At 74.3% G+C, this 55,601-nt stretch carries 50 protein-coding genes, 1 tRNA gene, 1 pseudogene and 1 riboswitch (2 of these 53 only partly in view); of the genes and pseudogenes, 23 read left to right on the plus strand and 29 right to left on the minus strand.

Annotated elements, in window-relative coordinates:
• Positions 1–383 carry the start of a methyltransferase domain-containing protein gene (locus ACZ518_RS24780; RefSeq protein WP_469115440.1) on the minus strand. 448 nt of this gene lie to the left of the window's left edge, so only the first 383 of its 831 coding nucleotides appear in the window; the start codon lies at positions 381–383; the stop codon falls past the left edge of the window.
• Positions 384–604: 221 nt separating this feature from the next.
• Between ACZ518_RS24780 and ACZ518_RS24785 the strand changes: the two genes are divergently transcribed.
• The 3 genes from ACZ518_RS24785 to ACZ518_RS24795 all read left to right on the plus strand — a co-directional run bounded on the left by ACZ518_RS24785 (position 605) and on the right by ACZ518_RS24795 (position 3,779).
• On the plus strand, positions 605–1,177 hold the full coding sequence (locus ACZ518_RS24785) for a TIGR03086 family metal-binding protein (protein ID WP_469115187.1): 573 nt from the start codon (positions 605–607) through the stop codon (positions 1,175–1,177).
• Positions 1,178–1,304: 127 nt separating this feature from the next.
• Positions 1,305–2,549, plus strand: a complete 1,245-nt coding sequence (locus tag ACZ518_RS24790) for an aminotransferase class I/II-fold pyridoxal phosphate-dependent enzyme (RefSeq protein WP_469115188.1) — start codon at positions 1,305–1,307, stop codon at positions 2,547–2,549.
• A gap of 45 nt (positions 2,550–2,594) precedes the next feature.
• The gene (locus tag ACZ518_RS24795) at positions 2,595–3,779 is read left to right on the plus strand and encodes an MBL fold metallo-hydrolase (protein WP_469115189.1); all 1,185 of its coding nucleotides are present in this window, start codon (positions 2,595–2,597) and stop codon (positions 3,777–3,779) included.
• Here the strand turns inward: ACZ518_RS24795 and ACZ518_RS24800 are convergent.
• The gene (locus ACZ518_RS24800) at positions 3,776–4,408 is read right to left on the minus strand and encodes a helix-turn-helix domain-containing protein (RefSeq protein ID WP_469115190.1); all 633 of its coding nucleotides are present in this window, start codon (positions 4,406–4,408) and stop codon (positions 3,776–3,778) included. The genes ACZ518_RS24795 and ACZ518_RS24800 overlap by 4 nt on opposite strands.
• A 98-nt stretch (positions 4,409–4,506) precedes the next feature.
• Between ACZ518_RS24800 and ACZ518_RS24805 the strand changes: the two genes are divergently transcribed.
• Positions 4,507–5,184: a formylglycine-generating enzyme family protein gene (locus ACZ518_RS24805; protein WP_469115191.1), complete on the plus strand. Its 678-nt coding sequence runs from the start codon at positions 4,507–4,509 to the stop codon at positions 5,182–5,184.
• 10 nt (positions 5,185–5,194) lie between these two features.
• Here ACZ518_RS24805 and ACZ518_RS24810 read toward each other — a convergent pair whose 3' ends face one another.
• Genes ACZ518_RS24810 through ACZ518_RS24820 form a run of 3 tightly spaced genes read right to left on the minus strand, consistent with a single transcriptional unit; the run spans position 5,195 to position 6,941 of the window.
• Positions 5,195–5,530, minus strand: coding sequence for a MazG-like family protein (locus ACZ518_RS24810; RefSeq protein WP_469115192.1), 336 nt, complete (start codon positions 5,528–5,530; stop codon positions 5,195–5,197).
• The gene (locus tag ACZ518_RS24815) at positions 5,527–6,168 is read right to left on the minus strand and encodes a DedA family protein (RefSeq protein ID WP_469115193.1); all 642 of its coding nucleotides are present in this window, start codon (positions 6,166–6,168) and stop codon (positions 5,527–5,529) included. Before ACZ518_RS24815 ends, ACZ518_RS24810 begins: the two co-directional genes overlap by 4 nt.
• Positions 6,165–6,941: an MBL fold metallo-hydrolase gene (locus ACZ518_RS24820; RefSeq protein ID WP_469115194.1), complete on the minus strand. Its 777-nt coding sequence runs from the start codon at positions 6,939–6,941 to the stop codon at positions 6,165–6,167. Before ACZ518_RS24820 ends, ACZ518_RS24815 begins: the two co-directional genes overlap by 4 nt.
• 110 nt (positions 6,942–7,051) lie before the next feature.
• On the opposite strand from ACZ518_RS24820, the gene ACZ518_RS24825 reads away from it, so the two are divergent.
• The 4 genes from ACZ518_RS24825 to ACZ518_RS24840 all read left to right on the plus strand — a co-directional run bounded on the left by ACZ518_RS24825 (position 7,052) and on the right by ACZ518_RS24840 (position 11,689).
• On the plus strand, positions 7,052–7,456 hold the full coding sequence (locus ACZ518_RS24825) for a hypothetical protein (protein WP_469115195.1): 405 nt from the start codon (positions 7,052–7,054) through the stop codon (positions 7,454–7,456).
• Positions 7,457–7,714: 258 nt separating this feature from the next.
• Entirely contained in the window at positions 7,715–9,739 is a 2,025-nt protein-coding gene (locus ACZ518_RS24830; protein ID WP_469115441.1) for an alkaline phosphatase family protein, read from the plus strand.
• Between the two features lie 75 nt (positions 9,740–9,814).
• Positions 9,815–11,206, plus strand: coding sequence for an amino acid permease (locus ACZ518_RS24835; RefSeq protein WP_469115196.1), 1,392 nt, complete (start codon positions 9,815–9,817; stop codon positions 11,204–11,206).
• A 42-nt stretch (positions 11,207–11,248) separates the two neighbouring features.
• Positions 11,249–11,689 carry an SRPBCC family protein gene (locus ACZ518_RS24840; RefSeq protein WP_469115197.1) on the plus strand — a complete coding sequence of 147 codons (441 nt, stop codon included), beginning with the start codon at positions 11,249–11,251 and terminating at the stop codon, positions 11,687–11,689.
• Between the two features lie 106 nt (positions 11,690–11,795).
• On the opposite strand, the gene ACZ518_RS24845 is transcribed toward ACZ518_RS24840, so the two are convergent.
• Positions 11,796–13,382: an RNA polymerase sigma factor gene (locus ACZ518_RS24845; RefSeq protein WP_469115198.1), complete on the minus strand. Its 1,587-nt coding sequence runs from the start codon at positions 13,380–13,382 to the stop codon at positions 11,796–11,798.
• Positions 13,383–13,596: 214 nt separating this feature from the next.
• Positions 13,597–14,358 carry a methyltransferase domain-containing protein gene (locus ACZ518_RS24850; protein WP_469115199.1) on the minus strand — a complete coding sequence of 254 codons (762 nt, stop codon included), beginning with the start codon at positions 14,356–14,358 and terminating at the stop codon, positions 13,597–13,599.
• Between the two features lie 57 nt (positions 14,359–14,415).
• Positions 14,416–14,518: riboswitch (ZMP/ZTP riboswitch) on the plus strand.
• A gap of 60 nt (positions 14,519–14,578) precedes the next feature.
• Between ACZ518_RS24850 and ACZ518_RS24855 the strand changes: the two genes are divergently transcribed.
• The gene (locus tag ACZ518_RS24855; protein WP_125824245.1) at positions 14,579–15,424 is read left to right on the plus strand and encodes a bifunctional 5,10-methylenetetrahydrofolate dehydrogenase/5,10-methenyltetrahydrofolate cyclohydrolase; all 846 of its coding nucleotides are present in this window, start codon (positions 14,579–14,581) and stop codon (positions 15,422–15,424) included.
• 60 nt (positions 15,425–15,484) lie between these two features.
• Entirely contained in the window at positions 15,485–16,744 is a 1,260-nt protein-coding gene (locus ACZ518_RS24860) for an NADH:flavin oxidoreductase/NADH oxidase family protein (RefSeq protein ID WP_469115200.1), read from the plus strand.
• Here ACZ518_RS24860 and ACZ518_RS24865 read toward each other — a convergent pair.
• Both ACZ518_RS24865 and ACZ518_RS24870 read right to left on the minus strand, forming a co-directional pair.
• Positions 16,741–17,964 carry an MAB_1171c family putative transporter gene (locus ACZ518_RS24865; RefSeq protein ID WP_469115201.1) on the minus strand — a complete coding sequence of 408 codons (1,224 nt, stop codon included), beginning with the start codon at positions 17,962–17,964 and terminating at the stop codon, positions 16,741–16,743. The genes ACZ518_RS24860 and ACZ518_RS24865 overlap by 4 nt on opposite strands.
• Before the next feature lie 113 nt (positions 17,965–18,077).
• Positions 18,078–18,641, minus strand: a complete 564-nt coding sequence (locus ACZ518_RS24870; protein ID WP_469115202.1) for a toxin-antitoxin system, toxin component — start codon at positions 18,639–18,641, stop codon at positions 18,078–18,080.
• 394 nt (positions 18,642–19,035) lie between these two features.
• Here ACZ518_RS24870 and ACZ518_RS24875 point away from each other — a divergent pair, with 394 nt between their 5' ends.
• Complete coding sequence (locus tag ACZ518_RS24875; protein WP_469115203.1) at positions 19,036–19,467, plus strand: hypothetical protein; 432 nt, start codon at positions 19,036–19,038, stop codon at positions 19,465–19,467.
• On the opposite strand, the gene ACZ518_RS24880 is transcribed toward ACZ518_RS24875, so the two are convergent.
• Positions 19,453–20,256 (minus strand): helix-turn-helix domain-containing protein, encoded by an 804-nt coding sequence (locus ACZ518_RS24880; protein WP_469115204.1) that lies wholly within the window; start codon positions 20,254–20,256, stop codon positions 19,453–19,455. The genes ACZ518_RS24875 and ACZ518_RS24880 overlap by 15 nt on opposite strands.
• Positions 20,257–20,289: 33 nt before the next feature.
• Positions 20,290–22,110, minus strand: a complete 1,821-nt coding sequence (locus tag ACZ518_RS24885; protein WP_469115205.1) for a hydroxysqualene dehydroxylase — start codon at positions 22,108–22,110, stop codon at positions 20,290–20,292.
• Positions 22,111–22,300: 190 nt separating this feature from the next.
• On the opposite strand from ACZ518_RS24885, the gene ACZ518_RS24890 reads away from it, so the two are divergent.
• Positions 22,301–22,606, plus strand: coding sequence for a 4a-hydroxytetrahydrobiopterin dehydratase (locus ACZ518_RS24890; RefSeq protein ID WP_469115206.1), 306 nt, complete (start codon positions 22,301–22,303; stop codon positions 22,604–22,606).
• A 16-nt stretch (positions 22,607–22,622) separates the two neighbouring features.
• On the opposite strand, the gene ACZ518_RS24895 is transcribed toward ACZ518_RS24890, so the two are convergent.
• From ACZ518_RS24895 to ACZ518_RS24935, 9 genes are all read right to left on the minus strand, one after another.
• Positions 22,623–23,048, minus strand: a complete 426-nt coding sequence (locus tag ACZ518_RS24895) for an RICIN domain-containing protein (protein WP_469115207.1) — start codon at positions 23,046–23,048, stop codon at positions 22,623–22,625.
• 7 nt (positions 23,049–23,055) lie between these two features.
• Positions 23,056–23,898 carry an aldo/keto reductase gene (locus tag ACZ518_RS24900; RefSeq protein WP_469115208.1) on the minus strand — a complete coding sequence of 281 codons (843 nt, stop codon included), beginning with the start codon at positions 23,896–23,898 and terminating at the stop codon, positions 23,056–23,058.
• Positions 23,899–24,018: 120 nt separating this feature from the next.
• On the minus strand, positions 24,019–24,645 hold the full coding sequence (locus ACZ518_RS24905) for a hypothetical protein (RefSeq protein WP_469115209.1): 627 nt from the start codon (positions 24,643–24,645) through the stop codon (positions 24,019–24,021).
• A gap of 209 nt (positions 24,646–24,854) precedes the next feature.
• Positions 24,855–25,673, minus strand: coding sequence for an ABC transporter ATP-binding protein (locus ACZ518_RS24910; RefSeq protein WP_469115210.1), 819 nt, complete (start codon positions 25,671–25,673; stop codon positions 24,855–24,857).
• The gene (locus ACZ518_RS24915) at positions 25,670–28,561 is read right to left on the minus strand and encodes an ABC transporter permease subunit (RefSeq protein ID WP_469115211.1); all 2,892 of its coding nucleotides are present in this window, start codon (positions 28,559–28,561) and stop codon (positions 25,670–25,672) included. Before ACZ518_RS24915 ends, ACZ518_RS24910 begins: the two co-directional genes overlap by 4 nt.
• Before the next feature lie 10 nt (positions 28,562–28,571).
• Positions 28,572–29,843 (minus strand): ABC transporter substrate-binding protein, encoded by a 1,272-nt coding sequence (locus ACZ518_RS24920; RefSeq protein WP_469115212.1) that lies wholly within the window; start codon positions 29,841–29,843, stop codon positions 28,572–28,574.
• A gap of 120 nt (positions 29,844–29,963) precedes the next feature.
• Complete coding sequence (locus tag ACZ518_RS24925; protein ID WP_469115213.1) at positions 29,964–30,617, minus strand: hypothetical protein; 654 nt, start codon at positions 30,615–30,617, stop codon at positions 29,964–29,966.
• Positions 30,618–30,779: 162 nt separating this feature from the next.
• A complete protein-coding gene (locus ACZ518_RS24930) occupies positions 30,780–32,606 on the minus strand; it encodes an AMP-dependent synthetase/ligase (protein WP_469115214.1) in 1,827 nt (608 codons plus the stop codon).
• A gap of 835 nt (positions 32,607–33,441) precedes the next feature.
• Positions 33,442–34,293 carry a LysR family transcriptional regulator gene (locus tag ACZ518_RS24935; RefSeq protein ID WP_469115215.1) on the minus strand — a complete coding sequence of 284 codons (852 nt, stop codon included), beginning with the start codon at positions 34,291–34,293 and terminating at the stop codon, positions 33,442–33,444.
• A gap of 133 nt (positions 34,294–34,426) precedes the next feature.
• Here ACZ518_RS24935 and ACZ518_RS24940 point away from each other — a divergent pair, with 133 nt between their 5' ends.
• Positions 34,427–35,479 (plus strand): bile acid:sodium symporter family protein, encoded by a 1,053-nt coding sequence (locus ACZ518_RS24940; RefSeq protein ID WP_469115216.1) that lies wholly within the window; start codon positions 34,427–34,429, stop codon positions 35,477–35,479.
• Between the two features lie 9 nt (positions 35,480–35,488).
• Positions 35,489–35,917: a (2Fe-2S) ferredoxin domain-containing protein gene (locus tag ACZ518_RS24945; protein WP_469115217.1), complete on the plus strand. Its 429-nt coding sequence runs from the start codon at positions 35,489–35,491 to the stop codon at positions 35,915–35,917.
• A 31-nt stretch (positions 35,918–35,948) separates the two neighbouring features.
• Here ACZ518_RS24945 and fdhD read toward each other — a convergent pair whose 3' ends face one another.
• On the minus strand, positions 35,949–36,788 hold the full coding sequence (gene fdhD, locus ACZ518_RS24950) for a formate dehydrogenase accessory sulfurtransferase FdhD (RefSeq protein WP_469115218.1): 840 nt from the start codon (positions 36,786–36,788) through the stop codon (positions 35,949–35,951).
• A gap of 208 nt (positions 36,789–36,996) precedes the next feature.
• Between fdhD and ACZ518_RS24955 the strand changes: the two genes are divergently transcribed.
• The 3 genes from ACZ518_RS24955 to ACZ518_RS24965 all read left to right on the plus strand — a co-directional run bounded on the left by ACZ518_RS24955 (position 36,997) and on the right by ACZ518_RS24965 (position 39,981).
• Positions 36,997–37,938 (plus strand): beta-ketoacyl-ACP synthase III, encoded by a 942-nt coding sequence (locus ACZ518_RS24955; protein ID WP_007267526.1) that lies wholly within the window; start codon positions 36,997–36,999, stop codon positions 37,936–37,938.
• A gap of 168 nt (positions 37,939–38,106) precedes the next feature.
• A tRNA-Leu gene (locus ACZ518_RS24960) sits at positions 38,107–38,191 on the plus strand.
• Between the two features lie 134 nt (positions 38,192–38,325).
• On the plus strand, positions 38,326–39,981 hold the full coding sequence (locus ACZ518_RS24965) for a serine/threonine-protein kinase (RefSeq protein ID WP_469115219.1): 1,656 nt from the start codon (positions 38,326–38,328) through the stop codon (positions 39,979–39,981).
• 314 nt (positions 39,982–40,295) lie between these two features.
• On the opposite strand, the pseudogene ACZ518_RS24970 reads toward ACZ518_RS24965, so the two are convergent.
• Both ACZ518_RS24970 and ACZ518_RS24975 read right to left on the minus strand, forming a co-directional pair.
• A pseudogene (locus ACZ518_RS24970) lies at positions 40,296–41,015 on the minus strand (IclR family transcriptional regulator domain-containing protein); the annotation flags it as partial.
• An 800-nt stretch (positions 41,016–41,815) separates the two neighbouring features.
• Positions 41,816–42,346: a sigma-70 family RNA polymerase sigma factor gene (locus ACZ518_RS24975; protein ID WP_469115220.1), complete on the minus strand. Its 531-nt coding sequence runs from the start codon at positions 42,344–42,346 to the stop codon at positions 41,816–41,818.
• A gap of 578 nt (positions 42,347–42,924) precedes the next feature.
• Between ACZ518_RS24975 and metG the strand changes: the two genes are divergently transcribed.
• Both metG and ACZ518_RS24985 read left to right on the plus strand, forming a co-directional pair.
• A complete protein-coding gene (gene metG / locus ACZ518_RS24980; protein ID WP_469115221.1) occupies positions 42,925–44,640 on the plus strand; it encodes a methionine--tRNA ligase in 1,716 nt (571 codons plus the stop codon).
• A gap of 198 nt (positions 44,641–44,838) precedes the next feature.
• Positions 44,839–46,038, plus strand: coding sequence for a glycosyltransferase 87 family protein (locus ACZ518_RS24985; RefSeq protein WP_469115222.1), 1,200 nt, complete (start codon positions 44,839–44,841; stop codon positions 46,036–46,038).
• A gap of 164 nt (positions 46,039–46,202) precedes the next feature.
• Here the strand turns inward: ACZ518_RS24985 and ACZ518_RS24990 are convergent, their stop codons facing one another.
• The 3 genes from ACZ518_RS24990 to ACZ518_RS25000 are packed head-to-tail and all read right to left on the minus strand — an operon-like array spanning position 46,203 to position 48,722.
• Positions 46,203–46,766: a DUF6245 family protein gene (locus ACZ518_RS24990; protein ID WP_469115223.1), complete on the minus strand. Its 564-nt coding sequence runs from the start codon at positions 46,764–46,766 to the stop codon at positions 46,203–46,205.
• Between the two features lie 49 nt (positions 46,767–46,815).
• Positions 46,816–47,487: a response regulator transcription factor gene (locus ACZ518_RS24995; RefSeq protein ID WP_469115224.1), complete on the minus strand. Its 672-nt coding sequence runs from the start codon at positions 47,485–47,487 to the stop codon at positions 46,816–46,818.
• Positions 47,475–48,722 carry a sensor histidine kinase gene (locus ACZ518_RS25000; RefSeq protein WP_469115442.1) on the minus strand — a complete coding sequence of 416 codons (1,248 nt, stop codon included), beginning with the start codon at positions 48,720–48,722 and terminating at the stop codon, positions 47,475–47,477. Before ACZ518_RS25000 ends, ACZ518_RS24995 begins: the two co-directional genes overlap by 13 nt.
• Positions 48,723–48,964: 242 nt before the next feature.
• Here ACZ518_RS25000 and ACZ518_RS25005 point away from each other — a divergent pair, with 242 nt between their 5' ends.
• Positions 48,965–49,546 carry a hypothetical protein gene (locus tag ACZ518_RS25005; RefSeq protein ID WP_469115225.1) on the plus strand — a complete coding sequence of 194 codons (582 nt, stop codon included), beginning with the start codon at positions 48,965–48,967 and terminating at the stop codon, positions 49,544–49,546.
• 94 nt (positions 49,547–49,640) lie between these two features.
• On the plus strand, positions 49,641–50,417 hold the full coding sequence (locus ACZ518_RS25010) for a bestrophin-like domain (RefSeq protein ID WP_469115226.1): 777 nt from the start codon (positions 49,641–49,643) through the stop codon (positions 50,415–50,417).
• Between the two features lie 76 nt (positions 50,418–50,493).
• Here the strand turns inward: ACZ518_RS25010 and ACZ518_RS25015 are convergent, their stop codons facing one another.
• From ACZ518_RS25015 to ACZ518_RS25025, 3 genes are all read right to left on the minus strand, one after another.
• Entirely contained in the window at positions 50,494–51,669 is a 1,176-nt protein-coding gene (locus ACZ518_RS25015; protein WP_469115227.1) for an MAB_1171c family putative transporter, read from the minus strand.
• Complete coding sequence (locus ACZ518_RS25020; RefSeq protein ID WP_469115228.1) at positions 51,666–52,223, minus strand: toxin-antitoxin system, toxin component; 558 nt, start codon at positions 52,221–52,223, stop codon at positions 51,666–51,668. The genes ACZ518_RS25015 and ACZ518_RS25020 overlap by 4 nt, the downstream gene beginning before the upstream one ends.
• 64 nt (positions 52,224–52,287) lie before the next feature.
• Positions 52,288–52,956 (minus strand): helix-turn-helix domain-containing protein, encoded by a 669-nt coding sequence (locus ACZ518_RS25025; protein ID WP_007267543.1) that lies wholly within the window; start codon positions 52,954–52,956, stop codon positions 52,288–52,290.
• A 305-nt stretch (positions 52,957–53,261) separates the two neighbouring features.
• On the opposite strand from ACZ518_RS25025, the gene ACZ518_RS25030 reads away from it, so the two are divergent.
• Both ACZ518_RS25030 and ACZ518_RS25035 read left to right on the plus strand, forming a co-directional pair.
• The gene (locus tag ACZ518_RS25030) at positions 53,262–54,161 is read left to right on the plus strand and encodes an MmyB family transcriptional regulator (protein WP_469115229.1); all 900 of its coding nucleotides are present in this window, start codon (positions 53,262–53,264) and stop codon (positions 54,159–54,161) included.
• Positions 54,162–54,399: 238 nt separating this feature from the next.
• Positions 54,400–55,601, plus strand: partial view of a 6-phospho-beta-glucosidase gene (locus ACZ518_RS25035; RefSeq protein WP_469115230.1) — the 5' portion only. 154 nt of this gene lie beyond the right edge of the window; 1,202 of the gene's 1,356 nt are visible here — the first part of the coding sequence; the start codon lies at positions 54,400–54,402; the stop codon falls past the right edge of the window.

Genomic DNA, 55,601 nt, shown 5'->3' on the forward strand with positions numbered 1-55,601 from the left:
TCGCCGACGTGCTGCAGCACCTGGTGCGCGTGGACCACGTCGAAGGAGTCGTCGGGGAACCGCAGCGCGTGGACGTCGGCCGTGGCGAAGTCGACCGCCCCGGACAGGTCGCGCTCGGCGGCGTACGCGGCCGCCTGCTCCAGTACGTCGGCCGCCGCGTCGACCGCGGTGACGTGGCCGCCGGGGGAGACCAGTTCCGCCAGGTCCGCCGTGATGGTGCCCGGGCCGCAGCCCACGTCCAGCACCCGCATGCCGGGGCGCAGTTCGCCGATCAGGTACGCGGCCGAGTTGGCGGCGGTGCGCCAGCGGTGCGAGCGCAGCACGGACTCGTGGTGGCCGTGGGTGTACAGCGCGGTCTCGTGGGTGCCGTGGGCGTCGTTCATGGCGGACTCCTCGTCGTCGAAGGTCGTCGAAGGCGTTGTGATCACCGTAGGCGATCCGCTCGCGATTCGAGATATGCGTTTTGACATGTGGACAACCCCCTTGCGGGGCATGGGGATTGGCCGGGTCGGTGGCAGGTCGGGTCAGGGGCGAGGATCGTTGGCCCCGAGGGGCGGACCTCGGGGCGAGGGACGGCGAAGGACGGCGAAGGACGGTGAGACCCATGCCGGAGACGCTGCTGGAATGGCACGCCGCCGCGTTGCGGCTCTTCGGTGAGCGCGTGCGGGCCGTCGGGGCCTCCCAGTGGGACGCGGCCACCCCCTGCACCGAGTGGACCGTGCGCGACCTGGTCAACCACGTCACCGGCGAGCAGCTGTGGATCCCGCCGCTGGTCACCGAGGGGCGCTCGGTGGCGGAGGTGGGCGACGAGCTCTCCGGCGACCTGCTGGGCGAGGACCCGCAGGCCGCCTGGGACCGGGCCGCCGCCGCCGGGCACGCCGCCTTCGCGGCGCCCGGCGCGCTGGAGCGGACGGTCACTCTCTCGTACGGGCCCACGCGCGGATCGGCGTACTGCTCGGAACTGACGGCGGACTGCGTCGTGCACGCCTGGGACCTCTCGCGGGCCATCGGCGCCGACGACCGGCTGCCCGCCGACCTCGTCGAGTTCTCCATCAAGGAGGTCATGCCGTACGCCGACGGCCTCGCCGCGAGCGGGATGTACGCGGAGCCGCTGGAGGTGCCGGCCGGCGCGGACGCGCAGACCCGGTTGCTGGCCCTCCTGGGGAGGAAGGGCTGAGGGCGAAGCCCGGCGGGGCCGTCACGATTGACGGGCATATCGGCGTAAATAATCGTATAAAGGGCAGGTCGATCGGTGTCGGTGACGGCGGCGGAAGGGCGGGCACGTGTCGGGGATGGCCGAGGGCATGACGGAAGGGCTCGCCGGGCTCTGGCGCCGCCCGGCACCGGAGGGGCGCGGGCCCGTCAGGTACGGTCCCCCCGCCCCCGAGCCGGGCCTGCCGGTCCTGCCGGAGCTGACCTCCGTGCTCGCCGCCGCCGCGGACCGCCCCGCCCCGGAACCCCCCGGCGGCGGCCAGGACCTGCGCGAGGCCGCCTGCCGCCACTGGGCCCGGCGCGGGCTCGCCACCGCCCCCGAGAACGTGGCCGCCGGGCCCGGCGCGCCCGCCCTGCTGCTGGCCCTGCTCGGCGCGTACGGCGGCGACGTGCTGCTTCCCCGTCCGTGTCCCGCCTGGTGGACCCCACAGGTCCGGCTGCTGGGACGGCGGGCCTACCACGTGCCGACCCCGGCGGAGTGCGGGGGCGTACCCGACCCGTACGCGCTGCTGGAGACCGTGCGGCGGGTCCGGGCCGAGGGCGGCGACCCGCGCGTACTGCTGCTGTCGGTGGCCGACGACCCGACCGGGACCGTGCCGCCGCCCGAGATGGTGCGCGAGGCCTGCGAGGCGGCCGAGGCCGCCGGGCTGTTCGTGGTCAGCGACGAGAGCTGGCGCGACACCGTGCACCGGCCGCACGACACGCTGGTGCTGAGCCCCGCCGAGATGCTCCCCGACCGGGCCGCCGTCCTCGTCGACCTCGCCGGAGCACTGCTGCCGGGCGGCTGGCCCGCCGCCGTGGTCCGCTTCCCCGGCACCCCGAGCGGGACCTGGCTCCGCGCCCGCACCCTCGACGTCCTCACCGCCACCGGCGCACTGGTCGCGGGACCCGTCGCGCCGGCCGCCGCGCACGCCCTCGACGAACCCGACGCCGTCGCCGGGCGCGCCTACGCGGCCGCCGCCCTGCACGGCACGGTGGCCGCCGCCGCGCACCGGGTGCTGTTGGCCGCGGGCGCCCTCGCCCGGCCCCCGCAGGCCGGCCGGCACCTGTACGCCGACCTCACCCCGCTGCGCGCGGGCCTCGCCCGGCACGGGGTCGGGGACGCGATGGAACTGGAGGACTGGCTCGGGGCCCGGCTGGGCACGGCCACACCCGGCGGACAGCGCTTCGCCGACGAACTGGGCGCCCCGCGCGTACGGCTGTCGACCGGGCCGCTGCTGGGCGCCACCCCGCAGGAACGGCTCGCCGCGCTGGGCGCCCGGGACCCGCTGACGCTGCCGCAGGTCCGGGGGGCGCTCGACCGGCTCGGGTCGGTGCTCGCCGGACTGGCCGACTGAAGTGCGGCCCGCACCGCCAGGCCGCCGCCGAACGGAGACTTCGCGATGAGGGACCAGCCGGACGCCCCCGTGACGACCGCCCCGCCGGCCGGCGCCCCCCGAGGCGCCGCCACCGCCCTGCCCGGGCATCCGGCCCGCCGCCCGCAGGCCCCCGCCGCGCCCGCCGGACCCCCGCCGGCCCCCGCTCCCGCCGCGCCCGAGCTGGCCCCCGCTCCCGCCGCGCCCGAGCTGGCCCCCGCTCCCGCCGTGCCCGAGCTGGCCCCCGCTCCCGCCGCGCCCCGCCCGCTCGGCGAGCACCGCCTCTGGCCGCGCTCGTTCGCGGACCGGCTGACCACCCCGCTGCCAGGGCTGCGCGCCTTCGCCCGGCTGGCCCGCGAGGGCGCGTTCCGGCCCGGGGCGGAGGGGCTGAGGGGGATCCCCGACCTGCCGTACGAGCGCGCCCCGCTGCCGGCGGTGCCCCCGGGCGCGGTGTCCGCCACCTGGGCCGGGCACGCCAGCTGGGTGCTCCGGACCGGTGGCCTGACGGTGCTGACCGACCCCGTGTGGTCCCGGCGGATCCTGGGGACCCCGGCGCGCGTGACCCCCGTCGGGGTGCCGTGGGAGGAACTGCCGCCCGTGGACGCCGTGGTGATCAGCCACAACCACTACGACCACCTCGACGCCCCCACCCTGCGGCGGCTGCCGCGCGACACCGCGCTCTTCGTCCCGGCCGGACTCGCCCGCTGGTGCCGCCGTCGGGGCTTCACCCGGGTGACGGAGCTCGACTGGTGGGAGTCGGCCGAACTGGGCGGCGTACGCTTCGAGTTCGTCCCGGCGCACCACTGGTCCAAGCGCTCCCTCCTGGACACCTGCCGCACCCTGTGGGGCGGCTGGGTGCTCACGGACACGGCCCACGGCCGGAAGGTGTACTTCGCCGGCGACACCGGCTACGGCCACTGGTTCACGGAGATCGGCCGCCGGCACCCGGGCATCGACCTCGCCCTCCTGCCGATCGGCGCCTACGCCCCGCGCTGGTGGCTGCGCGACGTGCACGCCGACCCGGAGGAGGCCGTACGGGCCTGCCTGGACCTCGGCGCCCGCAGGATGGCCCCGATGCACTGGGCCACCTTCGTGCTGTCGGCGGAGCCCGTCATGGAGCCCCTGCACCGCGCCCGCGCCGCCTGGGCCCGCGCCGGGCTGCCCCGTGAGGACCTCTGGGACCTCCCGATCGGCGCCTCCCGCAGCTTCTAGGCCGTGCGGTCCGCCTCCGCCTCCGCCCTGGCCTTCGGCTGCGCGACCACGTGCATGCGCTCGCCCTGCTTCCCGAAGAGGCTGAGGATCTCCACGGGCCGCCCGTCGGCGCTGCCGAACCAGTGCGGGGTGCGGGTGTCCCACTCGGCGGCCTCGCCGGGGCCGAGGACCAGATCGTGCTCGGCCAGCACCAGCCGCAGCCGCCCGGTCAGCACGTACAGCCACTCGTAGCCCTCGTGCGTGCGCAGGTCCGGGTCCGCGCCCCGGTCCGGGATGACCATCTTGTACGCCTGGAGCGGGCCCAGGCCCTGGGTCAGGGCCACGGACGTCCCGCCGTGCGGCATCGCGCGGGGCGTCATCCGCACCCGGGGATCGCCCACCGGAGGCGCCCCGACCAGATCGTCCAGGGCCACCCGGTAGGCACGGGCGAGCGGCAGCAGCAGCTCCAGGCTCGGCCGCCGCTGCCCGGACTCCAGCCGGGACAGGGTGCTCCTGGAGATCCCGGTCTCCTCGGACAGCGCGCCCAGGGTGAGGCCGTGCCGGTCCCGCAGCCGCCTGAGCCGCGGACCCACCCCGTCGAGGACGGCGCGGTGGGAGGAGGGTCCGTGCGTGTCCGGGCTGGCATCCATGCGGGCATTCCACCCCACCGTCCCGGGAACGGCAACAGGGTTGCCGTTCCCGTCGCAGCGGGCACCGGACGGGCACCGGAGGCTAAGATCACCTCCCCATGGACCCGAGTGCGGAAATCCGGATGATCACCGTCCCGCCGGGACGGGTGACCCTGTCCGACCGGCGGACGCGGCGTAGCTGGACGGTCGGGCTGGAGCCCTACCGGCTGGCCGCCTTCCCGGTCACCCAGGCCCTGTACGCCCGGATCACGGGCGAGCGGCCGGGCAGTGCCCGGGGGGACCGGCTGCCCGTCGAGGGCGTCTCCTGGTGGGACGCCGTCCGGTTCTGCAACGCCCTCTCGCGCCACGAAGGGCTCACCCCCGCCTACGGCATCGGCACCGAGGACGGCGGGGCCGTCGAGTGGGACGCCACCGCCGACGGCTACCGGCTGCCGACCGAAGCCGAGTGGGAGCACGCCTGCCGCGCCGGGACGGACGGCCCGCACTACGGCCCCCTCGACGAGATCGCCTGGTACCGGGGCAACTCCGGGGAGGCCCTCCACGAGGTGGGCGGCAGACTGCCCAACGCCTGGGGCCTGCACGACATGCTCGGCAACGTCTGGGACTGGTGCTGGGACGTCTACGACGCCGAGGTCTACGGCGAGTACCGGGTCCTGCGCGGCGGCGGCTGGTTCGACGAGCACTGGTCCTGCCGCGCCTCCGCCCGCCGCCGCAGCCACCCGACGTTCCGGGTCGACGACGTGGGCTTCCGCCTCGCCCGCTCCGCCGCGCGCTGACCCGGCCGGCTCAGGACGGCCCCTCCGGCAGGAAGCGGGCCGACTTCAGGGCCAGTTGCCCCGCGAAGTAGGCCGGCGCGTCGGGCCGCATCCGGGCCAGTGCCACCATCCCGGTGATGATGACGTCGCACACCTCGTCGTGCACGTCGTCCCAGCTGTGCGAATGCCCCTTGCGCGGATTGCTCCCCGTCGCGCCGATCACCGCCTGCGCGGCCTCGCCGAACTCCTCCCCGATCTTCAGCACTTGCAGCACATGGCTGTGCGGAGGATGCACCCCGCGTGCGGCGGCGGCCGCCTCGAAGCGGGCGGCGAGCGCGCGGACCGTGTCCCAGCAGGCGGAGTTCACGGCCGGACCCTGCCCGCCCGCAGCCGCCGCCACACCCCCGGAGCCACGCTGATCAGCAGCGCCACGCCCACCGCCAGCACCACGCCCTTCCACGGCTCCGAGAACAGCGAGCCGCCCAGGATCCCGATCAGCCCGTACGTCGTCGCCCACGCCACGCAGGCGGGCGCGTCGCCCCGGGCGAACCGGCGCAGCGGCAGCCCGCCCAGCAGGCAGGCCAGCATCACCGGGATCCGGCCCGCCGGGACCAGCCGCGACAGCACCAGCACCAGCACTCCGTGCTCGTCGAGCCCCCGCCGCGCCCGCTCCAGCCGCTCCGGCTCGGCCCGCCCCCGCAGGGACTCCAGCCACCGCGAGCCGCCCCGCGAACGCACGCCGCGCGACCCCAGCCAGTACAGGGCGACGTCCCCGGCGAACGCGGCCAGCGCGGCCACCGCGATCACCAGCAGCACCCCGAGGGGCAGCGACCGCTGGTGGAACGCCACCACCGCCGCCGAACTCACCAGCGCCCCCGTCGGGATCACCGGCACCAGCGCCCCCAGCGCCACCAGCACGAACAACGCCGGATAGCCCACCGCCTGCTGCGTGGTCTCCGGCGGCACCCGGCCCACCACCTCCGCCGCCACCCGCCACCGCGTCACGGCAGCAGCACCCGCTCCCCGTGCCCGGGGACCCGTACCGTCACCTTCGGCGCGAGCTGCCCCGCCCGCCGGGCGAACTCCCCGCCCGGCGCGTGGAACTCGTGCGGCCGCACCGCGTCCATCCCGATCGGCCAGTACGTCCCGTAGTGCACCGGCACCGCCGCCGCCGGAGCCAGCTCGGCCAGGGCCCGCGCCGCCCGCTCCGCGTCCAGGTGCCCCGGCCCCAGGTACGGCCCCCAGCCCCCGACCGGCAGCAGCGCCACGTCCACCGGTCCGACCTCCTCGGCCATGGTGTCGAACAGCCCGGTGTCCCCGGCGAAGTACGTGCGCGCCTCCCCCTGGACCACGTACCCCAGCGCCGGCGCCCGCTGCGGCCCGAACGGCAGACGGCGCCCGTCGTGCCGCGCGCTCACCGCCCGTACCCGTACGCCGTCCCGTACGCCGACCTCCTCGCCCGGGACCACCTCCGTCACCACCAGCCCCCGCGTCCCGGCGAGCCGGGCCAGTCCCGGCACCGCCCGGCGCGCCCCGCGCGGCACCACCAGCCGGGTACCGGGCGCCAGCAGCGCCAGCGACGGCAGGTGCAGATGGTCGGCGTGCAGGTGCGAGACCAGGACCACGTCCGCCTCCGCCGCCTCGGGCGGGGGCACCGCCCCGCGCCGCCGCCGCAGATGCGCGAGCCGCCGGGCGAACAGCGGATCGGTCAGCACCCGCACCCCCGAGTCCCGTACCGCACACGTGGCATGACCCCACCAGGTGATCTCCACAGCCACCCCGGCCCCCTTCCCTCCGGCCAGCCTAGGACGATCCCTGCCCGCCCGCGCGGAAGCAGAACCCGGCGCCCCCTCCTCCCCGGGCCCGGATCGGAGTAGGGTCGGGCGCCATGGATGCGCTGCGCGTGGCCGCGATCGCCAGCCTGGCCCCGCTGGAGGAACTCGACGCCGACCCCTTCGCCGTGGACACCCGCGGCCAGCACGCCATGTGCGCGCGATGGGCCGCCGAGCAGGGGTACGTGGTGACCCGGCAACTGCTCTTCTACGGGCTGCGTACCGACCACTGCGGGCTGTGGCGCGACGTGGACGCCGGACAGGTCGACCTGTTCGTCGCCCCCAACCGCCGGGTCCTGGCCCGGGCGCTGCGCTCCGTCGAGGAGTTCACCGCCGAGTGCGAGCGGCGCGGCGTACGGCTGGAGACCGCCGGGACCGAGGAGCCGGCCTACACCTCCGCCATGAAGGCCGAGGTGCACCGCCGGCTGTCCATGCCGACCGCCGGCTACGACGGCACCTGATAGGGAGGCCCGGTACGACGGAACCCGGTACGACGGCACCCGCCGGCCCCCGGCCCGCCGCGTCCCGTACTCCCGTGCGCCACCCGTGCCGACCGGCCGGCCCCGCCGCCCTGTGCGACGCTGGCAGAGGGGACCGCGGGCCGGGCGCGGGCCGGGGAGCGAGGCGGGTGCGGCGTGTGGCGGGAGCGGTTGCGCTGGCGGGCCGTGGGCGGGGCACTGGTCCGCGTGGTGCTCGTCTGGGCGGCGTCCACCCTGACCATGCTCGTGCTCGCCGGCATCCTGCCCGACTTCCGCCTGCAGTCCGCCGACGGTGCCAGCCTCACCCGCATCGGGCTGACGGCGGCCTGGGGCGCCGGGGCCTTCGGCCTGCTGAGCGCGCTGGTGTGGCCGGTCCTGGTACGGGCCCTGCTGCTGGTGCCGGCCCTCGTCCTCGGGCTCCTCGTCTTCTTCCTCAACGGCTCGCTGCTGCTGATGGCCCTCAGCCTGATCCCCGCCGGGCGGGGCGCGGCGGTCGCGCCCGAGACGGCGGTGGTCGTGGCCGCCGCGATGTCCGCCGTGGCCTCGGCCACCTCCACCGCCCTCGCGGTCCGCGACGACGAGGCGTACCGGCGCCGCCTGTACCGGCTGGCCGACCGGCGCCGCCGCCGGTTCGGGGCGCCCCCCGGCGGCAGCCCCGGGCTGGTCTTCCTCCAGCTCGACGGAGTCGGGTACGAGGCGCTGCGCCGGGCGGCGGCCGAGGGGCTGATGCCCACCGTGGCGGGCTGGCTGGAGCACAGCCACCGCGTCATGCCCTGGCACACGGACTGGTCCAGCCAGACCGGCGCCAGCCAGCTCGGCATCCTGCACGGCTCCAACTTCGACGTCCCGGCGTTCCGCTGGTACGAGAAGGACACCGGCGAGGTGATGGTCTGCAACCGGCCCACCAGCGCCGCCGAACTCCAGCGCCGGGCCGTCGGGCGGACCCGTGACGGCGGGCTGCTCACCCTGGACGGTGCCAGCCGGGGCAACCTGTTCAGCGGGGGCGCGGACCAGCTGGCGCTGGTGCTGTCCGTCGCGGCCCGGCGGGGCCGCGCCAACCGCTCCCGCGCCGGCTACTTCGCGTACTTCTCCGACCCGGCCAACGCCGTGCGCACCGCGCTGTCCTTCGTCGCCGAGGTGGGCCGCGAGATCGGCCAGTCGCTGCGCTCACGGCTGCGCGGGGACCGTCCCCGGGTGGCGCGCGGCGGGCTCTATCCGCTGATCCGGGCCTTCGCGACGGTGGTCGAGCGGGACGTGGTGGTCGCCGCGGTGATCGGGGACGTGCTCGCGGGCCGCGCCGCCGTCTACGCGGACCTGGTCGCCTACGACGAGGTCGCGCACCACTCGGGCCCGCACGGCCGGGACACCGACCGGGTGCTCGCCCGGCTCGACCGGAGCGTCGCGCTGATCGCCCGGGTCGCCGAGCACGCCCCCCGGGAGTACCGCGTCGTGCTGCTGTCGGACCACGGCCAGAGCCCCGGGGAGACCTTCCTCGGCCGGTACGGGCTCAGCCTGAAGGACCTGGTCCGGGCGGGCTGCGGGCTGCCCGTCTCGCGCCGGGCCGGCCGCACCCGCAGCGGTGCCGAGGCCCGCGCGGCGGTGCTGGCGGCCCTGCACCGGCCGGTGGAGGAGGAGGCGGAGGAGGCCCGTCCGGGGCCGGGGCCCGGTCCGGTGGTGCTGGCCTCGGGCAACCTCGGGCTGATCTCCTTCCCGGACCTGCCGGGACGGGCCTCGCGGGCGCGGATCGAGCGGGCGCACCCCGCACTGCTGCCCACCCTGGCCAACCACCCGGGCGTGGGCTTCCTGCTGGTGGACGGGGAGGTGCTGGGCCCGGACGGGGCGGTGGCGAGGCTGGACGTACCCGGGGAGGCGGAGGCGCTGCTGGCCCCCTTCGGGCCGGGGGCGGCGGGGGCCGTGCGCCGGACGGACTCCTTCCCGCACGTGGCCGACATCATGGTCAACTCGGCGTACGACCCGGAGACCGGTGCCGTGCACGCCTTCGAGGAGCAGATCGGCTCGCACGGCGGGCTGGGCGGGGAGCAGGCCCACCCCTTCCTGATGTGGCCGACCGCGCTGTCGGAGCCGGACCCGGAACCGGTGGGCGCCGAAGCCGTGCACGCGGTGCTGCGCCGCTGGCTGCGCGAGGCGGACGGCCCCCAGGTCCCGCTGGCCCCGGCGGCCCCGCGGGAGGATTACCGGCCGGAGGCCCCTACAGACGGAATCCTTCCTTCCGGGCAGGTCCCCGCGCCGGACGAAACCCGGTGATTTGGCGCCCACTTCGCGGTGGTCAACCATGTGTTGACCTGCCCAGCATGTGAGACAACCAGAGGCGCACCACCGATGACCAGCACCGCAGCCCCGCCCGCCGAAGTCGCAGCACCCCCGCGGGCCCCCCGCCAGGAAGACCGGCACGCCCGCCGCTTCGGCCTCCCGGTCGCCGTCTGCCTGGTCATGGGCAACGTCATCGGCGGCGGGATCTTCCTGCTCCCCGCCTCGGTCGCGCCCTTCGGCACCATCAGCCTCCTCGCCTTCGCCGTCCTGACCCTCGGCGCGATCGCCCTCGCCCTCGTCTTCGGCCGCCTCGCCCGACGCCACCCGCAGACCGGCGGCCCGTACGTGTACGTGCGCGCCGCCTTCGGCGACTTCGCCGGCTTCCTCGCCGCGTACAGCTACTGGATGACCGCCTGGGTCTCGAACGCCGCGCTCGCCGTGGCCTCCGTCGGCTACCTCGCGGTGCTGTTCCCGGCCGTCGGGGAGCACCGGTGGACCATGTGCCTGGCCGCCCTGGCCGTGCAGTGGCTGCCCGCCCTCTCCAACCTGGCCGGCACCCGGTACGTGGGCGCCGTCCAGGTGGTCGCGACCGTCCTGAAGCTGGTCCCGCTGCTGCTCGTGGCCGTGGGCGGGCTGTTCTTCTTCGACCCGGCGAACCTCGGCCCCTTCCAGGCCACCGACCAGAGCCCCGTGGGGGCGGTCTCCGCCTCCGCCGCGATCCTGCTCTTCAGCTACATCGGCGTCGAGTCCGCCGCCGTCAGCGCGGGCGAGGTCCGCGACCCGGCGCGCAACGTCGGCCGGGCCACCGTCCTCGGCACCGTCGGCGCCGCCACCGTGTACCTGCTCGGCACCCTGTCGGTCTTCGGCCTGGTCGCCCACGAGAAGCTGGTCTCCTCCCAGGCCCCCTTCACGGACGCCGTGAACGCCGTCTTCGGCGGAACCTGGGGCGGCACCCTCGTCGCCGGAGCGGCCGTGGTCTCGATGCTCGGTGCCCTCAACGGCTGGACCCTGCTCAGCGCGCAGACCCCGTACGCGGCCGCCAAGGACGGGCTCTTCCCGAAGGCCTTCGAGAAGAAGCAGCGCGGTGTCCCCGTCGTCGGCGTCGTCGTCACCGTCGTCCTGGCCTCCGCCCTCACGGTCTACAACTACACGGCGGGCTCCGCGCGCGTCTTCGAGGTCCTCGTCCTGGTCACGACCTTCACCGCGACCGTCCCCTACCTGCTCTCCACCGCCGCCCAGCTCTACTTCCTGGCCTCGGGCCAGGCCGGGCGGGTGCGGCGCGGGCAGCTGGTCCGCGACGCCGTCCTCGCCGGCACGGCCTTCGCCTTCTCGATGTGGCTGGTCGCCGGGTCCGGCTACGCGGCCGTCTACCAGGGCGTGCTGTTCCTCTTCGCGGGCGTCCTCGTCTACGCGCTGATGGCCGCCCGCAAGCGCCGCGCGGCCGGTACGGCCGCGGAGTAATTTGGAAGGAAAGACCGGCCAGGGGGGCTCCGAGGTGTCGCCATGTCCGCGATCAGCAACACCATCGACATCGACCGCAGGCCCGAGGACGTCTTCGCCTACGTGACGGACCCCACGCACCTGCCCGAGTGGCAGGACAGCGCCGTGGCCGCCGTCCCCATGGGCGACCTGCCCGTGCACGTCGGATCCAGGGTCGCCATCACCCGCCAGTTCGGCAAGCGGAGGATCCCCACCACGGTGGAGTTCACCGAGCTCGACCCGCCGCGGAGCTGGCACATCCACGGCGTCGACGGGCCGGTCCGGCCCGACGTGCGCGGCAGGATCGAGCCCCTCGACAACGGGACGCGCTCACGCGTGACGCTGTCCGTCGACTTCGAGGGCCACGGCCTGGGCCGGGGCCTGGTCCCCCTGGTGGTGAAGCCCAGGGTCCGCAAGGAGATGCCGCGCAGCGAGGAGAAGCTCAAGCACCTCCTGGAGCACTGACCGCCGAGGAGACGCGGAACACGCGGAACACGCGGAACACGCGGAAAACACGGAGGCCCGCGCCGTCACGGCGCGGGCCTCCGGTGTGTCCGTTACCGGGAGCGGATCAGTCCAGGTAGTCGCGCAGGACCTGCGAACGCGACGGGTGGCGCAGCTTCGACATGGTCTTGGACTCGATCTGGCGGATGCGCTCACGGGTCACCCCGTACACGCGGCCGATCTCGTCCAGCGTCTTCGGCTGCCCGTCGTTGAGGCCGTAGCGCATGGAGACCACGCCCGCCTCACGCTCGGAGAGCGTGCCCAGGATCGACTGGAGCTGCTCCTGGAGGAAGGTGAAGGACACGGCGTCGGCCGGCACGACCGCCTCGGAGTCCTCGATGAGGTCACCGAACTCGCTGTCGCCCTCCTCACCCAGCGGGGTGTGCAGGGAGATCGGCTCGCGGCCGTACTTCTGGACCTCGATGACCTTCTCGGGGGTCATGTCGAGTTCCTTGCCCAGCTCCTCCGGGGTGGGCTCGCGGCCCAGGTCCTGGAGCATCTGGCGCTGCACACGGGCGAGCTTGTTGATGATCTCGACCATGTGGACGGGGATGCGGATGGTGCGGGACTGGTCGGCCATGGCACGCGTGATCGCCTGGCGGATCCACCAGGTCGCGTACGTGGAGAACTTGAAGCCCTTGGTGTAGTCGAACTTCTCCACCGCGCGGATCAGACCGACGTTGCCCTCCTGGATCAGGTCCAGGAAGAGCATGCCGCGGCCGGTGTAGCGCTTGGCCAGCGAGACCACGAGGCGGAGGTTGGCCTCCAGCAGGTGGTTCTTGGCGCGGCGGCCGTCCTCGACGAGGATCTCCAGCTCGCGCTTGAACGCGGGCTTGTGGTCCTCCTCCTCTTCGAGCTTGTACTCGGAGAACAGGCCCGCCTCGATGCGCTTGGCGAGCTCGACCTCCTGCTCGGCGTTGAGGAGCGGCACCTTGCCGATCAGCTTCAGGTAGTCCTTGACGGGGTCGGCGGTGGCACCGGCCACCATGACCGTCTGCGCCGGGGCGTCGTCCTCGTCCTCGTCGGACAGGACGAAGCCCTGGCCGGCGGCCTTGGGCGCCTCCTCCTCGGCCTCGTCGGCGAGGTCCTCGACGGCCCAGTCCTCGCCCTCGGCGGCCGGGGTCTCGGCGTCGTCGGCGTCCTTGGCACCGGCCTTCTTGGAGGCGGCGGTCTTCTTGGTGGCCGTGGTCTTCTTGGCGGCGGCCTTCTTGACCACGCGCTTCTTCGGCTCGGCGGCGGCCTCGGCCGACACCTCCTCCGACGCGGCGGCCGACGGAGCGGATATCGCCGCGGCGGCGGCCGGGGCGGCAGCGGTGGCGGAGGCCTTGCGCGCGCCGATGGGGCGCGGCGGGGCCACGGCCTTCTTCGTCACGGTGCGGGCCGGGGCGGCAGCTGCCTTGCGGGGCTTCTTGGCAGCAGCCTTCGTGGCGGGGGCGGCGCTGACGTGGAGGGCGACACCCTCCTCGTCCAGGACCTGGTTCAGGCTGCGCAGGACCCGCTTCCACTGGTCCACCGGGATGCGGCCGGCCTCGAAGGCCTGGCGGACATCGTCACCGTTGATGTGACCCTGCTCGCGGCCGCGCTCGACGAGCGCGACCAGGGCCTCGGATTCGGCGATCTCCGGAGGGAACGTACGGGACGGGCTGAGCGACACAAGGAGCCTCTCGTTGCGAACAGATAAGGAGTGGGCGGGACATCATCGCGCGGACTCGGGAAACAGACCGAAGCGGGTCTGTATTCCGGGGCCGCGCGAGGACACCTGTCGGTTCATCGCCTGCCCGAGTCGATTCGTTACGCGCTGAATTGAGTGACCTGCGCCACGCTGTGGCCGCGCAACCGATCCGGCGTGGATCCGTCCGCACCTCGGATCACTCCTTCTTGCGGGCCTCGATGAGGAAACGGGCGGTGTGCGCGACGAACGGACCCTCGCGCTCGATCCGTTCGTGGAGCTCGCGCAGCCGGTCCCGGTACTGCCCGACCGTGAAGCCGGGAACCATCCAGATCACCTTCCTCAGGAAGTAGATCACGGCACCGATGTCGTGGAACTCCGTACGCAGCCGCTCGGAGCGCAGGTCGGTGATCTCCAGGCCGGCCCGGGCGGCGTCGGTGACCGCGTCGTCGGGGTGGCGGGCCCGGCGGACCTCCTCCGGCTGCGGGCCGAGGAAGTACTCGACGAGCTCGAAGACGCTCGCCGGACCCACCTGCTGCGACAGGTAGGTGCCGCCCGGTGCCAGCACCCGGGCGATCTCGTCCCACCAGATGGTCACGGGGTGCCGGCTGGCGACCAGCTCGAAGGCCCCGTCCCCGAAGGGCAGCGGCGGCTCGTCGGCGTCCGCCACCACCACCGCGCCCAGCGGGTGCAGCAGCCGGGTCGCCCTGTCGATGTTCGGCGGCCAGGACTCCGTGGCGGCCATCAGCGGGGGCAGCGGGCCCGCTCCGGCGAGCACCTCGCCCCCGCCGGTCTGGATGTCCAGGGCCGAGCGGACGGTGGCCAGGCGCTCGCCCAGCAGCCGCTGGTAGCCCCAGGAGGGCCGCTGCTCGGTCGCGCGGCCGTCGAGCCAGGAGAAGTCCCAGCCGTCGACGGAGACGGATTCGGCCTCGGCGACGAGATGGTCGAAAGTGCGCGTCATGTCTCGATCGTCCCAGCTCCGGCCCCCGTCATCCACCGGATATGTCGACTACAGTGGGCCCCGGGCCGTGACTGGCGTTCGGGTGGATCACCACCGGGGAGCGGCCCGGCGTCGTCCCGCAGGGGCCGTACGCCGTCTGCCGCGCGCCTGGGCGAACCGCGATCCGCAGCGACGTTCAGGAGACCCCGTGACGACTGCCCCCACCGCCACCGCCCAGCTCATGGACGGCACCGCCCTCGCCCGCCGCGTGTCGGAGCGGACCGCCGCCCTCGCGGCGAAGATCACCGAGCGCACCGGCACCGCCCCCTGCCTGGCCACCGTCCTCGTCGGCGAGGACCCCGCTTCCGTGACCTACGTCAAGATGAAGCAGAACCGCTGTGCCAAGGCCGGGATCACCTCCCGCCACGTGGAGCTGCCGGCCGGGACCACCACCGAGGAGCTCGTCGCCGCGATCACCGCCCTCTCCGAGGACCCGGAGATCAGCGGCATCCTGCTCCAGCACCCCGTCCCGCACCACATCGACGAGCGCGCCGCCTTCGAGGCCATCGCCCCCGGCAAGGACGTCGACGGCGTGACCATGCACTCCTTCGCCGCCATGGGCTTCGGCCTGCCCGGCTTCGTCTCCTGCACCCCCGGCGGCATCATGCGCCTGCTGGAGGAGTACGACGTGGACCTCACCGGCAAGCACGCCGTCGTCGTCGGCCGCAGCGCGATCCTGGGCAAGCCCGCCGGGATGCTGCTGCTGGAGAAGAACGCCACCGTCACCTACTGCCACTCCCGCACCCAGGACCTGCCCTCGATCGTGCGCCAGGCGGACGTCCTGGTCGCCGCCGTCGGCAAGGCCGAGTTCATCCGGGGCGAGGACATCAAGCCCGGCGCGGTCGTCCTGGACGCCGGCTACAACGAGGGCAACGTCGGCGACGTCCACTTCGAGTCGGCCGCCGCCCGCGCCTCCCTCATCACCCCGGTGCCCGGCGGCGTCGGCCCGATGACCATTGCGGTCCTCCTGGAGCAGACCGTCCAGGCCGCAGCGGCCCAGGCCGGGCTGGACCTCGCGGAGCTCTGAGGCGATCATCTTGTGGCGCGGCCCCGCGTGACGGCCGCGCCACAAGCTTGGGGGACTCGGATGGACCTGTTCGCACCGCTCGACCTGCCGGGGGGCACCACACTTCCCAACCGTCTTGCCAAGGCCGCCATGGAGGAGAGCTTCGCCGCCCAGCCCGGCCAGCTCCCCGACGAGCGCATGGAGCGGCTGTACGCCCGCTGGGCGCGCGGCGGCGCAGGACTGGTCATCACCGGCAACGTGATGGTCGACCGGCGCGCCCTGACCTCCCCGGGCACCGTCGTCCTCGACGAGCACTCCCCGCTGGAGCCCTTCCGCCGCTGGGCCGCCGCCGCGACCTCGGGCGACGCCAAGGTCTGGATGCAGATCAACCACCCCGGCCGCCAAGTCGGCTCCGACATGCCCGGCACCGCCTGGGCACCCTCCGCCGTCCCCATCAGCCTCGGCCGGCACACCAAGCGTTTCGCCCACCCCACCGCCATGACCGAGGCCGACATAGAGGCGACGATCGCCCGCTTCGCCCTCACCGCCCGGCGGGCCGAGGAAGCGGGCTTCCACGGCGTGCAGGTCCACGCCGCGCACGGCTACCTGCTCAGCCAGTTCCTCTCCCCGCTCGTCAACCGGCGCACCGACCGCTGGGGCGGCAGCCTGGACAACCGCGTACGGATGCTCACGGACACCGTCGCAGCCGTCCGGGCCCAGGTCTCGGCCGGCTTCGCGGTCGGGGTGAAGCTGAACGCCGCCGACTTCCAGCGCGGGGGCTTCGACAGCGAGGAGGCCGCCCAGGTCATCGCGGCCCTCGACGGCCTCGGCGTGGACCTGGTCGAGCTGTCCGGCGGCACCGTCGAGAGCCCCGCCAGCATGGGCCACACCACCGACCAGCGGACTCTGGAACGGGAGGCCTACTTCCTCTCCCTCGCGGAGCGCCTGCTGGAGACCGCGGCCGTGCCGCTGATGCTCACCGGCGGCATCACCCGCCGGGCCACCGCCGAGAAGGCCCTGGCCCGGGGCGTGGCCGTCGTCGGCATGGCCTCCGCCCTGGCCCTGCACCCCGACCTGCCCGAGCGCTGGCGCGCGGGCGAGGACGTACGGGTGGCCGTGCCCCGGCTCGGCTGGCGGGACCGGAGCCTGGCGGCCGCGGGCACGCTGGCCCTCGTACGCTTCCAGCTGGCCCGGCTGGCCCAGGGGCTGGAACCCCGCGCACGCGTCTCACCGCGCTGGATCTTCACCGCGGACAGCCTCCGGCACCGCCGCAGGGTCCGCGCGTACGGGGCCTGGCTCGCCCGGGAGCCGGCCTCCGGCGCCCCCGGGGCCACCTCCTAGCCAGCCCGGCCGACCGGCCGGTCGGCCTCCTGGCCGGCCTTGTGGGCGACCGGCAGCCCCCGGCGGGCCGCGTCCACGATCGGCGAACCGCGGAACTCCCGGGCGAGCGCGGCCAGGGGCTGCCCGTCGAGGCGGTACGGGGCGGGTTCCGCGGAGCCCGCGCCCGGGGCGCCGGACCGTTCGGCGGCGGCCCGGGCCCGGCAGGCGGCGGCGAGCATGGCCGCGTCGGCCACCACGGCCGCGCCCGGCTCGGTCAGGCCCTGGCGGCGGGCGGCCCCGTACGCGGCCGTCCGTACGGCGGGGTCGAACCAGCTCGCGAGGGCCAGCAGCCCGTCGTCGATCACCGACTCGCGGTGGATCAGCCGGATCCCGACCGGCGACCACCAGGTCAGCGGTACCGTCGCCACGCTGGAGTGGGCGAATCCGCGCAGGGCCTTCCACAGCGGGCGCAGCCGCCGGTACTGGCTGAAGTCCCGCCAGGCCGCCGAGCCGCCGACCATCGGGACGATGAACCCGGTGCCCACCAGCAGCGCCGCCGCCGAGGCGAGCGGCGGGGCCACGTACGTGGACAGGCCGTCCCAGTCGCGGCCCGCCCAGCGGGCTCCGACGGCCGCCCACTTCGCGACGAGGTACCCGAGGTCCAGCAGCCCGCCGAGGGTCAGCAGGGCCAGCCCGGTGCGCAGCGGCCGCAGCGCGGGGTCGACGCGCAGCATCCACTTCAGGCTGAGCAGGCTCAGCGCGGCGCTGCCGACGGTGTGCGCCAGCAGGTAGCAGACGATCATCTCGCGCAGCCACGGCGTGTTCGCGTAGTACGTGTCCAGGTCCCGCAGCCGCTCCACGCGGGCGTCCCCGATCACGAAGAAGGCCACGATCAGCACGGTGACCGCGCTGAACACCGCCACCGTCGCCCAGGTCGCCCGCCGCAGCGCCGCCGCCGGACCCCCCGCCCAGTGCAGGATCAGGACGATGGAGGCCCCGGAGAAGGCCGTCAGCACGCCGTAGACCAGCGGGGCGGCGAAGTTGGCCACCCCGGTGAGCCGGTTGACCGCCGCGAGGGACGGCGGGGGAGCCAGGAAGGTGAGCAGGCAGCCGACCACCAGCAGCGCGCACACGGCCCGCATCAGCGGCTGGTCCCAGCCCCGGCGCAGGGCCGGGGCCTTGATCAGCAGGGCCAGTACCAGCACCGATCCCGCCAGGTAGAGCGGCAGGCCGTCCTTCACCGCGCACGGCCGGGGGCGTCGGTACGGAGGACCAGGGCGGAGGTGGGGGGCATCGTGCGGTGCTTTCTTTCGGACCGCGCGGCGGCGGTGCGGTGCGGTGCGGCGGGGTGCGGTCAGAGGTTCCAGCCGAGCGAGGACTTGATGCGTTCGATCCCGTCCGGGAAGGGCTCCTGCCGGGGCGGGGGCAGGAACGCCTTCAGGACCTTGCCGAGGTGCAGGCCGAAGGTCTCGGCCCGGATCTCGGCCGGATCCTCCCGGTCGGCGCGGGCGGCCGCCTGACGGACCACGGAGTCCAGCGCGGAGTCCGGGCGCAGCAGCTCCGCGAGGCTGCCGTGCGGGCCCGTCAGCCGGGCGGCCACCGCCATGCCGGGGCCGTGGCCGTCGCAGGCGCCCTCCTCGATGTGCCACAGCTCGTGGCAGGCGATCACCAGTTGGTGCTCGGGCCGGGTACGGGCCTCCACGACGACCAGGTCGCGCTCCTCCAGCTGCAGCCACAGCCCGCTGGCGGTCTCCGGCGGGAACGGGGCGAAGCGGAACTCCACCGGCCGGCCGCCGCGACGGCGCCCGAAGGCCGCGCAGAGACCCCCGATGATCGCCTCGGCCCCGACCGGGGCCGTGAGCCGCGCCTCCGCCATCAGCTCGGCGCCGAGCTTCCGCATCGTCCGTGTGGTCCTCATGGCGCTTCCCCCTCGGCGGTAAGGTCCGGGCGCGCGGCCCGCGGCTTGGGCCCGGGCCCGCCGGCCGGCCCCGCCGGCCCCACGGCGCGGCGGCCCCGGCCTGGGTGGGACCGGGTCGGGCGGCGGCTCGCACCGGAGGTTTCTCCGTGTGTCGACAAGGCGTTCGGGTCGGTGGCTCGGTGCGGTGAAGCCTAGCCGCCGCCCCCGCCCCCAACCACCGCATCCCCCACACTGCCCGCCGCGCACACCGTGCGGCGACCGCCATGACCCCGGAGGTAATCGACCCCGGCCGGGGGCCGGCGGCACAGTGGGGTCATCGGGTTCCGGAGCCGCGCACTCGGCTCCGGGACCCGTCCCCACCAGCCCGTACGACCCCCATGGAGGCTGATCCGCCATGTCCGCGACCCTGCTCGGCAGCATCGCCCGAACCACCGTCCCGCAGACCGCGCTGCGCCGCTTCCTCGCCCTCGACGCGGTGGTCACCACCGGCAACGGCCTTGCCTACGCGGCCTTCTCCGCCCCGCTCGGCCGGCTCCTCGGCGTCGGCCAGACCGCCCTCCTCGAACTCGGCCTCTTCCTGACCGCCTTCGGCGCCGGGGTCGGCTGGCTGGCCTCGCGCCGCCGTCCGCCGGTCCTCCCGGTGAAGTTCGTCATCGAGGCCAACTACGCGTGGGCCGCCCTCAGCCTGGTCTCCCTCGCCGTCTGGTTCCGGCCGACCGCGGCCGGCGCGGTGTGGATCCCGGCGCAGGCCCTCACCGTGGCCTCCTTCGCGCTCCTCCAGCAGCTGGCGCTGCGCTCGGCGGGCGAGGGCTCAGGGGCCCAGTGAGCGCAGGTACTTCACCGTCGCCGGGTCGGCCGGGAGGAAGGTCTCGATGGCCAGCTCGGCGACGGTCACGTCCATCGGCGTGTTGAAGGTCGCGATCGACGACACGAAGGACAGCAGCTGCCCGTCGTGCTCGATCACCATCGGGAGCGCGATGTACGGGACCGGCTCGTCCGGTCCGGCGTCGCCCGGGCGCTCCGGGACCGGGTAGGCCGACACCTCCTCGTACAGCGCGCGCAGCGGCGCGGAGCGGGCCAGCGCGATCTGCCGCTCCATCTGGGCCAGCAGGTGCCCGCGCCACTCCCTGAGGTTGCGGATCCGCGGGGCGAGGCCCTCCGGGTGCAGGGTGATCCGCATCGCGTTCAGCGGCGGCGTCAGCAGGTGCTCCGGCAGCCCCTCCAGCAGCATCCCGATGCCCCGGTTGGCGGCCACCACGTCGTAGACGGCGTCGACGACCAGCGCCGGGTAGGGCTCGTAGCCGGTCAGCAGCCGCTGCATGCCCTCGCGGAGGGTCTCCATGGCCGGGTCGTCCAGCGCGGTGTGCGCGTAGTGCGGGGCGTAACCCGCCGCGAGCAGCAGCGCGTTGCGCTCCCGCACCGGCACGTCGAGCCGGTCGGCGAGCCGCAGCACCATCTCCTCGCTCGGCCGGGACCGGCCGGTCTCGATGAAGCTGATGTGGCGGGACGAGGAGTCGGCGCGGCCCGCCAGTTCCAGCTGGCTGATCCCGCGCCGCTCCCGCCAGGTCCGGAGCAGGGCGCCGACCGTGGGCACCGCGGAGGTCGTGGTGGTCATGGCCACGACGGTAGTCGAGCGGAGCGCCCCTGATCAGCCCACGTCGAAGACGTTCCGCAGGCCGAGACGGTAGCGCCACAGGTCGTGCCGCTTCGCGGACTCCAGCTCCGGCGGCCGGTGGCGCGGGACGACCGCGCACCGGGCCGCCCCCGAACCGTCCCGGTCCAGCAGGGCGTTGACGGCCGCGCGGGCCGAGGCGTTCGCGCCCTCCATCGTCGCGAGGTCGATGTCGACGGCCACGTAGTCCCCGCTGAGGAAGAAGTTGGGGACACGGGTGCCCGCGCTCGGCCGGTCGTGGAAGGTCCCGGTCGGGTGGATCAGCAGCTCGTCCTGGTTGGTGGGCTCCGGGGTGCCCAGGCCGTCCACGCCCGGGTCCAGGAACCACGAGTGCAGGGTGCGGTCGGCCAGCAGGGTCCTGCCGGTGTCGTTGAGGGAGGCCTTCAGCTGCGCCCACACCTCCCGCGCCACCTCCTCCCGCGTGCACTGCTTGGCCGTCTTCCCGTACAGGATCCCGGGTTTGTCCCACTCGGAGACGTCCACCGACAGGCAGTCCACGACCGTACCGTCGCCGTAGTCGGCCGGGAAGTCGCGGGCCGGCCAGTGCTCGGCCTGCTGGATCGCCGTCAGCGACCAGGGCGAGTCGATGCAGTTGAGGTGCCCGTGCACCAGCGGGGCGCGCTCGGTCAGATAGAACTGGATGCCGGTCATCCAGTCGGTCCGCAGCCGGTCGCAGCGCCCCAGCATGGGGTCCGCGGCCCGCAGCGCCGCGCTCCAGGTGCGGCGGGCGTGCTCCACGGGCAGGGCGCTGACGTAGTGGTCGGCGGTGACGGTCCGCCGGGCCCCGGCCGGGTCCAGGACCGCGACCCCGCTCACGCGGCCGTCCCCGTACCGCACCTCCTGGACGGTCCAGCCGATCCTGAACTCCACGCCGAGGGAGCGCAGGTGGCGCTCCCACGGGTCGATCCACGCCTCGTTGGTCGGCAGGTTCAGGATCCGGTCCGGCGGGCCGTCCGCGCCGAGGCCGAGCGCGTTGCAGACGAAGGCCTCCCCGAGGGTGCCGACCGTACGGGTCGAGGCCTCCTCGGCCTTGGTGGCGACGATGTTGCGGGTGATGCCCACGGCCAGGATGCGCCGGTACTCGTCCGACATCCGCGCGGCCCGGGTGAACTCCCACCAGGGGGTGCGCTCCCACACCTCGTCGCGCCGCTCGTCGCAGCTGGTGAGGAAGACCAGCACCCGGTTGACGAAGTACGCGGTCTCGTGCGCGGGCAGCCGGACCAGGGACTCCAGCATCCCGGTCAGGGCCCGCCGCAGCTCCTCGGGAGTCAGCCCGGCGGGGGAGTGGCCGGGCCAGGGGATGGGCGCGCGCAGGTCCTCGCGGCCGCCGGCCCGGGCGAACATCATCTCGGGCGGGGCCACCAGGTTGTCCCACACGCCGTTCGCGTTGCCGGGGAAGGGGATGCGCCGCATGGTGTCCGGAAGGTTGTGGTAGATCCCCGGGATGAAGCGGAACCCGTGCTCGGCCGGCAGCGGTCTGCGGCCGCCCCGGGCGCTGCCGGGCACGTCCATGCTGCGGGCCTTGCCGCCCAGCGCCCGGCGTTCGTACACGGTGACGGCGTAGCCGCGTTCCGCGAGCTCGTGCGCCGCCGTCAGCCCCGCGACCCCGCCGCCCAGGACGGCGACGGAGCGCCCCGCCGGGGCCGGCGGGCCGGCGGCGGCCGCGGCCGGGGCCGCGAGGGCGCCCAGGGCCGGGAGGGTGCCCGCGGCGGCCGCCGCGCCCGCGATGAACGCGCGCCTGGAGCTTCCCGTGCCGCCCGCGGCTCCCGTGCCGCCCGTGTCACCCGTACCGGCCATGCCCCGCCTCCTTGTTACCGGTGGTAATGCTCGGTCCGGCGCTGGAGCATAGGGCGGGCGGCGGGGGCCCGGAAGCGTCGTGAAGCACCCGGGCGCACTATGGCGGGAAAGGTTCACCACGGCGCACACCGTGGAAAACTGACAGCACATCACGGGATGACGGGCACGAACACGGGGAAGGAGTCAGCGGATGCCGAGCGACCCGCTTTCGCAGAAGGAGATCGAGGACCGGCTCCGGGAGCTCCCCGGCTGGGCCTTCGCCGACGACCGGATCGAGCGCACGTACCGGGTCGGTACGCACCGGGCCGCGAGCGCCCTGGTCGCCCACATCTGCGCGGTCCAGGACGAGCTCAACCACCACTCCGAGCTCACCCTCGGCTACAACACCGTCCGCGTCTCGGTGAACAGCCACGACGCCGGCGACGTCGTCACCGAGCAGGACTTCGACCTCGCCGAACGCGTCGAGGCCCTGGCCCCCGCCCACGGCGCGGGCTGACCCGCCCGCGCGGGCGTCAGACGGGTTCCAGCCGCCACCACTGGGAGGGCGAGTCGGTGTCCTCGCCCTGCCGGACCCGGCCGTCGCCGTCGGCCTGCAGCGGCAGCCCGCTGATGCACGCCACCAGCGACACCACCCCCGGATCGTCCAGGTGCACCTCCACCAGCCACTCCTGGGCGCCGAAGGCGTTGGCCCGCCACACCTGCACCCGGGCCCCGCTCTCGACCGAGGCGTTCGCCACGTCCAGGCGCCGGCCGTTGTCCTCGCTCACCACGTGGAAGACCCCGCCGCCGCTGTGCACGGCGGAGATCCGCCACCGCCGGGCGGCCGCCGGAGCGGGCGGCCCGTCAGGTCCGACCCGTACCCGGGAGGCACCCTCCAGCTGGAGCACGAGCCCGCTGGCCACGTTGCGGATCCGGTAGGTCCCGTCTTCGAGGCTCATCCGCGGCTCAGTTGTCGAAGACGGCCGGATCCGGCCCGATCCGGTGGCCGCCCGCGCCCAGCGCGTCCAGCGCAGCCAGGTCCTCGGCGTCCAGCTCGAAGCCGAACACGTCCAGGTTCTCGCGGATCCGGGACGGGGTCACCGACTTCGGGATCACGATGTTGCCCAGCTGGAGGTGCCAGCGCAGCACCACCTGCGCGGCACTGCGGCCGTGCTTGGCGGCGACCGAGACCACCGCCGGGAGCCCGAGCAGCTCCTTGCCCTGGCCCAGCGGCGACCAGGCCTCGGTGGCGATCCCCAGGGAGGCGTGCAGGGCCCGCAGCCCGGCCTGCGGGAACAGCGGGTGCAGCTCGATCTGGTTCACCGCCGGCACCAGCGGGCTCTCCGCGCGCAGCCGCTCCAGGTCCTCGGGACGGAAGTTCGACACGCCGACCGCCCGGGCCCGGCCGCTCTCCGCGATCTCCTCGAAGGTCTTCCAGATGGTCAGGAAGTCGTCGCGCATCGGACGCGGCCAGTGGATCAGGTACAGGTCGACGTGGTCGAGGCGCAGCTTGCCGAGCGAGTCGTCGAAGGCGCGCAGCGTCTCGTCCCGCCCCCACCGGTGCCTGGAGCTGTTCCACAGCTTGGTGGTGACGAAGAGCTCCTCGCGCGGCACCCCGGAGGCCGCCAGGGCCTTGCCGGTGCCGCGCTCGTTCCCGTACGCCGCCGCCGTGTCGACGCTCCGGTAGCCGGCCTCCAGCGCGGTCGCGACGGCCTTCTTCGCCTCGGCGTCCGGCACCTGCCAGACGCCGTAGCCGAGCTGGGGCATGGACGTGCCGTTGTTGAGCCGGACGGCGGGCACCTGGTTCACGTCTGGTCGTTCCCTCGGGTCGGGTGGAGCGGTACGGCTGCGCCGCGCCACACGGTGCGGCGCACGAGGGGCGGCAACCGGCCTCGCGCCCACCCTATTCCCGCCACCCGTCCGCTCCGCTCAGGGCGCGTTGATCCCGAGGTTCTGGTGGGTGGTGTTCTTGCCGCCGGGGCTCAGGATGTTGTTGTTGGTGTTGATGTTGTTGAAGAGCGTGACGACGCCGCTGAGGTTGACGGGGAGGACCGAGCCGCCGTCCTCGTCGGGGCAGCTTCCGCCGGTGATCGTGGTGGGGTCGTTCGCGGTGACCAGGACCCCGTCCTCGGGACCGCTGACGGTGACGGAGTTGGTCACGGCGCAGGCGGTGTCGGATGCGACGTTCACGGTGATGTCGTAGTTCGCCGTGCCGCCGACGCCGAGGGTGAGCTCGCAGACGAGCCCGGTCTGCTGGTTGTTGCAAGCAGACGCGGAATTGTTGCCGCTGATGGAGAGACTCTCCTGGGTGAGTCCCTGTGGATAGGTGTCCGTGAGGCGCAGGTTGCCGATGGTCGCCGTGTTGCCGGTGTTGGTGACCTTGATGTGGTACACGCCTTGCCCGCCGCGGGTGAAGTCCCCCTCATGGGTCTTCGTGAGGCTGATGTCCGCCGCGGCGAACGCCGGGGCGGCACCGGTGGTGAACGGCAGGACGACGCCGAGCCCGATGACGGTCCCGAGGGCGGAGAGGCGTCGCCTCAACGTGTGCACGGACATGGGGAGCTGCTCCTGTCGGGCGGTACGCGGGAATCTCCTGCACCACACCGCAACGCACAGGGGCCGGGGGATCAAGGAAGGCAGCGGCCGACTCACCCGTTCGTCCCCGGCATCGGGGCGAGCGTTCACCCCGGTGGCCGCATCCGGATCGCGGTGAGCCGGTGGGCGGTGTACGCGCCCGCCGCGCACCGGCCACCGCCCACCGGCCCCTACGCCGTCCCCAGGTACGCCTCCCTCACCCGCGGGTCCGCGCGGACCTCGGCCGGGGTGCCCTCGGCGAGGACGGAGCCCAGGTCCAGGACGACGACCCGGGTGCAGAGGTCCATCACGAACGCCACGTTGTGCTCCACCAGCAGCACCGCGCAGCCCTCCTGCGCCGCCAGACGCCGTAGCACCCCGGCGAGCCGCTCCCGTTCCGGCGCCGACATCCCCGACGCGGGCTCGTCGAGCAGCAGCACCCTCGGCGGGTCGGCCACCGCACGGGCCAGTTCCACCATCCGGGCCTGCCCCACCGGCAGCCCGCCCGCGTACGAGGACCCGAGCGCGCCGATCCCGCAGTCCGCCAGCACCCGCCCGCCCCGCTCCCGGCGGGCCCGCTCCCGGGCCCGCCGGGCGGGCAGGGCCAGCAGGTCGGCGGCCGGGCCGCCCCCGCCGCCCCGCCACTCCTGGGCGACGAGCACGTTGTCGGCCACGCTCAGCTGCCCGAACAGCTGCTGCCGCTGGAAGGTGCGGCGCATCCCGTTCCGGGCCCGCCACACGGGGGAGCGGCGGGTGACGTCCGCGCCGTCGAGCAGGATCCGCCCCTGGTCCGGGCGCCGGATCCCCGAGAGCACGTCGAACAGGGTGGTCTTCCCGGCCCCGTTCGGCCCGATCAGCCCGCACACCTCCCCGGCCCGGATCCCGAGGTTCACCCCGGCCAGCGCCCGGACCCCGCCGAAGCTCACGCCGATCCCGCTCGCGCGGAGCACGTGCCCGTCCGAACGGCCGTCCGTACCGCGGTCCGTACCGCCGTCCGTGCCGTCTCTCATGGCGCCATCCCCAGGTAGGCCTCGGTCAGCCGGTCCTCCTCCACCTCGGCCCGGGGGCCGCACCAGGAGACCCGGCCCTGTGCGAGGTAGGCCACCGTGTCGGCGATCCCGAGGATCTCGGCGGCCTTCTCCTCCACCAGCAGCAGAGCGGTGCCGGCGTCGCGGAGCTCGGTCAGCAGCGCGTACACCTCCTCCACGACGCGCGGCGCGAGCCCGAGGGACGGCTCGTCGGCGATCAGCACCGCCGGCGGGCGCTGGAGCAGCGGGGCGAGCGCGAGCATCTGCTGCTCCCCGCCCGAGAGGGCCCCGGCGGCGACGGCGCGCCGCTCGCGCAGCCGGGGGAACCGGCCGTACACGGCGTCCCGTTCGGCCGGGTCCTCCAGGTACAGCGCCAGGTTCTCCTCGATGGTGAGCGTGGGGAAGATCCCGCGGCCCTCGGGGGCGAGCAGCACCCCGGCGCGCGAGCGCCGCACCGGCCCGTCGCGGGTGGCGTCCCGCCCGGCCACGGCGACCGTCCCGCCCGTGGCCGGCAGCAGCCCGGCCGCGACCCGGCAGGCGGTGCTCTTCCCGGCGCCGTTGGGCCCGAGCACGGCAAGGATCTCCCCGCGCCGGACGGTGAGGTCCACTCCGTGCAGCACGGCCCCGCCGTCGTACCCGGCGACGACCCCGCGCAGCTCCAGCGCGACCGGCCCGGCGGCTCCGGCTCCACCGCTCGTGACCTGAGCGGGTCCGGCCCCGGCGGCCACGCCCCCGGCGGGCTCCGCCCCCGGCCCCCGCCCCCGGGGACCGGGCGCCGGGGAAGGGCGCGGACCGGGCAAACGCCCCGCGCCGGAGGCCGCGGCCCCGGCTCCGCCGGTGCCGGCCCGGGAGGCCGGTGCCCCGGCGGCTCCGGCTCCACCGCTCGTGACCTGAGCGGGTCCGGCCTCGGCGGGTCCGGGCCTGCCGGGTCCGGGCCGTTCCCCGTTCCGCCCGGCCAGGGCACGGGCACGGGCACGGGACCGGCGCAGCGGACCGGCCGCGCAGTAGCCGTCGGGGTCGTTGGCCAGGGCCAGGCCGGCCAGGCCGAAGAGGATCACCGGCAGGTGCGCCGACTCCGTCACGTAGTCCGACAGCAGCCGCGGGGCCACCGCGAACACCAGCCCCGCCACCACCGCGTACGGCGCCCGCCGCACCCCGGCCGCGACCACCACCGCCAGCCACACCAGCCCCGTCATGGCGGTGAAGTCCGTGGCCGTGATCCGGGTGTTGTACGAGGCGTACAGCACGCCCCCGAAGCCGGCCAGGCCCGCCGACAGGGTGAACAGCAGCAGCTTCGTCCGCAGGACGGACACCCCGGAGGCCATGGCCGCCGCCGGGGCCGAGCGCACCGCCAGCATCGCCCGCCCCGACGGGGAGTTCCGCAGCGCGCCCAGGGCGGCCGCCACCAGCGAGACCAGCACCACCAGGGCCACCCCGAGAGCCCGGTCGTCGGACAGGTCCAGCGGACCGATCACCGGCCTCGGCACCGCCCAGCCCGCGTCCCCGCCGCGCAGCCACCGCATCTGGAACAGCACCTGGTCGGCCAGGAACGCCAGCGCCAGGGTGGCCAGCGCCAGCGGGCGCCCGCCCAGGCGCAGCGCGGGCAGCGCCACCAGCGCCCCCAGGGCGGCGGCCACGCAGGTACCCGCAGCCAGCGCCGCCGCGAAGGGCCAGCCCCGGCTCATCAGCAGCCCCGCCACCAGCGCGGCGCCGGTGACGAAAGTGGCCTGCGCCAGGGAGACCATCGCGCCGAGCCCGGTCACCACCGTGAAGGACATGAAGACCAGGCCGATGGCCAGCCCCTGCGCGAGCAGTCCGCTCCAGAAGGGGGTGGTGACGGTGTAGAAGGCCGCGGCGAGCAGGAGAGCGCCCGCAGCCCACACCCCCCACCGGCGGCCCCACGGGGCCCCGGCCAGATGGTCGGGCGGTGGCGGTTCCACGGCCGCCACCCCGGCGGTCCGGGCCCGCCGGGTCAGCACCAGCAGCCCGCCGAACAGGATCAGGAAGGGCACCGCCGTGCGGAAGCCGGTGATCCCCTCGGCGAAGGAGGCGTACCCGGCGACGAGGTTCTGCACCACCCCGAGCCCCAGCCCGCCCGCGAAGGCCAGCGGGACGGAGGCGAACCGCCCGATCACGGCCGCCGTCGCCGACACGAACAGGAACAGGGTGAAGTCGTGCGCGGACAGCCCCAGCAGCGGGGTGGCCAGCACCCCGGCCAGCCCGGCCAGGGCGGAGGCGATCATCCAGGCCACCGACGACAGCCGGTCGGCGCTGATCCCGCGCAGCTCGGTCAGCGACCGGTCGTCGACGGCGGCACGCAGCCGCAGCCCCAGCCGGGTGTGCCGCAGCAGCACCCACAGGGCGGCCGCCACCACCGCCGTCACCACCCAGGTGATCAGCTGGTCGGAGTCCACGCCGACGCCGTCGGCGAGCTGCCAGGAGCGCGCGGGGCTCGGCCCCACCCCGGGCAGCCCGAACTGGTTCTCGGCGGGCTTCAGCGGCAGGCCCGCATCCGTCAGGACCTCCACCGCCCACAGCCCGGCCGCCGGCAGCGCCACCAGCAGGCCGATGGTCGCCACGATCTGGGCGGTCTCCCCGACCCGCGCGAGCCGGCGGAACATCAGCCGGTCCAGCCCCCACCCGAGGCCGGGCGCGAGTACGCACACCACCAGCAGGGCTGCCGGGACGGCCGGCCAGCCCAGGCCCGAGTGCAGCTCGTAGAAGGTGAGCGCGCACAGGTAGGCGGTGGCCCCGTGCGCGAAGTTGAACAGCCCGGACGCCGAGTACGACAGCACCAGCCCGGTGGCGAGCAGTGCGTACAGGGCGCCGGAGACCAGGCCGCTCAGTACGAAGACGAGCAGGTCGCCCATGCCGTCGCCCCTACTTGAAGGGGATCGGCTCGTGGCACTCGAACGGCACGGAGACCTCGTACCGGCCGCCCTTGAGCTGTACGAGCGCCCCGCAGCCGAAGCTGTCCTTCTGGCCCTTGGGCTCGGCGCGGTCGCCGACGAGGGTGCCGGTGTCGGAGAAGCTCTGGGCGGCGTTCTGGAAGTGCGTGGTGGTGAGGTCCTTGCCGGCCTTCTGGGCGATGGCGAGGAAGAGGTCGGCCGACATGTACCCGGTGAGCATGTGCATGCTCAACGGGACGTCCTGCCCGCCCGAGGCGGCCTTGATGTCGGCCTTGAACTGGGCCATCTTCCGGCTGTCCGACTCGAAGGGCTCGAACTGGAGGAGGACGTGCACCCCTTCGAGGGCCTGCCGGGTGGCGTCCTTGGCGAGCAGCCCGGGGTCGTAGTCGGTCGGGTCGGAGAGCAGCCCCTTGTAGCCGGCGCGCTTGAGGGCGGTGAAGAGGCCGATGTTGTTCGGGGTCTGCATGACCGAGACGACGGCGTCGGGGGCCTTGCCGCCGCCGCTCTCCGTGATCTCCTTGACGTACGCGCTCCAGTCGCTGGGCACGGCCGTCGCGGGGACCGACGCCTTGGCGTAGGAGACGGTGAACCCGGCCGCGGCGAAGCCCTGCTGGAAGGTGCGGATGCCGAACTTGCCGGCGTCGCTGTCGTTCGCGATGACGGCGACCGACTTCCCCTCGGCCCCGCCGAGGAGCTTGGCGATGCCCTCGGGCCAGGTCTGGTTGAGGGTGCCGCCGGGGGAGGGGACCAGACAGCCGTTGAACCCGTAGATGTACTGGGGGCCGCAGAAGGAGGGCAGGGTGCCCCAGCCGAAGGTGGGTACCTTCTCCTGCTCCAGGAAGTCGGCGCCGGAGAAGGTGACCGAGCTCATCGGGGCGATGGCGAAGACCTTGTCCTGCTGGACGAGCTTGCGGGCCGCCGCCAGGTTCTTCCCGGGGTCCTGGCCGTCGTCCTCCGCACCCGTGTAGTCGATCGTGCGCCCGTGCACGCCGCCCTCGGCATTGGCCCTGAGGTAGCGGGCCTTCGCCCCGAGGTCGGTGTCCTTCTTGCTGTAGCCGCTGGCGCTGGTCATCGACACGATGCCGCCGACCTTGATGGTCTTGTCGGTGACCCCGCGCCGGTTCCCCGGCGCGTCCCCGGAATTCCCCGGCACCGTCCGGTCGGAAGTGGAGGCGGAATTACAGGCGGAGACGAGCGCGAGCACGGCCGCCACGGCGGCCAGGGCGCGGATGGGTCGCGACATGGGTGGATCCCCCTCCGTAGGAATCCCCGCATTCTGTGCGTGACCTGACGCACCGTCAATATATTCGGCGGGATGGAATGACGGTCCGTCAGGTCGCGCTTCTCCCGTCGCGCGGGGGCCTCAGGGTGCGTTCAGACCGAGGTTCTGGCGAGAGCTGTTGGAGGCGCCGGGGCTGAGGATGTTGTTCTGGGTGTTGATGTTGTTGTAGATCGGGAGGACGCCGTTGAGGTTGACGCCCAGGAGGGAGCCCCCGCCGCCCCCGCCGTCGCCGCCGTCGCCCCCGTTCCCCCCGTTGCAGGTGCCCCCGGTGACGACCGTGGGGTCGCTGTCGGAATCCGCAGGGCTGCCGCCGCCGGAGATGGAGGCCGAGTTGGTCAGGTTGCAGGGGGCGTCCGCGGCGATGTTGACCGAGACGTCGAAGAGCTGGGGGGTGTCCATGGACAGGGCCATGGACGTGGTGCACACCAGCTGTTCCAGGGAGGACTGGTTGCAGTCCCATCCCAAGGGGGCGCTGCCGCCGTTGAATGTGAGGCCCTCCGGCATGACGTCGGTGACCGTCACCAGGCCCGTGCTCGTGTCCTGGGACCCGTTGGTCACCGTGAGGGTGTAGATGGCCGTACCGCCGCGGACGAAGGTGTCCGTGTGGGACTTCTCGATCTGCAGGAACGCGTCGGCGAACGCGGGGGTGGCCCCGGCCGTCAGGGGCAGGACGCCGCTCACCGCCAGCACCGTTCCGGCCGCCATCAGACGCCGCTTCCACGTGGATGCACCCATCTGCCTGTCTCTCCCGTCCTGAGGGTTCGGTGACGGTCGGAACGCTCGCACAGGCGGCTCCTCGCAGGCGCTGCCCGCCGTGGGCGCTGCCCACTTTCACCCGAACGCCAGGAGACAGGTGCGGCATACGGGGGTCACGGGCCCGGCCGGGGCCAGACACCCCTACGACGGGTACAGGCCCGCGACCTCCCGCTCGTACGCCTTCTCGATCGCCCGCCGCTTCAGCTTCAGCGAAGGCGTCAGCAGCCCGCGCTCCTCAGTGAACTGCTCGGCCAGCACCCGGAAGGCGCGGATCCCCTCGGCCTGCGACACCAGGGTGTTCGCGGCCACCACCGCCCTGCGCACCTCCGCCGTCAGGTCCGGGTCGCCCGCCACCTGCTCGGCCGTCCGCTGCGGCAGCTTGCGCATGGACAGCCAGTGCGCGACCCCCTCCATGTCCAGGGTCACCAGCGCCGCGACGAACGGCCGGTCGTTGCCCACCAGGACGCACTGGGACACCAGCGGATGCGAACGCACCCGCTCCTCCAGGGCCGCCGGGGCCACGCTCTTGCCGTTGGAGGTCACCAGGATCTCCTTCTTGCGCCCCGTGATGGTCAGATAGCCGTCCTCGTCCAGCCGCCCCAGGTCCCCGGTCGCCAGCCAGCCGCCCCGCAGCACCTCCTGCGTGGACCGGGGATCACCCAGGTACCCGGCGAAGACGTGGCCGCCGTGCAGCCACACCTCCCCGTCGTCGGCGATGTGCACCGTGCCACCCGGGATCGGCGGGCCCACCGTCCCGTACTTGACCGCCCCCGGCGGATTCGCGGTCGCCGCCGCGCAGGACTCCGTCAGCCCGTACCCCTCGAACACCGTGATCCCGGCCCCGTCGAAGAACAGCCCCAGCCGCCGCGACATCGCCGACCCGCCCGACATCGCGTACCGCAACCTGCCCCCCAGGGCCTCGCGGACCTTCCCGTACACCAGCTTCTCGAAGACCTGGTGCTCCATCCGCAACGCCGCCGAAGGCCCGGGTCCGCTTCCGAACGCCTTCTGCTCACGCGCCTCCGCGTACCGGACGGCCGCCTCCACCGCCCGGTCGAAGGGACCCCGGCGCCCGTCCGCCTCCGCCGTCCGCCGCGCCGCCGCGAAGATCTTCTCGAACACGTACGGCACGCCCAGCACGAACGTCGGCCTGAACGCGGCCAAGTCCGGCAGGAGTTCGGACGCGGCCACCGCCGGCTGGTGCCCCAGCTTCACCCCGGCCCGCACGGCAGCCACCTCCACCATCCGCCCGAACACGTGCGCCAGCGGCAGGAACAGCAGCGTCGACGGCTGCTCCCCGCCCGGCCCCGCCCGGAAGACCGCCTCCCACCGCGCCACCAGGGTGTCGGTCTCGTACATGAAGTTCGCGTGGGTGAGCACGCAGCCCTTGGGCCGGCCCGTGGTCCCCGAGGTGTAGATGACGGTCGCGACGGCGTCCGGGGTCACGGCCCCGCGGTGGCGGTGCACCACGTCCTCGGCCACCCCGCGCCCCGCCGCCACCAGCTCCTCCACCGCCCCCGCGTCGAGCTGCCACAGCAACCGCAGCCCCGGCAGCCGCTCGATCACCGAGCCGACCGTCATCGCCTGGTCCTCGTTCTCCACCAGACAGCCGGTGCAGGCGGAGTCGTACAGGATCCAGTGCACCTGCTCCGCCGACGACGTCGGGTACACCGGGACGGGCTGCGCCCCGATCGCCCACAGCGCGAAGTCGAACAGCGTCCACTCGTAACGGGTACGGGACATCACCGCGACCCGGTCCCCGAAGCGGACCCCCTGCGCCAGCAGCCCCTTGGCGAGCGCGAGCACCTCCCCGGCCAGCTGACGGGCGGTCACGTCCCGCCAGACCCCGTCCGTCTTGCGCCCGAGCACCACGTGCTCCGGGTCCTGCCCGGCGCGAAGGAAGACGGTGTCGGCCAGGCCTCCGGCCGGCGCGCCGGTGACCAGGGGTGGGACGGTGAACTCGCGCAAGTTCCGCTCCTCTGCGTGCAGGGCGCCGCGACGCTACCTCACCCGCACCCGCGCCCGGCACCCCCGCGGAAACCTCCACAAGATCCCCCCGCCCCCGCATCCCCCGCGACCTGCGACGCAGGTGTATGTGCGTGTGTGCGTGTGTGCGTGTGTGCGGACCTCGGGCGCATGGTGCGGCGCGGGTCCGCTATCTCCCCCTCGAGGGGTGGGGGCGGGCCGGTGGTTGCCCACCCGCCTCCCTGGGTGCGGGCCGGTGGGGTGGGGGTGGGGAGCCCCTCGGGCGGTGTCAGGGAGGGTTTGGGGGTTTCCCGTCAGTCCCATCGTCCTTCCGGTCCGGTCCGGTCCCTCAAGGGCGCTCCCTTCGGTCGCGTCACTTCGTGATCGCCTTCGGCGACCCTTGACCGACCGACCCGCCCCGGAAAGCCGAAAGACTGCCGGGAAACCCCCAAAAGAACGGCACGGTCCATGGTGGGAGGGACGGGTCGTCAGGGATGGGCGAGGGGCCGGGCGTCGGCCGGCCGGGCATCCGGGCCTTCAGGAGGTGGGGTTCCGGGCCTGGGGTGCGGCCATGCGCACGAGAGGTTGATCGGAGCGGCCTGCGGCGCTTCCAGGCGCGCCGGATCGCTACGCGCTCCTGTCGTCCCGGCGTCCGGCGACCGCCTTGGGCTGATACCCGCACCAGAGGATGATCAGGACAGCGCGGGAAGCGTCGGGGCGCAGTAGGGCGCTCATGCCTCACCGCCCTGGTCGAGGCGATCGTGCGGGGACCCGGGCCTGCGCCGGACGCGCCGGGCCCGCTCGATCCGCCTCCCGCCTCGGCCCGCCCCGGGGCCCCCTAGGCCGGGCGGCTCAGGCGGTCGCCGCCCGCGAGGACGGCGGCCGCCAGGGCCTCTGCCGCCGGGGTCGGGCGGCGGCCCTGGAGCAGGGCGAACTCCACCGGTCCCAGTTCCGGCAGCCCGCCCACCCGTACCAGGCCCGGCGGGATCAGCCCCCGGGTGTGCGCCATCACCCCGAGCCCCGCACGGGCCGCCGCGATCAGACCGCTCAGGCTGCCGCTCGTACAGGCGACCCGCCACGCCCGGCCGTCCCGCTCCAGAACTTCGAGGGCCCGCGCCCGGGTGATCCCCGGCGGCGGGAAGGCGATCAGCGGCACCGGACGTTCCGGGTCCACCCGCAGCCCCTCCGCCCCGATCCACACCATCCGGTCCCGCCACACCAGCCGGCCCCGCTCGTCCCCCGGCCCGCGCCGCTTGGCCAGCACCAGGTCCAGGCGCCCCGCGTCCAGCCGCTCGTGCAGCGTCCCCGACAGCTCCACCGACAGCTCCAGGTCCACCTCGGGGTGCTCGTGCCGGAACCCCTCCAAGATCTCCGGCAGCCGGGTCAGCACGAAGTCCTCCGACGCCCCGAACCGCAGCCGCCCCCGCAGCCGGGTCCCCGTGAAGAAGGCCGCCGCCCGCTCGTGCGCCTCCAGGATGGTCCGCGCGAACCCCAGCAGCGCCTCGCCGTCCTCCGTCAGCCCCACGCTGTGCGTGTCCCGCACGAAGAGCGGCCGACCCGTGGCCTCCTCCAGCCGCCGCACGTGCTGGCTGACCGTGGACTGCCGCACCCCGAGCCGGGCCGCCGCCTGCGTGAAGCTGAGCGTCTGGGCCACCGTGAGGAAGGTGCGCAGCTGGACCGGGTCGTACATGCCCCCAGCCTACGGCGTCATCGCGTTCCGTGATGGCAGTCAGAGCGGTGTGCGTGTTTCCCGATGACCGCCGGCCCGCGACGATGGTCGTACCCCTCGCCTTCCCCCGTACGACAGCAAGTGAGCACCCCCCATGCGACGCCCCCGCCTTCCCGCCCGGCTGCCCCTGGACCCGTACATACTGGCCCTGCTCGCCACCGTGGGCCTCGCCGCGCTGCTCCCCGCCAGGGGCGCCGGCGCCACCGTCGCGGACGGGGCCTCCACCGCCGCCGTGGCCCTGCTCTTCTTCCTCTACGGGGCCCGGCTCTCCACCCGTGAGGCCCTCGACGGGCTGCGTCACTGGCGGCTCCACCTCACCGTCCTGGCCTGCACCTTCGTACTCTTCCCGCTGCTGGGCCTGGCCGCCCGCCTCCTCGTCCCCGGCCTGCTCACCCAGCCCCTCTACAGCGGTCTGCTCTTCCTCTGCCTGGTCCCCTCGACCATCCAGTCCTCCATCGCCTTCACCTCGATCGCCCGGGGCAACGTCCCCGCCGCGATCTGCGCCGGGTCCTTCTCCTCCCTCGCCGGCATCCTGCTCACCCCGCTGCTCGCCGCCGCCCTCCTCGGCAACGACGCCGGGGGCTTCTCCCTCGACTCCCTCCTCAAGATCGTCCTCCAGCTGCTGCTGCCCTTCCTCCTCGGGCAGGGCCTGCGCCGCTGGGTCGGCGGCTTCCTCACCCGCAACAAGAAGGTGCTCGGCTACGTCGACCGGGGCTCGATCCTGCTCGTCGTCTACGCGGCCTTCAGCGCGGGCATGGCCGCCGGGGTCTGGCGCCAGGTCAGCCTCCCGCGCCTGGGCGCCCTGATGGCGGTGGAGGCCGTACTCCTCGCCGTCATGCTCCTCGCCACCTGGTACGGGGCCGCGCGCCTCGGCTTCGGCCGCGCGGACCGCGTCGCCATCCAGTTCGCCGGGTCGAAGAAGAGCCTCGCCGCCGGACTCCCCATGGCCAGCGTCCTGTTCGGGGCCCAGGCCTCCCTGGCGGTGCTGCCGTTGATGCTGTTCCACCAGATGCAGCTGATGGTCTGCGCGGTCCTGGCCCGCCGCCGCGCCCGGGACCCCGAGGCGGTCCCCCAGGACCAACTCCCCGCTCGACGTGTGGTGGAGGTCTCGCCCGGGGTCCAACCCCCCGCCGCGCAGGGCCGGTAACGTGCGTCGGTGACCTGGATACGCCCGCTCGCCGCCACCGCCCCGCGCCCCTGCACCCTCGTCGTCTGCCGGGGCTGCTGCTGCGGGGACCCCCGCAAGAACCCCGGCTCCGACCACGCCGGACAGCTGGCCCGGCTGCGGGAGGCCGCCGCCGCGTCCGGGGGGCGCCTCGCGGTCCGTACGAGCGACTGCCTCGGGCCGTGCGCGCAGGCCAACGTGATCGTGGTCCAGCCCACCTCCGAGGCCCGCCGGCGTGGCGCCCGGGCCGTCTGGTTCGGCTGGGCCCTGGACGACACCGCGACGGACGAGATCATCGCCTGGGCCGAATCCGGCGGCCCCGGCAGCACCCCCCTCCCGGCCACCCTCGACCTGCACCGCATCGACCCCCCGGAGCCGAAGCAGCCCACGGCCTCCCCGCGCCGGGGCCGCCGCCGTTAGGGCGCCCGGCCCTGATCCACCAGACACGTCCCTAGGTGTTGCCCGGCAGGAGGATCCGCTGCTCGCCCGCGTACACGTTCATGTCGGGGCCCCGCAGGAAGCCGAGCAGGGTCAGCCCCGACTCCAGTGCCAGGTCCACCGCCAGCGAGGACGGTGCCGAGACCGCCGCCAGTACCGGGATACCGGCCATGACCGCCTTCTGCGCCAGCTCGAAGGACGCCCGCCCCGACACCAGCAGGACCGACCCGGCCAGCGGCAGCCGGCCCGCCTGGAGCGCCCGCCCGACGATCTTGTCCACGGCGTTGTGCCGCCCCACGTCCTCCCGTACGTCGAGCAGCTCGCCCTCCGCCGAGAACAGCGCGGCAGCGTGCAGCCCGCCCGTGCGGTCGAAGACCTTCTGCGCCGCCCGCAGCCGGTCCGGCAGCTCGGCGAGGAGCTCCGCGGGGACGCGTACGGGATCGTCGGCGAGCCCCGGGAAACGGGTCGCCGTACGCACTGCGTCCAGGCTGGCCTTGCCGCACAGCCCGCAGGAGGAGGTGGTGTAGACGTTCCGCTCCAGCGTGATGTCCGGAAGGGGAACCGAGGGGGCCAGCTGCACGTTGACCACGTTGTAGGTGTTGGAGCCGTCCTCGGTGGCGCCCTCGCAGTACGTCACGGCCTGGACGTCCGCGGTGCGCGCTATGACGCCCTCGCTGACGAGGAAGCCCGCCGCCAGCGCGAAATCGTCGCCCGGGGTGCGCATCGTGATGGCCAGCGGTTTGCCGTTCAGCCGTATCTCCAGCGGTTCCTCCGCGACCAGGGTGTCGGGCCGTACCCCGGCCGCCCCGCCCCGGATGCGTACGACACGGCGCCGCTCGGTGACCCGTCCCATCGCGATCAGCCCACCTGTTCCGTCTTCGCCCACACCTGACGAGGACATTCTCCCGGATCCGCCACCGCGGGCGGTTCCGGCAGGAAGTTGCTCGGAATGCTCCAAATTCCAGTGGCGGAATCCTGTTGGGTCACGCGCACACGTACCCGCCGGTAGCAGGCAAAGCTGGTCAACCTGAATGCCTGCCGTACAGAGGGGGACCCCGCCCATGACCGGTTCACGCGTGGTGGCGCTAGGGCACTACCAGCCCGCGAAAGTGCTCACCAACGAGGACCTCGCGGCCATGGTCGAGACGAACGACGAGTGGATCCGCTCCCGGGTGGGCATCCGCACCCGCCACGTGGCCGGTGCCGACGAGCCGGTCGACGAGCTCGCCTACCAGGCCGCCGGCAAGGCCCTCGCGCACGCCGGCCTGAGCCCCGACGACATCGACCTCGTCCTCGTCGCCACCTCCACCGCCATCGACCGTTCCCCCAACATGGCCGCGCGCGTCGCCGCCAAGCTGGGCATGCGGGGCGCGCCCGCCGTGATGGACATCAACGTCGTCTGCTCGGGCTTCACCCACGCCCTGGCCACCGCCGACCACGCGATCCGGGCCGGCTCCGCCACCCGCGCGCTGGTCATCGGCGCCGACAAGATGACCGAGATCACCGACTGGACCGACCGCACCACCTGCGTGCTGACCGGCGACGGCGCGGGCGCGGCCGTCGTCGAGGCGTGCGAGGAACCCGGCATCGGCCCGGTGCTGTGGGGCTCGGTCCCGGAGATGGGCCACGCGGTGCGGATCGAGGGCACGCCCCCCGTCTTCGCCCAGGAGGGCCAGTCCGTCTACCGCTGGACCACCAGCCAGCTCCCGCCGCTGGCCCGCAAGGTCTGCGAGAAGGCCGGGGTGACCCCCGAGGAGCTCGCCGGGGTCGTGCTGCACCAGGCCAACCTGCGGATCATCGAACCGCTCGCCGCCAGGATCGGCGCCGTCAACGCCGTCGTCGCCCGCGACGTCGTCGACTCCGGGAACACCTCCGCCGCGAGCATCCCGATGGCCCTCTCGAAGCTGGTCGAGCGCGGCGAGATCCCCTCCGGCGCCCCTGTCCTGCTCTTCGGCTTCGGCGGCAACCTCTCCTACGCCGGCCAGGTCATCAGCTGCCCGTAGGGCGGCCCCGGCGGCCGGGGCCGGCCCCCCGCGCGGCCGGGCTCCCGGCATGCCCGCAGGTCAGCGCGGCGTGGCGGACCGGCGGCCGCTCGTAAACGTGGTCGGAAGCCCGTCGATCCCCTGCTATGGTTGTCCATGTCGCCGCGGGAAACCGGGGCCGACCACCTGGTCCGGGTGGCGGAATGGCAGACGCGCTAGCTTGAGGTGCTAGTGCCCTTTATCGGGCGTGGGGGTTCAAGTCCCCCCTCGGACACACAGAGGAAGAACCCCACTCCGGTGGGGTTCTTTCGCGTTTCCGGGGCGAAGCCCGGGTGAGCTCGACGCAGAACGGGGTGGCCGGATCCACCCGTGCGGCATCATGGGGCCTGACCGGGTCAAGGGGGGAACGTGTCGCAGGACGCACCGCGCAACGACGTCGTGATCGCCGGGCGGTACCGCCTGGGGAAGAGGCTGGGCCGGGGCGGCATGGGAACCGTGTGGCAGGCCTCGGACGAGCTCCTGGGCCGCGCGGTCGCCGTGAAGGAACTCCACGTCGGCGAGGGCAGGGAAGCCGCGGGCGCCCTGCGCGAGGCCCGCACCGTCGCGCAGATCAAGCACCCGCACGTCGTCGTCGTCCACGACGTCGTCGAGGACGACGGCCGCCCGTACATCGTGATGGAACTCGTCGAGGGCGGCTCGCTCGCCGACCGCCTCGGTGCCGGCGGGCCGCTGGACGCCGGCGAGACCGCCCGCGTCGGGCTCGCCCTGCTCGGCGCCCTGAACGCGGCGCACGACCGCGGGGTGCTCCACCGGGACGTCAAACCCGCCAACGTCCTCATGGAGGCGGGCACCGGCCGGGTCGTGCTCACCGACTTCGGCATCGCCCGCCTCGCGGGCTCCACCACGATCAGCGAGACGGGGGCCTTCGTCGGCTCGCCCGAGTACACCTCCCCGGAGCGGATGCAGGGCGCCGCCGCCGGACCCGAATCCGACCTGTGGTCCCTCGGAGCCCTGCTGTGCGCCGCGCTGACCGGCGAGTCGCCCTTCCACCGGGATTCGCTGGGCGGGGTGCTGCACGCCGTCGTCTACGACGAGATCCGCCCGCCGGCGCAGGCCGGGCCGCTGACCCCGCTCATTCGCGGCCTGCTGGAACGCGACCCCGAACGCCGCCTCGGCGTGGCGGACGCCCGGCGGATGCTGTCCGCGTACGTCACCACCGGCAGCCTGCCCCTCCTCGACCGCACCCCCGGCCCCGCCCGCCCGGCCGGGCCCGCCGCCCCGCCCGGGTACTCGCCGACCGAACGGGTCACGGCGCGGACCGGCCCCGCCACAGGGCAGGGGAACCGCCGGGCCGGGCTGCGCGTCGGGCTGGTCGCCGCGCTCGTCGTGGTGGCCGTGATCGGCGCCGTCGCCGTGACCTCCCTGCTCTCGGACCGGACCGGGGACAAGGACCGGGCGGCCGGGACGGGCGCCCCCACCTCCCCTTCCCCCGGAGTGACCACCTCCGCCCCCCAGTCCCCGACGGCCCCGCCCCCGGCTGCCGCGGGGGCCACGGCCACGACCACGGCCACGGTGACCGCACCGGCCCCGGCGGCGCCCGCGCAGCCGGCCCCCGGCAAGGCGGCACCCGCCGGGTACCGTTTCGTCTCCGACCCGGACGGTTTCGGGCTCGCCGTACCGCAGGGCTTCCAGCGCACCACCGACGACCAGCGGGTCTTCTACGTCTCCCCGGACGGCGCGATCCGGATCGGCATCAAGGTGAAGCCGGCCTCGGGCGGGCCGCTCGCCGCGATGCGGCAGTCCGACGCCAACGGCCCTTCCAACAACCCGGGCTACCGCGACAACACGATCGTCCCCACCACGCACAACGGACTGCCCGCGGCCCTCTGGGAGTTCACCTGGAACGGCTTCACCACCGCGGAGGGACCCCGGCACACCTTCGACCTCTGCTGGGACGAGAACGGCCGGATGTACGACGTCTGGGTCTCGGCCCCCCTCGGCCGCCTCACCCAGGCCAGGGGGAACTTCGACGCCGCCCTGGACTCCTTCGTCCCGCTCGGCTAGGAGTCCGTCCGTCCCCGGAGGGTGCCCAGGACCACCAGGCCCTCCGGGGCCGGGAGGCTGCCCGGCGCGACCGGGCCCAGGGTCTGCGGCAGTGCGAGGCGCGGCCCCCCGCCCTCCTGGGGCGCGTCGTCGAACAGGTACGCCGCCCCCGACGCGGAGTCGCTGACCAGGTGCGGGCCGCCGGCCGAGCCCGTGAAGCGGGTCAGCGGCGCACGGAAGAGCCGGCCCAGCTGGCGCAGCGTCTCCGGGGTGGCGGCGCCGGGCGGCGCGGCGGGCGGCGCGCCGGCCGGGACGTCCGGGGGGAGGGCCCCGGACAGCAGCAGTGCCAGCAGCACCGGGACGGCCTTGCGGCGCAGGGCCTCGGTCGCGGAGCCCAGCCGGTGCGCGTGCGCCGCCGGCAGGGACAGGGCCAGGCTCCCGGCCGCGTCGCCCGTCGCGATCGGCACCGCCGAGCAGACGACCCCGGGGGAGTACTCGCGCAGGTCGAACACCGGGGCGCCGGGAGCCACCGCGTCCAGGGCGCTGAACAGGGCCCGGCTGTCGGTGATGGTCCGCGCGGTGAGCCGGGTGGGGCGGTGGCGGGCCACGTGGTCGGCCCGGCCGTCGTGGTCGAGCTGGGTCAGCAGGCACTTCCCGACCGCACTGGCGTGCGCGGCCGCCCGGAAGTCCACCCACTCCCGGACCGGCGGAGCCCCGGGCCCGTCCGCCATCTGCGTGATCCGGACCTCGCCCTCCGCGTACCGGCTCAGGTACACGGCGGCGCCCGCGCTGTCGCGGGCCAGCGCCAGGGTGCGCTGGAGCTGCCCCGCCAGGCCGCTGCCGCCGGGGGCCGCGAGCCGCTCCAGGGCCGGGCCGGGCGCGTACACCCCGGGGGCCGGGCAGTACGCGTACTCCTCCTCGCGCAGCATCACGAGCAGCGGGCGCAGCTCCGCCCCGGCGAGCCCCGACTCCCGTGCGAGCCGGGCCGCCCGCACCCCGACCGGGTGCCGCTCCAGGACCCGCACGGCGGCCAGTGCGCGCCGCGCCTGCGCCAAGGCCTCGCCGGTGTCGGACTGGACCACCGTCCCCCGCGCGGCCGACGTCAGCGCGGGGTGGCGCAGCGGGCCCGGGCCGGGGCGCGGCCGGGGCGCCGGGAGCGGGGGCGGCGGCAGGAACGCGGCCAGCACCGCGGGCAGCCCCGGCCTGGGCAGCGGTACCGGGCCGAGATCGGGGTCGTCGCACTGGTCGACGTACCGCAGGACGGCCGCCTGGGCGCACAGCCGCACCTCGCGCAGCTCGCGGCGGCCGCCGGGACGGAATCCCCGGCGGCCCAGCTCCCGCGCCCAGAGGCGGGCGTCGTGGTGCTCGCCGCGCCGGGAGTGGTCCAGGAAGAGGCAGTAGGCGGCCGGGGCGGTGCGCGGGCTGCCGGAGCCCGCGGCGAACTGCCACCAGAAGCGGGCACCCTCGCGCAGCCCGGCCAGGTACAGCAGGCAGCCGAACACGACCGCCCCCGGCAGGTCGCTGTGCCGGTTCTCCAGGAAGGCTTCGAGGTCGGCCCCGGCGCGCGGGTCCCCGACCACGGCCAGGCAGGCGGCCTTCAGGTCCCGCCGGGCCCGCTCCGACTCCAGCGGGCGGTCCCGCGCGGGGTCGCTCCAGCCGAAGGGCCGGCGCCGGCCCCGGGACGGGGCGGCCGCGGGGGCGCCCGGGGTGCGGGGCACGCGCAGCAGCCGGGCCTCGGCCGCGCCCAGGTCGTAGTGCGGGTAGCGGTCGCGCACGCCCGCGCGGGCCAGGAACTCCGCCAGGGAGCGCGGTGCCGCCGCACGGCTGCCGCCGGGGCCGGGGTCCTCGGCGGGCGTCATGATCCGGCGGACGTGCCGAGCAGCCGGGCGAGGCGCCGGTGGGCCTGGCCGAGCTGCGAGCGGACGGTGGCCTCGTCGACGCCCATCACGGCGGCGGCCTCACCGGGGGTGCACTGGAGCCCGTAGCGCAGGAGCACGGTGTCCCGCTGGCGCTCGGCGAGGCGGGAGACCGCCGAGTAGAAGCGGATGGTGTCGGTCAGCACCTCGTACTGGTCGGCGTGCGCCTCCTTGAGGGCCGCCTCGAAGGCACTGATGTCCATCGGCTCGGGGCGGCGCAGGCGCGGGTCGCGGCGCTGCTGCCAGTCGACGATCCGCTGCTTGAGCACGGTCCAGGCGTAGGCGTCGAGGCGGTCCATGTGGAGCATGCGCAGCCACTCGTTCATGATCGAGTCGAAGGTGGCGTCCACCGCGTCCTCGGCGGCCGCGTCGGAGCCGAGCTGGAGGTACGCGAAGCGCATGTACGCGGGCCGCCGGTTCGTGTGGAACGCCCAGTACGACAGGCGCGCGGTCGGATCCCACTGACTCATGGGCGTCGGCTGCCGCCGTCGGCTGGGCAGTCCCACGGCCCCGCCGGACTCCTCCGGTCCGCCATCGTTCACCGTTCCCCACCTCATCCCCTGTGCGGGGTCCATGAGAGCAGCGCCTACGCCCTCCGAGGGGGCGGAGGAGCAACATGAGGGGATTAGGTCCGGTGGTGATCGAATGGTGACCGATGCCGATCACGTGAGGTGCCGGGGAGCCCGAACGCATATGCCGGGGCCGGCCGGGTCCGGCGGGCGGTCCGGTGTCCGGTCCCGTGTCCGGTCCGCCTTCCGGTCCGCCTTCCGGTACGGCGCGCGGTCCCGCGGGCGGTCCCCCGCCCGGTCCCACGGGCGGTCCGGTGCGCGGACACCGGTCGGGGCCCCCGCGGTGCGGCTGTAGCATGGGCCCATCGCGAGGGCCGTGACGGAGAGGTCACAGTCCTCGCTTTTGCGTTGCGTCCCCACGTACCGCCCCCCGGACCCCCGGGAAAAAGCCGACGCGTGGCGTTTCGCCGGTTCGATACGATGAACCGCGCGTTGTCACGCGTAGATCCGTACAAATGAAACGAATGGAGCATCCGAGGATGGCTCGACACCTGATCACCAGCGCGCTTCCCTACATCAACGGGATCAAGCACCTGGGCAACATGGTCGGGTCGATGCTTCCGGCGGATGTGTACTCCCGGTACCTCCGCCAGCGCGGCCACGACGTCCTGTACATCTGCGCCACCGACGAGCACGGCACCCCCGCCGAACTCGCCGCCAAGGAGAACGGCATCCCCGTCTCCGAGTTCTGCGCGCAGGCCCACGACGCCCAGAAGGCGGTCTACGACGGCTTCGAGCTGTCCTTCGACTACTTCGGCCGCAGCTCCTCCCCGCAGAACGTGGAGATCACCCAGCACTTCGCGCGGCAGCTCCAGGCCAACGGCTTCATCGAGGAGCGCGCGATCCGGCAGGTGTACTCGCCCGCCGACGGCCGCTTCCTGCCGGACCGCTACGTCGAGGGCACCTGCCCGCACTGCGGCTACGACAAGGCGCGCGGCGACCAGTGCGAGAACTGCACCCGCGTCCTCGACCCCACGGACCTGATCGAGCCCCGCTCGGCGATCTCCGGCTCCACCGAGCTGGAGGTCCGCGAGACCAAGCACCTCTTCCTGCTCCAGTCCAAGCTGCAGCACGAGGTCGAGTCCTGGGTCGCGCGGCACGAGGACGAGTGGCCGCAGCTGGCCTCCTCCATCGCCCGCAAGTGGCTGACCGAGGGCCTGCACGACCGCGCCATCACCCGCGACCTCGACTGGGGCGTCCCGGTCCCGGCCGACACGTGGCCCGAGCTGGCCGCCGAGGGCAAGGTCTTCTACGTCTGGTTCGACGCGCCGATCGAGTACATCGCCTCCACCAAGGAGTGGGCCGACGCGGCCCCGGCCGACCGCGACTGGAAGTCGTGGTGGTACGAGGCCGAGGACGTCCGCTACACCCAGTTCATGGCCAAGGACAACGTCCCGTTCCACACGGTGATGTTCCCCGCCACCGAGCTCGGCACCCGCGAGCCGTGGAAGATGGTCGACTACGTCAAGGCCTTCAACTGGCTGACGTACTACGGCGGCAAGTTCTCCACCTCGCAGAAGCGCGGCGTCTTCACCGACCAGGCGCTCGAGATCCTGCCCGCCGACTTCTGGCGCTACTTCCTCATCGCCAACGCGCCCGAGTCCGACGACTCCTCCTTCACGTGGGAGCACTTCGCGGCCACGGTCAACAAGGACCTCGGCGGCACCCTCGGCAACTTCGTCAACCGCGTACTGACCTTCTCCCGGAAGAAGTTCGGCGACGAGGTCCCCGCGGGCAGCCCGGCGGGCGAGGCGGAGGCCAGGCTCGGCGAGCAGATCGCGGAGCTGCTGGCCGAGTACGAGGGCCACATGGAGACCCTCCAGTACCGCAAGGCCGCCGCCGCGCTGCGCGCCCTGTGGTCGGCCGGCAACGCCTACCTGGACGAGAAGGCCCCGTGGCTGGAGGTCAAGACCGACCTCGAGGCCGCCGCCCTCACCCTGCGCACCGCGATGAACCTCATCCACCTCTACTCGGTGGTCTCCGAGCCGTTCATCCCGGCCTCGGCGCGCGCCATGCGCTCCTCCTTCGAGCTGGCCGGCGACACCGCGGCCTGGGTCACCCCGGAGCAGGCCAAGGCGCTGGACACGGTCCCGGCGGGGACGCCGTTCACCGTGCCCCCGGTGCTCTTCGCCCGGATCACCGAGGAGGACCTGGAGTCCTACCGCGAGCGCTTCGGCGGCAACCCGGAGGCCTGAGCGCCCCCGTCACCGTCCTGAAGGGGCGCGGCCCGTGCGGCCGCGCCCCTTCGGCGTACCCGGCGGGCGGCCCCCGGTGGCCCCGGTGGCGGGTGGGGCGCCGGGGCCCGGCTGGCCCCGGTGGTAGGCAAAACCCCACCACCACGACTCCACCTGGGCGTGCAGACCCGGCCCGGGCCGCGCGGCTGGAATGGGTCCATGACCCCTTCCCGTACCGCCCGGTGGACCGCCGGCTGGCTGCTCGCGGCCGCCTGGGCGCTGGCCTTCCCGCTGTTCTCCTCACTGGCCCCGCACCGGCTGTGGGGCTGGTGCGCGGCCGCCGGCTACCTCGCCGCCGCGGCCGCCACCGCCCTGGGCCGGCGCCGGGAAGCGCTCGCCGCCGCGCTGCTGGGCGCGGTGGCCGTACCGCTGCTGTACCTGGTGCTCACCGGACAGGGGCAGTCCGAGGTCGGCGTCATCGAGCGGTCCGGGCGGCTCCTGCTGGAGACCGGAAGGCTCTACGTGGACCGGCCGGCCGGGGTCGAGGAGTACACCCCCTACCTCCCCGGTACGGCCCTCCTGGGCATCCCGCGCGCCCTGCTCGGCGACGGCTCCGGCGGCGGGCACCAGTGGGCGGTACGACTGCTGGGCGACGCCCGTCTGTGGTGCGCGGCCGTGCTGTTCGGCGGCATGCGGGCGGGCCGCCGCCTCCTGGGCACCGCCCCCTCCCCGCTGCTCCCGGCACTGGTGGCTTCGCCGGTCGTGGCCCTTCCGCTCGCGGTGAGCGGGGTGGACCTGCCGCTGGCGGGGCTGTGCTGCCTGGCCCTCGCGGCCGCCGCCTCCGGCCGCCCGGCGGCCTCCGGGGCGGCCCTGGCCGCGGCGTGCGCCCTCAAGTGGACGGCGCTGCCCGCGGTGGCGGTGGTGCTGGCCCTCCTCACGGCGTGCCGGGGCCGGCGGGCGGCGCTGCGGTGCGCGCTGGTGACGCTGCTGGGCACGACGGCCCTGGTGGTGCCGAGCCTGCTGCTCCAGCCGGGGGAGCTGTGGCGGCAGGTGTTCGCCTTCCCGACCGGGCGGGCCGAGGTGCCGACCCCGGCGAGCAGCCCGCTGCCGGGGCACCTGCTGGCGGAACTCGGGCCGTGGGGCTGGTACCTGACGGTGGCTCTGCTGCTGCTCGGCGGGCTGGGCGTGGCGTTCTCACTGCTGGTGCGCCCGCCGCGCGGCGTGGTGGCCGCGGCCGACCGGCTCGCGCTCGGGCTGACCCTGGCGTTCCTGCTGGCCCCGGCGGGCCGCTTCGGCTACCTGGCGCTGCCGCTGCTGCTGGTGGCCTGGGCCCGCTCGGCCGCGCCCGCCGGTCCTGCCCCCTCGCGGGTGGTGGCCCGCTCCCGCAGGCGGCTCGGGAGCCCGGTGCCCATGCGGTGACGGGCGCGGGGTCAGGGCGGTCGGCCACCACCCCTTGCGTGTCCCCGGGGTCCCTCAGGGTGAGGGCGGCGATGTCGAGCCGGGCGCCGCTCTTTCTCTGAACATCCGCAGGTCACAGCCGCATCACTGTGCGGCCCCCGGGACTTGCGCCGGGGGCGCAACGGCTACGCGCCGGACGGTGTGACCGACTCCAGCATGGCGTCGGTGCGGGCGAGGGCGTCCACCAGGAACTCCCGGGCCGCCTTGATCGCACCGAACTGGTGGATGATGGTCTCGTCGTCGCCCCGCGCGAGCGCGGCGTCGACCGCCCCGATGACGCCCAGAAGGGTGTGCAGTGCCTCGCCGGCGCGGGAGGCCGCGACCACGAGCGGCCCGGCGTCGGGGTCCCCTGCGACCATGTAGAGCGGGACGCCCACCCGCCGGACCTGCCAGCCCAGGAAGTCCATCTGCTTCGCCGGGTCGTCCCAGACACCGGCGGCCTTGATCTGCTCGAACCACGCGGTGAACAGGTCTTCCCCGTCCTCCTCGGCCTCGTCGGCGAGCTGCGTCTGCCCCTGCACCGCGCCCAGCAGGGTGCTGAGCAGCCGCAGCCGGTAGATCTCGGGTCTGGCGAACTCCGCCGCCTTCCGGGCGTGTTCCTCCGGGGAGTTGTCGCCGTCGTACACGCCCAACGCGGCCAGGGCCGCGCCGATCTGTTCCACCGTCACTTGATCCCCCTCGTTCGTCATACCGGCACGCTACCTGTCTCCGGCCGGGTGCGGGGAGTCCGAAGTGATGTCAATCTGCGGCGGTTTGCCCTCCCGCGCCGCGCAGGTGGGCCAGGACGGCCAGGACGCGCCGGTTGCCCTCCGTCGGGTCCAGGTCCAGCTTCGTGAAGATGCTGCTCGCGTGCTTGACGACGGAGGCCTCGGTGATGAACAGGCGGGCCGCCAGGGCCTGGTTGTTGAGCCCTTCCGCCATCAGCGCGAGCACCTCCCGCTCGCGCGGGGTCAGCCGGGCCAGCGGCTCGTTCGCCGGCCGCGGCGCGAGCAGGACGCGGACCACCTCCGGGTCGATGACCGTCTGCCCCTCGTGCACCCGGCGCAGCGCGTCGAGGAACTCGGTGACCTCGCCGACCCGGTCCTTGAGCAGGTACCCCAGCCCGGCCGCCGAACCGCCGGTGAAGAGCTGGGTCGCGTACGCCGTGGCCACGTACTGCGAGAGCACCAGGACCGGCAGGGACGGGTCCGCGGAGCGCAGTTCCAGTGCGGCCCGCAGCCCCTCGTCGCGCAGCCCCGGCGGCATCCGCACGTCCGTGACGACCACGTCGGGCCGCTCGGCGGCCACGGCCCGCAGCAGCGCGGGGGCGTCACCGACGGAGGCGAGGACGCGGTGGCCGCCCAGGGTCAGCAGTTCCGTCAGCCCGGCCCGCAGCAGCACGGAGTCCTCGGCCAGGATCACCCGGAGCACGGGACCTCCACCCTCAGTTCGGTCGGACCGCCCAGCGGACTGGACACCGTGAGCCTGCCCTGCAACATCGCCACCCTGTCCGCGAGACCCGCCAGGCCCGCCCCCGCGCCGGGATCGGCCCCGCCGCGGCCGTCGTCGGTGATGGTGAGGGTGAGCCGGTCACCCTCGACCCTACCGGCGACGCCGACCCGTGAGGCGCCGCTGTGCTTGGCCGCGTTGGCGAGTGCCTCGGCGACGGTGAAGTACGCCGTGACCTCGACCGGTTCGGGCAGCCGGGGCAGCTCCAGGTCCACCGTGACCGGCACGGGATGGCGCAGCGCGACCTCCGCCACCGCCGCCGCGAGCCCGTGGTCGGTGAGCACCTGCGGGTGGATCCCCCGTACGAGGTCCCGCAGTTGGGCGAGGGCCAGCTTCGCCTCCTGGCGGCCCCGGCTCACCAGCGCCGCCGCGTCCGCCGCCCCGGGGTGCTCGCGCAGCCGCAGCTCGGCGAGGCCCAGGGTCATGCTGAGGGCCACCAGCTGCTGCTGGGCGCCGTCGTGCAGGTCCCGCTCGATGCGCCGCCGTTCGGCCTCGAAGGCCTCCACCAGCCGGACGCGCGAGCGGGTCAGCTCCAGCACCCGGTCGTCCTCCGCGCGCGGCCCGAGCAGCAGCCGGGCGCACTTGACCTGGGCCCCGGCGATCAGCGCTCCCGCGTACGCGGTCAGCACCAGCCCGGCCAGCCCCGCGGCCGTACCGCCCAGCGCCTCCAGCGGCCCGGCCACCGCCTCGCCGGGCACCAGCATCACCGGCTCCGGCGCGAGGGCCCACACGATGACGGGGGCCGCCACCAGGATCAGGGCGAACGCCAGCAGCGTGAGCACCCCGAAGCCGGCCGCCCCGAAGACCACCCCGAGCAGGACGGCGTAACCGAACTCCCGCCAGGTGGCGCGTTCGCGCAGCCGGGTCCGCAGCCAGGCGGCCGGGCCGGCCCCGGCGAGCGAGGTGTGCGGGTCGGCCACCGGCTCCGGCTCCACCCACCGCAGCCGGCGCCGCTCCAGCTCCCCGAGCGGCACCGCCCCCGCCAGGGCGGCGACCAGCAGCAACAGCCCCACCCCGGCGACCGCGAGGAGCACCCCGAGCCCGACGAACAGCACCAGCGCGAGCAGCACCCCGTACCCGAGCGGAAACCCGCTCGCGAGGTACCCCCAGCACCGCCAGGGCCACCACGACCCGAGGAACCGCAGCGGCCGCCGCATGACCCGCCAGACGGCGACGGGCGGGGCGGGGGAGGGGGGTATGGAGGCGGCGGACACAGCGGAAGCCTAGTGCCGTGCCCGGAAAGGTCCACCGGGTCCGCGCGAGCCGCCCTCCGTGCCCACGGGCCGTCAGATCGCCGCGCCCACCGCCACGAAGCCGCAGATCCGCGTGTCCGAAGACGGGCCTTGATCGTTTCTTCAGTCGTAACCCTCATATCGGCTGCCGGATCGGGAGGACCGCGGTGACGGCTTGGCAGTACTTCGCCGGGGCGGGGCTGGTGGCCGCGCTCTGCCCGCTGCACGGCCATGTGGCGGTCGCGGGCGACGGCCACGGCCGCGGGGCGCGGGTCGACGTGTGCGTGCCCGGCGGGCCGCCCGGGCCGCCCGCGGCGCGGCCGCCCGCCATGCCGCCCCCGCCCGTGGCGCGGCCCGGGACCCCGTCGGCGGCGCCGCCCGTACGGGTGACCGTGCCCGGCGCCGTACGGCCCACGGTGCGCCACCCCGGCCTGGCGCCGGGGCTGGCGGAGCGGCCCGTGCCCGGGGCAGCGGTGCCGGGCGGGCCGGCGCAGCCGCCGCAGCCGCCGCAGGCTCCGCCGGCGGCGGACGCGGAGCCGGAGCCGGCCCCGGCCGACGGCCCCGCCCCGCCCCGGGCCATGGCCGCCGTCGAGCGGGTGAGCAGGTTCCACGTACGCCCGTACCGCTCGGTGGCCCTGGAGCGGCGCGGCCCGGACGGACTGAGCACGATGATGCTGATGGTGGTCGTGACCACCCCGGCCGTGCTGGCCGCCGCCGCGCTGCGCCCCCGCTCCAAGAGCCGGAGCTGACGCCCCCGGCCCCGGGCAGCCGCCTCGCCCCCCCCGCATCCCCCTGCTGTCACACACCCCATGCGTCCGCGCATCCACGAACGGGAGATCCCTCGTGTCCGAATGGCTGGTCCTGGCCATCGCCATGGCGCTCGTCTGCGCCCTCGTCCTCGCCATGACCGTGGTCCGGCACCGCCGGGTCGCGGACGACGAGGACACCAGCGAAACCCCCGACGTCATCGAGTACATGACGATGATGGTCGGCGTGGTCTACGCGATCGTCCTGGGCCTGGCCATCGCGGGCGTCTGGGAGGCGCGCGGCGCGGCCGAGGACAGCGTGCGCCGCGAGGCCCAGTCGCTGTACGAGGTCACCCAGAGGGCCGACGTCTACCCCGGGCCCGTCCGCGACCGGATCCGCGGCGAGGTGGACGCGTACGTCGCCCACACCGTCAGCGTGGACTGGCCGCGGCTGGTCTCCGGCCAGGACGCCTCCGCCGAGGGCGCGCAGCTGCTCGGCAAGCTGCGCACCGACGTCACCCACCAGAGCCCCGCCAACGAGCTCCAGGCGCAGGCCTACCAGCCGCTGCTCGACCACATCGCGGCCGCCGACGACGCCCGGCACTCGCGCACGCAGAGCGACGAGTCCACCCTGCCGAGCGTGGTCTGGTTCGGGCTGGTGGTCGGCGGTCTCGTCACGATCGGGCTGATCTTCACCCTGCAGATCCGGCGCTCGGGGCGCGAGCTGCTGCTGGCCGGGCTGTTCAGCGCGCTGATCGTGTTCCTGCTGTTCATGGTGTGGAGCTTCGACGCCCCCTACGGGCGGGACGGGACCGACTCCGCCGGGCCCTTCGAGGACCTGTTCCCGGCCCTGTCGGTGACGGCCTCCCGCTGAGCGTCCGCGTCGGCCCGCGGGCCGGCCGTTCCCGGCCCGGCCCGGCCCGGCTCCGGCCGGTTCGGCTCCGGCCGGTTCAGCTTCCCGTCGGGGCCGCCTGCCGCCGCACGGCGGCCACGAGCGGCGAGTGCCGCAGGGCGTGCGAGATCCGTACGAGGTCGCGCGGCCCGTCGGCCAGCAGCGGCACCCGCTCCTCGTCGCCGTTCCCGGTCCCCTCCGGGTCGGCGGCGCTGGCCCGTACGGCGGCCACCACCATCGCCGCGTCCGCGACGGCGCGGGCCGTCTCCTCGTCCGCCCCGGCCGCACGGGCCCGCTCGTAGGCGGTGTCGCGGTGGCGCCGGTCGAAGGCCGGGCCGAGGCGCAGGAAGCCGTCGTGGATGTCGGACTCCCGCTGGATCACCCGGATCGCGGCCGGGGACCACCAGGACATCCGCACGCAGGGCGTGCCGCGGGGCACGGTCGTCTGCACCTCGTGCCACAGCGCGCCGAGGCGGCGGTAGGTGCTCCAGGTGCGCCAGCTGTCCGACACGCGCTGGCACACCAGCGGCAGTACGAAGCCCACGGAGCTGACGAGGGCGGCGAAGGCGGCCAGCGGCGGGGCGAGGTAGGTGCTGAGGTAGTCCAGGTCGTGGCCCAGCCAGCGGGCGGCGACGGCGGACATCTTGGCCGCGTCGTAGGCGAGGCTGATGGTGTAGCCGGCGACGATGATCACCAGCCCGGCCCGGAGCCAGCCGCCGACCCGCAGGGACCAGCGCCAGCACATCGACACCATCATCAGCACGGCGGCGTTGTGCGCCAGCAGGTAGGCCGTGATCATCAGCCGGATGTAGGGCGTGTTCGCGTAGTAGGTGTCGAAGTCCCGCAGCCGCTCGACGGGGGCGTCACCGAGGGCGAAGAGGACGACGATGGCCGCGACGATCACGGAGTAGCCCGCGATCCAGCGCTGCGAGGTGCGCCGGATCTCCGCCACCGGACCGCCGCGCCAGTTGAAGACGAGGACGAGGCAGGAGGCGCTGAAGGCGGTCATCAGGCAGTAGACGAGCGGGGCGGAGACGTTGGGGACGCCGGTCCAGCGGTTGACGGCGGCGATGGTGGGCGGGGCGGCGAAGGTGAACACCGAGCCGCCGAGGAGGAGCAGGACGAAGACCGACCGCAGGAGCGGATCGCGCCCGTTGGTGCGCAGGGCCGGCAGCTTGCACACGAGGGCCACCGCCATCGCGGCCGCCGGGATGTAGTAGTCCGGTCCGCTCAACGGTCGTTCCTGCGCCCCCGGTAGCCGAGCGAGGTCTCGATCCGGCCGGCCAGCTCGTCCCGGTGGGCCGGTGGCCGGTGGCCCGCCGAGCCGGCCAGCCAGGTGCGGCAGCGGCTGCCCAGCAGGAGCCCGAAGCTCTCGGCCTCCGTCTCCTCCTGGACGTCGGCCCGGGTGCGGGCGGCGACGCTGCGGACCGTCTCGCCGAGGTCGGCGGCGTCGGTCAGCAGGCGGGCGGCCACGGCGGCCCCGTCGACGTGGTGGCTGCAGTGACCGGCCTTCATGTGCCACAGCTCGTGGCCGAGGATGACGAGCTGGTGGTCGGGCGCGGTGCGCTCCTCGACGACCACCAGGTCCCGGTCCGCCATGTCGAGCCAGAGACCGCTCGCGGTCCCCTGGGGGAACGCGGCCATCCGGAACTCCACCGGGCGGCCGCGGTGCCTGCTCATGCCCTCGCAGAGGGCGGCGTAGAGATCCAGCGGTTCCACGGGGGCGGCCAGCTTGATGCCGGACACCAGCTCCGCGCACAACCGCCGCTGCGCTCTGCCTATGCTCACCGTTCTCCCCGTCGGCGCGGATCCGGATCAGGACTCAAGGATCAGATCCAGACTTTCGACTGGGTCATGATTCGTTCGGTTTGACGCTTTCGAGAAGCATGTCCAGCCATTCGGTCACCTTGTCCCGGTGCTTGTCGCTGGGCAGTTGGGCGGCCCGCCAGGCGATGCCCCGTACGCCGTGGTTCTGCAGGAGTCTTGCCAGCGGATCGCCCGCCGAAGCCGCCTCCGCCGGTACGGTCTGCCGCTCGCGCCCCGCGAAGTCCTGGAGCAGCTGCTGCTCGGTGCGCTGGAGGGCGTCCGTGAGGGCGTCGGCGTCATGGGCGGTGAGGAAGCCCGCGTGTACGCCGAAGAACCGCTGGATGGCGTCGCAGTGCTCCATCGTGGGCCGCCGGTCGCCGTTGATCAGGGCGCCCGCCTGCTGCCGGGACATGCCGGCGCCGTCGGCGATCTCCTGCTGCGTGTAGCGGCGGCCGTTGGGTTTGACCCGGGTCCGCCGGAGCAGGTCAAGGCGCTGGAGGAAACGCGCCTGCAGATCGGGTTCGCCCGCCCGCCGGCCTTCGAGCAGGGTCCTGATCACATCGGTGGGAACCCCGGACGCCTCGGAGAGCCGGCGGAGGTCGAAGACCTGGTTCGGGTCGCGGCCCATTTTGTTCGCCAGTTCGGCGACCCGCGTGACGGTCGCTGCCAGGGGCGCGTTGGCCACCGCGACGGGAGCCGGGAAGCCGTCTGTCACCAGTGGTTCTCCTAGATCGCGCGAGGTCAGTGGGCACGTGGTCGGCCTTGAGGAATCTATCCGGTTTGTTTTGGGAGAGCCAGAACTTGCCACAGCTGTGGCGGGAATGAGCTGTCGCTCGGCTGGAATTGCCACAATAGTTGACACTCGAATGAAGTCGGTAGCAGGATCGCCACACGGAAATGAAGATCCAGACCGTTGAGGAGGGGGAGCTCTCGGTGCCACATCTCGCAGCGGTGGGCCCGTCTGATGGCCTCGTCCGAGCCGGTGAGGAGCGCCTGGCGGGCGATGAGCCCCGCGGCGCAGTGAGGTCGGAGCGGCGCAAGGAGATTTTGCGCCAGCGCCGCGAAGAACTGAGCCTGAGCCAGGAGGACGTGGCGTCGCGCTTGCGCATCAGCGTGCGCGCGTACGGAAACTGGGAGCGCGGGCTCGTCAAGGAGTGGACGGACCGCAAACTCCTCGCCCTGGCCGAGGCCTTGGAGATGAGCGAGCGGCAGTGCTTCTGGCTGTTCCGGGTCATGGTCGACCGGGACCCGCCGCCCACCTGGCGCGCGGCCGAGGAGAGCAGGCTGCCCCAGGACCCGGCCCAGCGCGACTACCTGGTCGACTACGCGGCCCTCATGGAGGCCGTGCCCTACCCGAGCTTCCTGGTGGACCACCGCTGGGACGTGGCCCTCACCAATTCGGCCTTCGACCGGCTGTTCCAGTCGGTCCGCCCCCACCCGACGGCCCTGCCGGACGACAACTTCCTGCGCTTCGTGCTGTTCCACCCGGACGCCGCGGCCGTGCTGGAGGACCACGAACCGGCCTGGTGCGTACCGCTGCTGGCCCAGTTCGCGACCGCCCTGGCCGAGGCCCCGGAGGACGAGGGGCTGCGGAGCATCCGTCAGGAGGTGGCCCGGGACCCGTTCATGGAGGCCGCCTACCGCTACGGGGTCCCGCACTGGCTGACCACCCACGGGGAGGCCGCCGCGGAACTGGACGGCGCGGTGCGGACGGTGCGCCATCCCGACCCCGGATGGGGTCTGGTGCGGTGCCGGATGGTGGCGGAATCCAGCCGAATGCTGGAGGGGATGGGTCTCACCCGGATCACCCTCGTGCTGTCGGCCCCGCAGGGCCTGCCGGCCGGTCCGGTGCGCGGCGGTGCGGGCTTCCCGCAGCAGCAGGGCGCACGCCTGCGGGCCGTGCCGTCGCTGGGGGAGTGACGCCGCGGGGGAGACTGGTCCCCTGAAGCGCGTGCCACGGCCCGTGCCGGGCGGGGCCGGTGGCGCAGTGCCATACCGACCGACTGGTTCGGTCCGTGCGGATGCCACGATCCGCGACAACGCGCGGATGCCACGGATCGTGGCATTCCGGCGGAGTCGCCGGAGTCGTGGCTTCGCCCGTGCCCGGGGCGCCCCGGGCCGTGGCCGTGGCCACGACGGCGGAAGGGCGGAAATGGGCATGCGGTTGACCATCCTCGGCGGGGGCGGATTCCGCGTCCCGCTCGTCTACGGGGCACTGCTGGCGGACCGCGCCGAGGGCCGGGTGTCCCATGTGACGCTCTACGACGAGGATCCCGCCCGGCTCACGGCCATGGCCCGGGTCCTCGCGGACCAGGCCGCGGCCTCCGGGGCGCCCGACGCCCCGGCCGTCACCGCCACCGGGGACCTGGACGAGGCCCTGCGCGGGGCCGACTTCGTCTTCTCCGCCATCCGCGTCGGCGGCCTGGAGGGCCGCGCCGCCGACGAGCGGATCGCGCTGGCCGAGGGAGTGCTGGGCCAGGAGACGGTGGGCGCGGGCGGGATCGCGTACGGCCTGCGGACGGTGCCGGTGGTCCGGGAGATCGCGCGCAGGATCGCCCGTACCGCCCCGGACGCCTGGGTCATCAACTTCACCAACCCCGCGGGGGTGGTCACCGAGGCCATGGCCGGGGAACTGGGCGACCGGGTCATCGGCATCTGCGACTCGCCCGTCGGGCTCGGCCGCCGGATCGCCCGGCTGCTCGGCGCGCGGCCCGGCGAGGCCTGGATCGACTACGTGGGCCTCAACCACCTGGGCTGGGTGCGCGGCCTGCGGATCGGCGGGCGCGACGAACTGCCCCGGCTGCTGGCCGACCCCGAGGCCCTGGAGTCCTTCGAGGAGGGACGGCTCTTCGGCGCCGACTGGCTGCGCTCGCTCGGTGCGATCCCCAACGAATACCTGCACTACTACTACTTCAACCGCGACACGGTGCGGGCCTACCAGGAGGCCAAGCAGACCCGCGGCGCCTTCCTGCGCGACCAGCAGCGCGGCTTCTACGCCGAGGCGGGCCGGCCGGGGCAGCCCGCCGGGGCGGCGCTGGCCGCCTGGGACCGGACCCGGGCCGAGCGCGAGGCCACGTACATGTCGGAGAACCGCGAGGTGGCGGGCGTCGGGGAGCGCGAGGAGAGCGACCTGGAGTCCGGCGGCTACGAGAAGGTCGCCCTCGCGCTGATGCGGGCCATCGCCCGCGACGAGCGGGCCACGCTGATCCTCAACGTCCGCAACGGCTCCACGCTGTCCGTGCTCGACGCGGAGGCGGTCATCGAGGTGCCGTGCCTGGTCGACGCGAACGGCGCCCACCCGGTGTCCGTGGCACCGCTGCCGCTGCACGCGGTGGGGCTGGTCACCTCGGTGAAGGCGGC

This window comes from Streptomyces sp. NPDC033966, assembly GCF_055575955.1.

What these genes read in the sequence shown, in the direction of transcription:
- ACZ518_RS24785 (WP_469115187.1), top strand. Translation starts at nt 605, where the DNA reads ATGCCGGAGACGCTGCTGGAATGGCACGCCGCCGCGTTGCGGCTCTTC.
- ACZ518_RS24790 (WP_469115188.1), top strand. Translation starts at nt 1,305, where the DNA reads ATGACGGAAGGGCTCGCCGGGCTCTGGCGCCGCCCGGCACCGGAGGGG.
- ACZ518_RS24795 (WP_469115189.1), top strand. Translation starts at nt 2,595, where the DNA reads ATGAGGGACCAGCCGGACGCCCCCGTGACGACCGCCCCGCCGGCCGGC.
- ACZ518_RS24800 (WP_469115190.1), bottom strand. Translation starts at nt 4,408, where the DNA reads ATGGATGCCAGCCCGGACACGCACGGACCCTCCTCCCACCGCGCCGTC.
- ACZ518_RS24805 (WP_469115191.1), top strand. Translation starts at nt 4,507, where the DNA reads ATGGACCCGAGTGCGGAAATCCGGATGATCACCGTCCCGCCGGGACGG.
- ACZ518_RS24825 (WP_469115195.1), top strand. Translation starts at nt 7,052, where the DNA reads ATGGATGCGCTGCGCGTGGCCGCGATCGCCAGCCTGGCCCCGCTGGAG.
- ACZ518_RS24830 (WP_469115441.1), top strand. Translation starts at nt 7,715, where the DNA reads ATGCTCGTGCTCGCCGGCATCCTGCCCGACTTCCGCCTGCAGTCCGCC.
- ACZ518_RS24835 (WP_469115196.1), top strand. Translation starts at nt 9,815, where the DNA reads ATGACCAGCACCGCAGCCCCGCCCGCCGAAGTCGCAGCACCCCCGCGG.
- ACZ518_RS24840 (WP_469115197.1), top strand. Translation starts at nt 11,249, where the DNA reads ATGTCCGCGATCAGCAACACCATCGACATCGACCGCAGGCCCGAGGAC.
- ACZ518_RS24850 (WP_469115199.1), bottom strand. Translation starts at nt 14,358, where the DNA reads ATGACGCGCACTTTCGACCATCTCGTCGCCGAGGCCGAATCCGTCTCC.
- ACZ518_RS24855 (WP_125824245.1), top strand. Translation starts at nt 14,579, where the DNA reads ATGGACGGCACCGCCCTCGCCCGCCGCGTGTCGGAGCGGACCGCCGCC.
- ACZ518_RS24860 (WP_469115200.1), top strand. Translation starts at nt 15,485, where the DNA reads ATGGACCTGTTCGCACCGCTCGACCTGCCGGGGGGCACCACACTTCCC.
- ACZ518_RS24870 (WP_469115202.1), bottom strand. Translation starts at nt 18,641, where the DNA reads ATGAGGACCACACGGACGATGCGGAAGCTCGGCGCCGAGCTGATGGCG.
- ACZ518_RS24875 (WP_469115203.1), top strand. Translation starts at nt 19,036, where the DNA reads ATGTCCGCGACCCTGCTCGGCAGCATCGCCCGAACCACCGTCCCGCAG.
- ACZ518_RS24880 (WP_469115204.1), bottom strand. Translation starts at nt 20,256, where the DNA reads ATGACCACCACGACCTCCGCGGTGCCCACGGTCGGCGCCCTGCTCCGG.
- ACZ518_RS24885 (WP_469115205.1), bottom strand. Translation starts at nt 22,110, where the DNA reads ATGGCCGGTACGGGTGACACGGGCGGCACGGGAGCCGCGGGCGGCACG.
- ACZ518_RS24890 (WP_469115206.1), top strand. Translation starts at nt 22,301, where the DNA reads ATGCCGAGCGACCCGCTTTCGCAGAAGGAGATCGAGGACCGGCTCCGG.
- ACZ518_RS24895 (WP_469115207.1), bottom strand. Translation starts at nt 23,048, where the DNA reads ATGAGCCTCGAAGACGGGACCTACCGGATCCGCAACGTGGCCAGCGGG.
- ACZ518_RS24905 (WP_469115209.1), bottom strand. Translation starts at nt 24,645, where the DNA reads ATGTCCGTGCACACGTTGAGGCGACGCCTCTCCGCCCTCGGGACCGTC.
- ACZ518_RS24910 (WP_469115210.1), bottom strand. Translation starts at nt 25,673, where the DNA reads ATGAGAGACGGCACGGACGGCGGTACGGACCGCGGTACGGACGGCCGT.
- ACZ518_RS24915 (WP_469115211.1), bottom strand. Translation starts at nt 28,561, where the DNA reads ATGGGCGACCTGCTCGTCTTCGTACTGAGCGGCCTGGTCTCCGGCGCC.
- ACZ518_RS24920 (WP_469115212.1), bottom strand. Translation starts at nt 29,843, where the DNA reads ATGTCGCGACCCATCCGCGCCCTGGCCGCCGTGGCGGCCGTGCTCGCG.
- ACZ518_RS24925 (WP_469115213.1), bottom strand. Translation starts at nt 30,617, where the DNA reads ATGGGTGCATCCACGTGGAAGCGGCGTCTGATGGCGGCCGGAACGGTG.
- ACZ518_RS24935 (WP_469115215.1), bottom strand. Translation starts at nt 34,293, where the DNA reads ATGTACGACCCGGTCCAGCTGCGCACCTTCCTCACGGTGGCCCAGACG.
- ACZ518_RS24940 (WP_469115216.1), top strand. Translation starts at nt 34,427, where the DNA reads ATGCGACGCCCCCGCCTTCCCGCCCGGCTGCCCCTGGACCCGTACATA.
- fdhD (WP_469115218.1), bottom strand. Translation starts at nt 36,788, where the DNA reads ATGGGACGGGTCACCGAGCGGCGCCGTGTCGTACGCATCCGGGGCGGG.
- ACZ518_RS24955 (WP_007267526.1), top strand. Translation starts at nt 36,997, where the DNA reads ATGACCGGTTCACGCGTGGTGGCGCTAGGGCACTACCAGCCCGCGAAA.
- ACZ518_RS24975 (WP_469115220.1), bottom strand. Translation starts at nt 42,346, where the DNA reads ATGAGTCAGTGGGATCCGACCGCGCGCCTGTCGTACTGGGCGTTCCAC.
- metG (WP_469115221.1), top strand. Translation starts at nt 42,925, where the DNA reads ATGGCTCGACACCTGATCACCAGCGCGCTTCCCTACATCAACGGGATC.
- ACZ518_RS24985 (WP_469115222.1), top strand. Translation starts at nt 44,839, where the DNA reads ATGACCCCTTCCCGTACCGCCCGGTGGACCGCCGGCTGGCTGCTCGCG.
- ACZ518_RS24990 (WP_469115223.1), bottom strand. Translation starts at nt 46,766, where the DNA reads ATGACGAACGAGGGGGATCAAGTGACGGTGGAACAGATCGGCGCGGCC.
- ACZ518_RS25000 (WP_469115442.1), bottom strand. Translation starts at nt 48,722, where the DNA reads ATGCGGCGGCCGCTGCGGTTCCTCGGGTCGTGGTGGCCCTGGCGGTGC.